Genomic DNA, 55,935 nt, shown 5'->3' with positions numbered 1-55,935 from the left:
GTCGGGCGGGCGCCCGTCGTCTGGGATCCGCACCCGCGTGGCGAACAGCCCCTGCCCGGAGTCCGGTTGGTCACCCCGTCGGCGGCCGAGGCACGCGGTTTCGCCGGCGCCGTGGGCACCGGGGAACCGGAGGACGGCAGCCCCCTGCACACCGCGGCCAGGGACGCCGGCACGCTCGTCCGGGCGTGGCGGGTGGCCTCCGTGGCCGTGACCATGGGCGGGAGCGGGGCCTTGCTGTCGCACGGGGAGACGCCGCTGCTCGTGCCGTCGCCCGTCTCGGCCGACGGCGACGCCTGCGGTGCCGGGGACCGGTTCGCGGCCACCGCCGCCGGGCTTCTGGCGGACGGCGACCTCACCGAGAACGCGGTACGGGGCGCCGTGCACGCCGCGACCCGGTACGTCGCCGAAGGAGGCGTCGGCTCGCTCGCCGCGAACGCCCCCGACACCCCCGACACCGCCGACGTCATCGACGGCGTCGCAGGCACGGCGCACGCCACGACACCCCCGGGCCCCCACCCCACGCCCGCGCGCACCCCGACGGACGACGCCCTGCGCACGGCCGCCCGGGTGCGGGCGGCGGGCGGGACGGTGGTCGCCGCCGGCGGCTGCTTCGACCTCCTGCACGCCGGTCATGTCGCGCTGCTCCAGGGCGCACGCCGCACCGGGGACTGCCTGGTGGTGTGCGTCAACTCGGATGCCTCGGTGCGCCGACGCAAGGGGAAGGGCCGGCCGCTCGTCCCCCTGGCGGACCGGATCCGGGTGCTGCGCGCCCTGGAGTGCGTGGACGCCGTCGCCGTGTTCGACCAGGACACCCCGGAGCGACTGCTCGGCGAGCTGCGCCCGCACATCTGGGTCAAGGGCGGCGACTACGCCCGCGCCGACCTGCCGGAGGCCGAGCTGGTGGCGAGCTGGGGCGGACAGGTCGTCCTGCTGCCCTATCTCGACGGCCGCTCCACCACCGGCCTCGCCGAGCGCGCGGCACGGCACCCGGGGGCCGAGGCCGCGCCGTCCCCGACGACGGCGCCGGCACGAAAGCGACGGTGACCACCCCCGCGAAGGATGTGGGAGTCGGCTGTTCACGGGTACTCGGCGGTCGCACAGCGGTGAACACACCGTCCCACTCATGGAGGGACGTTTCCCATGACTCAGCAGCTTGTACGTGATGTGATGACGGCCGACCCGATGACCGTCGAACCGCAGACTTCGGTCCAGACGGTGGCCCGGATGATGCGTGACGAGAACATCGGTGCCGTCCTGGTCACCGAGGGCGAACGCCTGCGTGGCCTGGTCAGCGACCGTGACCTGGTGGTGCGCGCGGTGGCCGAGGGCGGCGACCTCGACCGTACGACCGTGGTCCAGGCCTGCAGCGACGATCTGGTCACGGTGGGACCCGACGACGACCTCGGCGAAGCGGTGAAGGTGATGCGCGAGCACTCCGTCCGCCGTGTACCGGTCGTCGACAAGGAACGGCACCCGGTGGGCATCGTCTCCATCGGCGACCTCGCCATGGAGCGTGATCCCGAGTCGGCTCTCGGCGACATCAGCGCCGCGCGTCCCAACCGGTGAGCGGGCCGCCCTGGCAGGACCTTCGTTCGTAGACGGAGAGGAGGTGCGCCATGACCAGTCCCGATCCCGAGCCGAGGCGCACTCCAGGACTCGAACCCGGCAGTGGGGTGCCACCCGGTGAGACCCCGCCCGCCGAGGCCGGCGCCACCGCCGGCATCTCCCACCCCCAGACCGAGCTGCGCAAGGGCTGGGGCCCGCTGCCGCTCGCCATGATCCTGGCGGTGGTGGCCCTGGTGGCGATCGGACTGATCGCCATGGCGGTGGCTCTGATCGCCTAGGGCCAGAAGGCTCATGAAGATCTTGGTGAGCCTTCTGGGCGACGGGCGACGGGCGACGGGCGACGGGCGGCGGTCGGCTGGCCGGCCGGTCGGCTCGGTTCGACGGCAGAACCGGGTCGCATGCGTCGGCACTGCCGCCCGTCAGGAGGGCTGGACCGAAACATCCGGTCCGGCCCCCACGCCAACGCAACCAGGACGGGCCGTAGGACGCGGTGCCTCAGTTCTCCAGGACGAAGATCGGCTTGTGGCCGGCCCGGTCGGAGGTCAGTACGTCGGGGATCTCGTCCCAGCCGTGGATTCCGCTGGTGACCAGCTCGGGGTGGAGGATCCCGGCGGCCACCGCCTTCAGGGTCGGCGTCATGTTCGGCCGCGCGTGGCCCTTGCCGTTGTGGAAGTGGACGCCGCGCTGGTACAGCCCCAGCAGCGGGAGCGAGACGTCGTCGAAGTAGATGCCGACGCTGTTGACGTACCCCTCGGGCATGACCGACAGCAGTGCCTTCCGCAGCCGTTCGGGGTCGCAGCTCGCGTCCACGGCGAGGTGGAAGTCCTTCTCCCGCTTGCCGTGGATGTCGTGGACCTCGGCGCCGAGCTGCTCGGCGACCTTCATCCTGACCGCGTCGTCGTCGTAGTAGACGGTGCGGGCACCGGCGCAGTGGACCGCGACGTCGACGCAGTACAGGCCGATGGAACCGGTGCCGCCGAAGACCGCGATCTTCGGGTCGGCGATCCGGGCGACGGTCGGCATCACCGTCTCCCAGCCGAGGGCGAGGTTGTCGCCGATCGACGCCAGGTGCACGGGATCGACCCCGGCGGGCAGCTTGGCGAGGTTGAAGTCCGCGTAGGGAACGCGGATGAGTTCGTCGAAGGTCCCGCCCCATGCCCCGTTCACCGGAAGGCCGTACTGGGCGTCGCCATGGGCGAGACAGCGGGCGGTGTGTCCGAGTGCGCACTGCGCGCAGGTGCCGCACGCGATGTGCCACGCGACGCCGACGACGTCGCCGACCGCGACCTCCGTGCAGTCGGGGCCGACCTCCACCACCGTGCCCACGCACTCGTGACCGAGCGGGAACGGGCCGAACCCGGAGAACGGGGTCTTGTCGGCGATGACATGGTGGTCGAGATCGCAGGTCGTGGCCGCGAGCGGGCGTACGAGCGCGTCCGTGCCCTCGGCGATGGTGGGGGCGTCGACCTCGTCGAAGCGCAGCTGTCCGGGTGCGACGAACATCAGGCTCTTCATGGGAAAGCTCCTCGGTTTCGTGGGTCCCGGCCGGGCCGACCGGTGTCGGTGCGGCCCGGCCCCCGTGGTCGGTCAGACGGCGCCGGCGTCGGGGGAGCCGGCGGGGACGGCGTCCAGGAAGACCGCGTCGGGCGGTCCGGCCAGTGCCTGTGCCAGGGCGATGCCGACCTCCCGCATCGCGGCACCCTTCATGTGCGCGCCGAACGCCTCCTGCGAGGCCCACTTCTCGATCATGACGAACTCACCGGGCGTGCACGCCTTGCGGTGCAGCGCGTAGCTCAGGCATCCGGGTTCGGCGTGCACCCCGGGCAGCGCCGCCGTCAACGTCTTCTCGACCAGCTCTTCCTGGCCCGGCTTGGCGACCATCGTCGCCACCAGGACCACCGGCTCGGCCTGGATTACCCCTCTCGCTTCTCTATGACACTCGTTATAACTATGGCAGATGCCGTTCACCGGAACACCTTCGACCCAGCGCCGCGAAAGCGGCCTCGACGTACTGGACCGTGCGGTCGCTGCCGAGCAGTCCGGTGCCCATGTTGTTCATGACGTACGAGATCGAGGTCCGGCGTTCGGTGTCGATCACGACCACCGATCCGCCCCATCCGGTCCAGAAACAGATCCGTCCCGGTGGGAGACAGGGCACCGCCGGGGACGGCAGCCCGAACCCGATGCCGAAGCGCAGGTGCGCCCCGAGCACCAGGTCCGGCCCGTCCGTCTGCCGACGGAAGATCAGGTCGATGGTCCGTGGCGACAGCAGGCGTACGCCGTCGAGCGTGCCGCCGCAGGCGATGACCGAGTGGATCCTGGCGGGCGACCGGGCGTTGCCGTGGCCGTTCGCCGCGCCGATCTCGGCGCGACGCCACTCGGGACGCCAGGACTCCTCGGCACCGCCCGGGGGACCGGTGAACGTCTTCATCGCCACACCGTTCGGATCGGCGCCGACGAGATCACCGGACCGCGGCGGCGGTACGACATCGGCGACCCTGCCGAACTCGGAGTCCGGCAGACCGATGTGGAAGTCGGCACCGAGCGGACCGGCGATCTCCTCGGCGACGAACCGTCCCAGGGTGCGCCCGTCGATCCGCCGGACCAACTCGCCCACCAGATGCCCGTAGTTCAGCAGGTGGTAGCCCGACGCCGTGCCCGGGGGCCACCACGGCGCCTGCGCGGCCAGCCGGGCCGTCGCCGCCGGCACGTCGCGGACGTCCGCGACGGTCACCGGCCGCTCCCACCCCGAGACGCCGGAGGTGTGCGACAGCAGGTGCCGGACCAGTACGCCCTCCTTGCCGCTCGCGGCGAACCGGGGCCAGTACCGGGCCACCGGGGCGTCGACGTCGAGCAGTCCACGCTCCACCAGCAGCAGCGCCGCCAGTGCGGTGACCGTCTTCGTGCACGACCAGACGTTGGTGATCGTGTCGCGCCGCCACGGCGTGGTACGGCCCTGGTCGGCCCAGCCGCCCCACAGGTCGACCACCGGCTCCCCGTCGACGACGACCGCGATGGAGGCGCCGAGCTCGTCGCCCGTGCCGAGGTTTGCGGACAGCCGCGCGGCCACCTCCGCGAAGCGCTCGTCGCACACGCCGTCCAGACCCGGTGCCGGATCCGCCATGGTCAGCCTCCCGGCCGGGTGCCGTCGCCGGCCGGCCGCACCGACGCGCGGGGCACGCCGCGCAACTCGCGGTTGAGGCTCGCGCGCGCGATGTCGGCGGCGTCCAGCAGATAGGTCTGGCGCATCCGCCACGGGGCGCGATGGCCCTGTCGGGGGAAGCTCTGGACGCCCCGCCGGACGTAGCCGGACGCCAGCTCGATGATGGGCCGTTCCCGGACACCGGGCTCCGCGGGCGGAGTGACGGCGGCGAGGTCCGCGCGGCGCATGTGGTTGAGGACGCGGCACACCAGCCGCGCGGTGAGATCCGCCCGCATCGTCCAGGACAGGTTGACGTAACCGAAGCAGAGCGCGAGGTTCGGTACGTCACTGAGCATGGTGCCCCGCCACAGCAGGTGACGCGCGGGCTCGACCGGCTCGCCGTCGACGCTCACCGCGACATGACCGAACGCCAGCATGCGCAGCCCGGTCGCCGTCACCACGATGTCGGCCGGCAGGATCCCGCCCGACCGCAGCCGGAGCCCCTCGGCGACGAAGCCGTCGATGTGATCGGTGACCACCTCGACCTCCTCGCGCTGGATCGCCTTGAACAGGTCCGCGTCGGCCGTGATGCACACCCGCTGGTCCCACGGCGCGTACGACGGCGTGAAGTGCGCACGCACCGCCTCCTCGCCGAGCCGTCGTGCGGCTGCTCTGGTCAGCAGCGTCCGCGCACGGTCCGGGAAGCGCCGGCAGTAGTGGTAGAAGCCGTTGGAGTAGGCGGCGTTGCGCGCCCTGATGACCCGGTGCGCCAGTCCGGCGGGCAGCCGCCGCCGGACCCGGGCGGCGAACCGGTCGCGCCGCGGCAACGCGCTGATCCAGGTCGGCGTGCGCTGCAGCATGGTCACCTTCGCCGCGTCGCGGGCCATCGCGGGCACGATGGTGATCGCGGTCGCGCCGCTGCCGATCACGACGACACGCTTGTCCGTGTGGTCGAGCCCCTCGGGCCAGAACTGCGGATGCGCCACCGTCCCGGCGAAGGACTCGATGCCCGGGAACCGCGGGTCGTGCCCGCGCTCGTAGTCGTAGTAGCCGGTGCACAGGTAGAGGAAGGAGCAGGTCACCGTGGACCGGTGCGGTCCGTCCTCACCCCCGCGCTGCTCGACGGTCACTGTCCAGCGGGCCGTCTCGCCGGACCAGTCGGCCGCGATCACCTTTGAGCAGTGGATGTGGCGGTCGATGCCGCACCGGTCGACGGTGCGCCGCAGGTAGTCGAGGATCTCGTCGCCGTCGGCCATGGCGTTCTCGCCGGTCCAGGGCTGGAAGGGGAAGCTGAGCGTGTAGATGTCTGAGTCGGCGCGCACTCCCGGATACCGGAACAGGTCCCACGTCCCGCCCAGGGACTCGCGGGCCTCCAGCACCGCGTACGACCGATCGGGACACCGCGACCGCACCCGGTACGCGGCGTCGATACCGGAGATACCCGCGCCGACGATCAGGACATCGACATGACCGGGCAGCGAGGAGGGGGGTGGGGAACTGGTCATGGCACCCGAGTATGGAAGCGCTCCGAAGGCGTCGCTTTACCCTGGGCGACAAAGATTTAGCTCTGCACGACACGCGGTGCGGTAGACGCGTCCCCGACGCCCCCGACGCCCCCGACGCCCCCGACGTTCCTGGCGTCTCCGGCGTCTTTGACGTCCCTGGCGGCACGGCGGACCTGCGTCGGTGTCCTGCCGAACCAGCGGCGCGCCGCACGGGTGAGGGCAGCCTGTCCGGCCAGCTCCACCAGCGACGCGACCTGGGAGAACGGCATGTCGGTCCCCGTCAGCAGCCGGTGCGCCGCGTTCTTGCGGACGTCGTCGACGATCGCCTGGAACGAGGTGCCCTCCTGTGCCAGCCGGCGCTGCAACGTGCGCGGATGCAGGTACAGCCACTCCGCGACCAGATCGATCCGCGCCGGGACCGTGCCCAGTGCGCGGCTGACCGCCGACCGCACCGTGGTCACCACGTTCTCGCGCGGATCGGTGTAGTGCGTCTCCAGGTACCCCACGACCATGCGCCGCAGTTCGGGATTGACCGGTGTCGACATCGGCTGGGCGAAGAGCTTCGTCGGCACCCGTAGCAGGGCGCGACCGGTGTCGAACCGGACGGGCGCGCCGAAGAACTCGGTGTACACCGACTCGTCGGTCAGCGGCGGATGGGGCATATGGACCCCGAGCAGTTCGTACCCCCCGCTCATCGTGATGAGATTGCGGTGCAGCAGCCCCAGACCCGCGTCGATCGTCTGCGGTTCGTACGGGATGTCAGGATGCAGCATCCGGTATTCGACGGCTCCCACGCCCGCGTAGTGTTCGGGATCTCGCGCCCGCGACAGACGAATCCCCTGGTTGTGCACGTACAGGAATCGCGACGCACAGTCCAGCCCCTCTCCGACGGTGTCGCAGTTCCCTACGGCCAGAGCCAGCGGGCCGAGCATCGACATGTCCTGGTACGCCGCCAGACGCAGCCCGAAATCGGGACAGTTCAGTTTCTTGGTGGCGCTGCGCAGGATCCGTCCGGCCGTCGCTGTCGGCAACAGCCCGTGCTCGGATTCCAGATCAGCGGGCGAAACGCCGAACTCGGACAACAGCGCCGCCCCGTCGCCGCCGAGGTCGTCGATCAGACGATCGATGCCGCGGATCGCAGCGGCCCGGATCTCCATCTGCATGCGTGAACCTTTGTCGTCGCTGGGTGGCGCGGCTCCTCGCCGCGTTCGAGGACCGAGGCCGGCGCGGGCTCGACGGTCCGGGCCTCAGACGCCCATCGCGGCTCGGACCGCCTTGACCCGCTCCTCCGTGAACACCCCGCTCTGCAGCAGCGGCAGGATCGACAGCACGCCGCCGGAGGAACCCCAGCTTCCCTCGTCGATCACCCGGAAGTTGACCCACCAGGCCGGCGCCGGCTTCTCCAGCCCGCAGGCCGCCGCCAGCGCGGCCAGCACGCGCTCGATGACCTCGGCCCGTACGTCCGACTGCCACGCGGCGTCCATGACCGCGAGATCGATCACCATCACGTCGAGTTCCGGGTCGGCGTCCGCGAGGAGTCGGCCGCCGATGGCCATCATGTCGCGCTCGCGCTCGACGAAGTGCACCTGGAACCCGGCCCTGGCGGCAGGAGCGTGCCGGCCCACCTCGGGCACCAGCACGGCATCCGTCAGTGTCTCGGCCAGCTCGCGGCGCTGCTCCGGACTCAGGCGCCCCTTGGGTGTGTTCACGGTGATGATGGTCACGACATCCTCCTATGACAGTCGTTATGGGCGGCAGGCTACACCACTCTCCATAACGACTGTCATACCGGGTCGGATGCCGGGTCGGACCTCTCGGATACGGTCCAGGGCGCGCCAGGAACCGAGGGTGCCTCGCGTGCGGCGGCCCCGGGTGGCGTGCTGGCCGGTCGTGCGATCCCCCTCGGGGTGCAGGGGCGGTGCTCCCCGAGGGCGTCGCCCCGGGCCAAACCCCGTGCACGCCCAGTCCATGCGCTGGCATGATGACTCGGGCGCTCCACCGGCGGCTGTCGCCGGGACGAGCGCGCCGACCGGAACTCCCGGATTCTTCCTGCAAGGTAATCGAGCTGTGGAGCCTTTGAAGATGCTGAGAGAGGTGACCGCCACTCGTTACATCGAACCCCTGCGCTCCGGCGGATCCGTCCCCGGCGTCATCGAGGCCGACGACCTGGGCACCTACGTCGTCAAGTTCACCGGCTCGGCGCAGGGACGCAAGGCGCTGGTCGCCGAGGTGATCGTGGGGGAGTTGGCGCGGGCGCTCGGTCTGCGTTTTCCCGAGCTGGTCCTCGCGCACTTCGACCCGGCGATCGCCGAGCACGAGCCCCACCAGGAGGTGCGGGAACTCCACGGCGCCAGCGCCGGCCTCAATCTCGGCATGGACCATCTGCCGGGAGCGAAGGACTTCACACCCGAGGTCGCGAAGGAGTTCCGCGTCGACCCGCTGGAGGCGGGCAGGATCATCTGGCTGGACGCGCTGACGGTGAACGTCGACCGCACCGTGCACAGCTCCAACCTCATGATCTGGCCCACGCTCGGCGTCGCGCCCCCGCACCTGTGGCTGATCGACCACGGCGCGGCCCTCGTCTTCCACCACCGCTGGGACGCCTCGGACCCGGCGAGGGCGTACGACTTCCGTCACCACGCCCTCGGCCACTGCACCCCCGACATGCGCGCGGCCGACGCCGAGCTGGCACCGAAGGTGACGGAGCAACTGCTGCGGCGCATCGTCGCGGAGGTCCCCGACGCCTGGCTCCCCACGGAGGACGGCTTCGCCTCGCCCGACGAGGTCCGCGACGCCTACGTCGGCTACCTCTCGGCCCGCGCACGGGCCTCCGCCGCCTGGCTCCCCATCGGCTTCCCCACCCGGGAGGAACTCGCCGCCGAGGAGGCCCTCCGGGCGGCGAAAACCCGGCGAGGCCGTCCGGACTGGCTCAAGCGGGTCCCCGACCTGCACGGCGAACCGGCGGCGGAACAGGATTGGTCGGTGCATCTGGGATGAGCGATGTTCAGCGCGTGGAGATCGAGTACTGCACCCAGTGCCGCTGGCTGCCCCGTGCCGCCTGGCTGGCACAGGAGCTCCTGACCACCTTCGAGAGCGAACTGACCGAGCTGGCCCTCAAGCCCGGCAGGGGCGGCGTCTTCGTCGTACGGGTCAACGGTGAGGTCGTCTGGGACCGCCGCGCCCAGGGTTTCCCCGAGCCCACCGCCGTCAAGCAGGCCGTACGCGACCGAGTGGCCCCGGGAAAGTCCCTGGGCCACTCGGACAGGACCGCTCAGGGGTAGCTCAGCCCTTGAGCTGCTCGTACGCCGGCAGGGTCAGGAAGTCCACGTAGTTCTCGTCGAGCGAGACCTCCAGCAGCAGGTCGTGGGCCCGCTGCCAGTGGCCGGCGGCGAAGGCCTCCTCACCCAGCTCCGCGCGGATGTTCGCCAGTTCCACGGCGGCGACCTCACGGGCCAGCTCGGGCGTCGCCTTCTCGCCGTTCTCGAACTCGACGCCCGCGTTGATCCACTGCCAGATCTGGGAGCGGGAGATCTCGGCGGTGGCGGCGTCCTCCATGAGGTTGAAGATGGCGACGGCGCCGAGGCCGCGCAGCCAGGCCTCGATGTAGCGGATGCCGACCTGGACGGCGTTGACGAGACCGGCGTACGTCGGCCTGGCGTCGAGGGAGTCGACGGCGATCAGGTCGGCGGCCCGGACGTCGACGTCCTCGCGGAGGCGGTCCTTCTGGTTGGGCTTGTCGCCGAGGACGGCGTCGAAGGAGGCCATGGCGATCGGCACCAGGTCGGGGTGGGCGACCCAGGAGCCGTCGAAGCCGTCGTTCGCCTCGCGGTCCTTGTCGGCCTTGACCTTCTCGAACGCGACCTTGTTGACCTCCTCGTCGCGCCGCGACGGGATGAACGCGGCCATGCCGCCGATCGCGTGCGCACCGCGCTTGTGGCAGGTGCGGACGAGCAGTTCGGTGTAGGCGCGCATGAACGGGGCCGTCATGGTCACCGCGTTGCGGTCCGGGAGGACGAACTTCTCCCCGCCATCGCGGAAGTTCTTCACGATGGAGAAGAGGTAGTCCCATCGGCCCGCGTTCAACCCTGAGGCGTGGTCGCGGAGTTCGTAGAGGATCTCCTCCATCTCGTACGCGGCCGTGATCGTCTCGATCAGGACGGTGGCGCGGACGGTGCCCTGCGGGATGCCGACGTGGTCCTGCGCGAAGACGAACACCTCGTTCCAGAGGCGGGCCTCCAGGTGCGACTCCGTCTTCGGGAGATAGAAGTACGGGCCCTTGCCGAGGTCCAGCAGCCGCTGGGCGTTGTGGAAGAAGTACAGGCCGAAGTCGACGAGCGCGCCGGGGACCGGCCTGCCGTCGGCGTCGACGAGGTGGCGCTCGTCCAGGTGCCAGCCGCGCGGACGCATGACGACCGTCGCCAGCTCCTCGTTCGGGCGCAGCGCGTACGACTTGCCGGTGCGCTCGTCGGTGAAGTCGATGTTCCGGGTGTAGGCGTCGGCCATGTTCACCTGGCCGAGGACCACGTTCTCCCAGGTGGGCGCTGAGGCGTCCTCGAAGTCCGCCAGCCAGATCCGCGCCCCGGAGTTCAGGGCGTTGATCGTCATCTTGCGGTCCGTGGGGCCGGTGATCTCGACACGGCGGTCGTCCAGGGCGGCGGGGGAGGGGGCCACCTTCCAGGAGTCGTCGGCGCGGATCGCGGCGGTCTCCGGGAGGAAGTCGAGCGTGGAGGTGCGGGCGATCTCGGCCCGGCGCTCCGCACGGCGGGCCAGCAGCTCGTCACGCCGGGGCGTGAACCGCCGGTGCAGCTCGGCCACGAAGGCGAGGGCGGCGTCGGTGAGGACCTCGTCCTGGCGGGGCAGGGGCTCGGCGTCGACGATGGCCAGCGGGGACGGCGCTGGTGCGGACATGAGCGGTCACTTCCTTCGGCGGGCGTGGCACCGGGTGTCGGTCGACCCGGGTCGGGCGGTGAACGCCCTCGCATCGATCTCGGATCGATCGGGCGCTTCTGAACAGTGGATACTAGTTTCCTCATGGTGGAAGTTCAATCTTTTGTTGATGTCGAGATTCTTCGGGTCGAGGTATGTGGCGCTGAGTGCCGTACCGCTCACTCGAGGTGCATGAGATCGGCCTCCGTGTCGATGTCGTACGGTCGCGCCACGTCCCCGCACTCGACGAGCGTGATCGCCTCGTCGTGTGCCTTCAGATAGGCGCGTGCCCCCCGGTCACCGGTGGCACTCGCGGCGACACCGGCCCAGTGGCCGGCGCCGAAGAGGACGGGATGGCCTCGTTCGCCGCCGTACGCGGCCGCCGCCAGGGAGGCGCCCGACCCGTACGCCGCGAGGACGCGGGCCACCGCCTGCGGCCCGATGCCCGGCTGGTCGACGAGCGACACCAGGGCGGCGTCGGTACCCGTCCCGGCCAGCGACTCCAGTCCGACCCGCAGCGACGAGCCCATGCCCTCGGTCCACTCCGGGTTGTCGACCAGTACGCAGCCGGGCAGGTCGGCCCGCTCCCGTACGGTCGCTGCGGCGGCGCCGAGGACGACGTGGACGCGGGTGCAGCCGCCCGCGCGGAGGACCGCGACCGCGTGCTCGACCAACGGGCGGCCGTGGTGGGGCAGCAGGGCCTTGGGGCGCCCGCCCAGACGCCGGCCGCCGCCGGCGGCGAGCAGCAGCCCGGCGATCCCGTCCGTGGCGCGGGCCGCTGTGTCGGGGCGTGTCTTCGGGGCCTTGTGGTGCGTCATCCCTCTTGCATACCCGATCGGGCTGTCCGACCCGGCGCGGGCGTCCGGTGAAGCCTCACTGGCCCGGTGCCGGCTTTGTGGTTCCCGGGGACTGAATTTCGGTCCCCGCAGTGGCGCTCGCCACACCGATTGGCGTTTACTGGCCCGCGCCACCCCCGGCGCCCGACCGACGTCAGGGGGCGGTGGGCCGTGCGAGGGCGTGCGGTCATGACTCGCGCGCAAGGGTGTGGGTGAGGGGGAGAGCTGTGTTGCGGAGCTTGGGGCAGAGGCCAGTGACCGGCAGGGACGAGGATCCTAGGGTGGCGGAGCTGTGCTCGGCCGTGTCCCGGTTGCGTCGTGAACTCGCTGCGCATCCCGCCGAGTTCCCGGACCGGGGGATCGCGGAGGAGGAGTTGGCGGCGCTCGCGGCGATGGCCGTGAGCGGGGTGCCGGAGGTGCTGCGGCTGCGTCGGTCGCTGTTGCTGATCGCGGGGGCGATCGGGTCGGTGAGCGCGTTGGCGCGGGGGCTGGGGGAAGTGCGGACGGCTGTGGAGGTGTTCGGGGAGCCGCCGCGGCGGTGAGCTGTGGGGGTTTTCGCCCCCGCCGCCCCTACCCGGTCCCATCCCAAGGGGCTGCGCCCCTTCGACCCCCTTGGGCGCCTGATGGCTCGGGAGGTGCGGGAGGTGCGGTTCGTTGGCGGGTGCGGGTGGGGCGTGGTTGCTCGCGCAGTTCCCCGCGCCCCTGAAAAAGCAGGGGCTGCGCCCCGTGCCTTGCGGTCTACGGGCGCGCCGTTCGCTTGCGGACCGTGTCTAGCGGAGGGGCCGGCCCCTATCGGCGCGCATGTCGTGCGTCAGCCGGTGGCGCCCGCGTTCGCCAGAGCCTCCGACAGTTCCGCCGCCACCTGTCGCAGCACCGGCACGATGCGGTCCGTCGCGGTATCGGTGACGCGGCCGGCCGGGCCGGAGATCGAGATGGCCGCGGCGGTGGGGGAGTCGGGGACGGAGACCGCGAGGCAGCGGACGCCGATCTCCTGTTCGTTGTCGTCGACGGCGTAGCCGAGGCGGCGGACGTCCTCCAGCGCCGCCAGGAAGCCGTCGGGTGTGGTGATCGTCTTCTCCGTGGCGGCCGGCATCCCCGTACGGGCCAGCAGGGCGCGCACCTCGTCCGCCGGGAAGTCGGCGAGCAGGGCCTTGCCCACCCCCGTGGAGTGGGGCAGCACCCGACGGCCCACCTCGGTGAACATCCGCATGGAGTGCTTGGACGGCACCTGGGCGACGTACACGATCTCGTCGCCGTCGAGGAGCGCCATGTTCGCCGTCTCCCCGGTCTCCTCGACGAGGCGCGCGAGGTAGGGCCGCGCCCAGGTGCCGAGCAGCCGGGACGCGGACTCGCCGAGGCGGATCAGGCGGGGGCCGAGGGCGTACCGCCGGTTGGGCTGCTGGCGTACGTAGCCGCAGACGACCAGGGTGCGCATCAGCCGGTGGATGGTCGGCAGCGGCAGACCGCTGCTCGCGGACAGCTCGCTGAGGCCGACCTCGCCACCGGCGTCCGCCATCCGCTCCAGCAGATCGAAGGCGCGCTCGAGGGACTGGACGCCGCCGGAGGACGACTTGGCGGAGTCGGTGGAGCTGGTGCTGGCGCTGGACGTCGGCACGGGCGCGGTCCTTTCGGGATGGCAGGAGACGCAGCCTACCGGGCGGTTCGTTGACTGCTCGCCGGTGCGTCGCTACCTTCTGCTCAGTGGAATAGTAATTCCGACTTGTGAAAACATCCAGGATGTGCGCGTTGGGGGCAGAGTGGAGGGGTGCACCCTTGACGGGGCCGGTGGCGGGGTGAAAACTCCGTCAACAGAACGTTGAATTCCGTTAGGTGGAAGTGGATGCCGCCGGGCGGAAGCGGTGGACGTGCACAGCGGTACGGCGAGAGGGGTCCCGGTGTCCGAGGCTGAACTGGTGTTGCGCTCGACGCGCGTCATCACTCCCGACGGGTCGCGCCCCGCCTCGGTCGTCGTAGCGGACGGCAGGATCACCGCCGTACTGCCGTACGACGCCGAAACACCCGCCGGCGCCCGTCTGGAGGACCTCGGAGACCATGTCCTGCTGCCCGGCCTCGTCGACACCCATGTGCATGTGAACGACCCGGGCCGCACTCATTGGGAAGGCTTCTGGACCGCCACGCGCGCGGCGGCGGCCGGCGGCATCACCACCCTGGTCGACATGCCGCTGAACTCCCTCCCGCCGACCACCACGGTCGACCACCTCCGCACCAAGCGCGAGGTAGCCGTCGACAAGGCCCATGTCGACGTCGGCTTCTGGGGCGGCGCCCTGCCCGACAACGTCAAGGACCTGCGGCCGCTGCACGACGCCGGGGTCTTCGGCTTCAAGGCGTTCCTGTCGCCGTCGGGCGTGGACGAGTTCCCGCACCTCGACCAGGACGGGCTCGCCCGCTCCCTCGCCGAGATCGCCGGCTTCGGCGGGCTTCTCATCGTGCACGCCGAGGACCCCCGCCACCTCGACGCGGCTCCGCAGCGGGGCGGCCCGAAGTACGCCGACTTCCTCGCCTCCCGTCCGCGCGACGCCGAGGACACCGCCATCGCTGCCCTCGTCGACCAGGCCCGGCGCCTCGACGCGCGCGTCCACGTCCTCCACCTCTCCTCCAGCGACGCGCTCCCCCTGATCGCCGAGGCCAAGCGGGACGGCGTACGGATCACCGTGGAGACCTGCCCGCACTACCTCACCCTCACCGCCGAGGAAGTCCCGGACGGGGCCAGCGTGTTCAAGTGCTGTCCGCCCATCCGGGAGTCGGCCAACCAGGACCTCCTCTGGCAGGCCCTCGCGGACGGCACGATCGACTGCGTGGTCACCGACCACTCCCCGTCGACGGCCGACCTGAAGACTGACGACTTCGCCACCGCCTGGGGCGGCATCTCCGGCCTGCAGCTGAGCCTCGCGGCGGTCTGGACGGAGGCCCGCGGGCGCGGTCACGGCCTGGAGGACGTGGTCCGCTGGATGTCGTCGCGCACGGCCGAACTGGTTGGTCTCGACGACCGCAAGGGGGCCATCGAACCGGGCCGAGACGCCGACTTCGCCGTCCTCGCCCCCGATGAGACCTTCACCGTCGACCCGGCCGCCCTCCACCACCGCAACCGGGTGACCGCCTACGCCGGCAAGACCCTGTACGGCGTGGTCAAGTCCACCTGGTTGCGGGGCGAACGCGTCGTCCTGGACGGCGAGTTCACCGAACCGAAGGGACGACTCCTCACCCGCACCCGCTGATTCTCCCCGCACCCGCGCGGTCGGCGGACAACCGAAAGGCAGACCTGATCATCGTGACGGCGCAGCACCACTCCCCGTCGGCGAGCTTCACCGGCGACGCGAACCCCTACGGCGGCGGCGACCCGTACGCGGACTACCGCACCGCCGACTTCCCCTTCACCCACCTCGCCGACCTCGCCGACCGCCGCCTCGGTGCCGGTGTCATCGCCGCCAACGACGAGTTCTTCGCCCAGCGGGAGAACCTGCTGCTTCCCGGGCGCGCCGAGTTCGACCCCGAGCACTTCGGGCACAAGGGCAAGATCATGGACGGCTGGGAGACCCGTCGGCGCCGGGGCGCGTCCGCCGACCACCCCTGGCCGACGGCCGACGACCACGACTGGGCCCTGATCCGTCTCGGCGCGCCCGGCGTGATACGCGGGATCGTCGTCGACACGGCCCACTTCCGCGGTAACTACCCGCAGGCGGTGTCGGTCGAGGCCACCTGCGTGGCCGGTACCCCGTCGCCGGAGGAACTGCTCGCCGACGACGTGAAGTGGACGACCCTCGTCCCCCCAACCCCCGTCGGCGGCCACGCGGCGAACGGCTTCGCCGTCTCGGTCGAGCAGCGCTTCACCCACCTCCGCGTCAACCAGCACCCCGACGGCGGCATCGCGCGTCTGCGCGTCCACGGCGAGGTCGTTCCCGACCCCGAGTGGCTCGCCGTCCTCGGCACCTTCGACGTGGTCGCCCTGGAGAACGGCGGCCGAGCCGAGGACGCCTCCAACCTGTTCTACTCACCCGCCACCAACACCATCCAGCCCGGCCGTGCCCGGGTGATGCACGAGTGCTGGGAGACCCGCCGCCGACGCGACCAGGGCAACGACTGGATCCGCTACCGTCTCGCCGCCCAGTCCGAGATCCGCGCCCTTGAGATAGACACGGCCTACCTCAAGGGCAACGCGGCCGGCTGGGCCACCGTCTCCGTACGCGACGGCGACGACGGCGAGTGGACCGAGATCCTCCCCCGCACCCGCCTCCAGCCCGACACCAACCACCGCTTCATCCTCCCGACCCCCGCGATCGGCACCCACGCCCGCATTGACATCTACCCCGACGGCGGCATCTCCCGCCTCCGCCTCTTCGGCTCCCTGACGGACGAGGGCAGGACCCGCCTCGCGGTCCGCCACCAGGAACTGGGCGGCTAGCGGCCGACCGCCGGCGGCGAACGGACATCGAACCCCACAGGAGCGGAGGGACGTCGAGTCCTCGCCGGAGCGGACGAAAGTCTCTCCCGGGCCACCGATGAGTTGCGGGCGCCTGCGGGGTCTGTCCTGATGACAACAGGCCCCACCGCGTGACGGCGGCACCCGCCACGTGACCACGGCCCCCACCACGGAGCACGAAAGCAGGCACCGCCATGGGCAAGCTCTCCCTCACGTCCTTCGTCACCCTCGACGGCGTCCACCAGGCCCCCGGCGGTCCCGAGGAGGACCGCCGCGACGGCTTCGAGCACGGCGGCTGGAGCGTCCCGTACGGGGACGAGGACTTCGGACGGTTCATCGACGGTGTCTTCGGCCGCGTCGGGGCGTTCCTGCTGGGCCGCCGGACCTACGAGATCTTCGCCGCCTACTGGCCGAAGGTCACCGATCCGGCCGACCCGGTCGCGGGAAAGCTCAACTCCCTGCCCAAGTACGTCGTTTCGACCACCCTCACCGACCCCGGATGGAACGGCACGTCCGTGCTCTCCGGCGACCTCGCCAAGGAGGTCACCGCCCTCAAGGAGCGCACCGACGGCGAGGTGCAGGTCCACGGCAGCGCCGACCTCGCCCAGTCGCTGCTCGCCCTCGACCTGGTCGACACCCTCCACCTGCTGACGTTCCCGGTCGTCCTCGGCACCGGCCGCCGCCTCTTCGCCGAGGGCGCCCTCCCGACCGCGTTCCGCCACGCCGGGGGCAGCATCACCAGCACCGGCGTCTCGATCCAGACCTACGAACGCGCCGGGCGCCCCGAGTACGGCAGCTACGCCCTCCCGGAGAACACCTGACCTGCGACGGGCCGGCCCCGCCCACCTCCAGGTGTCCTTCGGCCTGGTGGACCACGACCGCCGAGCAGGTCGTCGGTCGTGGTCCGAGGGTGCCCGTCCAGGCCGCCTGTCCTCCCCCACGGGACACTCCCCCACGGGACAGGCGGCCCCGCATCTCCACGGTCACCCGGACCCGCGGCTCTCGGCCGCCGCGAACAGGGCGACCGCCAGGACGATCAGCGCGATGCTCACATAGATCTCGTAGCCGTCCAGGGTGCTCCACTGCTGCGTCACCCCCCACCGCAGCTTGCCGGTCAGTTCGTACACCAGACCGCCGGAGCCCTGCAGCAGGGCGATGAACCCGAAAAACTCCAGAACCTGCTTCATGTCCCAGATCCTCGCCCCCAGGTCCCCCCACATTCATCGGCCGCGGGGCGAGGCCCGTCCGACGGAAGTACCGCTCCGCGGTGCGGCGGGCCGCCGAAAGTCGGTGAGGCCACGACTTTGGTCGCGATTTCTCGCGAGGCGGGGTGGCGGAGGCCATCTCTGCGTAGATTCGTCGACCGTGAGTGGTGACCAGCCGGTACCCGAACCGCCGGCCTTCCCGGGGCGGACGTGGCTGTTCCCGTCGGCCCTGCTCGACCCCGCCCACGACCCGGAGAACGGACGGCCCGGGCGGGCACCCGTACGCACCGCGCGTGACTGGGTCGTCGACTTCACCTGCTTCCTGCTGGCCGTGGTCATCGGCCTCCTGGGCGTGGACACGGTCAACAGGGAGCCCGACCTGCCCCAGGCCTACGCCGTCCTCGACCAGGTGATCGGCGCGCTCGCCTGCGCCGCCGTCTGGCTGCGCCGGCGTTGGCCCGTCGGCCTCGCCGTGGCGATGGTCCCGGTCTGCTTCCTGTCGATCACCGCGGGCGGCGCCGGTCTGGTCGCCTTCTTCACCCTCGCCGTGCACCGGCCCTTCCGTCACGTGGCCTGGGTGGCCGGCGCCATGCTCGTACTGAGCCCGCTGTTCTACTGGCTGCGCCCCGACCCCGACATCACCTACCCCTGGGCGGTCTTCGTCTCCGTGATCCTCATCGCCGCGCCCGTCGGCTGGGGCATGTTCGTGCGCTCCAAGCGGCAGTTGGTGCTGAGCTTCCGGGACCGCGCCCGGCGGGCCGCGACGGAGGCGGAGCTGCGGGTGGAGCAGGCGCAGCGGCTCGCCCGTGAGGCCATCGCACGCGAGATGCACGACGTCCTGGCGCACCGGCTGACGCTGCTGAGCGTGCACGCGGGCGCGCTGGAGTTCCGGCCCGGCGCACCGCCGGCGGAGATCGCCCGTGCGGCGGGTGTCATCCGGGAGAGCGCCCACGAGGCCCTACAGGACCTGCGGGAGATCATCGGCGTGCTCCGCGCGGGCGAGCCCGACGACACGGGCCGCCCCCAGCCGACCCTCGCCGCGCTCGACGCCCTCGTCTCGGAGGCCCGCGAGGCCGGTATGAAGGTCGTCCTCGACAGCCGCGTCATGGACCGCGCCGGCGTTCCCGCCTCCGTGGGCCGCACCGCCTACCGCATCGTCCAGGAGTGCCTGACCAACGCGCGCAAGCACGCCCCCGGCGCGGAGGTCACCGTCGTCGTCACGGGCGCCCCGGGCGACGGACTCACCGTCTCCGTACGCAATCCGGCGCCCCTGGGGGAGGTCCCGCACGTCCCCGGCTCCGGCCAGGGCCTCATCGGCCTCACCGAGCGCGCCACGCTGGCCGGGGGCCGCCTGGACCACGGCCCGGAGCGGGACGGCGGATTCGGCGTCCGGGCCCGGCTGCCCTGGGACTGAACCCGCCCGTCGCTCAGTGAACTCCCGCATCGATGTGCACCAGGTCTCCTCGTCCTCCATGATGGCCGATTGACTTGTGCGACGCGTGCGAACCATCGCTCGCCAAAGGCCACTTGGAGGGACAGCAGAGTGAGTTTCGGGGGACAGAATCCGTACCAGCCGCCCTGGCCGCCGCAAGGCGGACCGTACCCCCCGGCACCGCCCCCGGGCCCGCACGCCCCCTACCCGTACCCCCCTCATCCGTATGTCCATCCGTATGTCCCGCAGCCGCCGCCCGGCATGCTGCGGCGGCTGCGGGAGGACGAATGGCCGCCGCTGCGGGAGTTCCTGAGCGGGCTCCGGCTGCACGGCTGCCTGTGGGCGCTGGGTGTCATGTGCGCCTGGCCGGTGGTGGTCGGTCTGCTGGTGGGCTACCCGCTGGCCCGCTCGGCCCGCCGCCCGGCCCGGCGGATCTTCCCCTCCCGAGCACGCCACCGGCTCGTGGACGACGACGTGGCCCGCACCCAGCGGAGGCGGGCCTGGACGGCCACGGTGATGTCGCTGCTGATCCTGGCGGCGTACGGCAAGCCCGAGGACGTGGACCAGGCACAGCAGCAGTTCGGCATGCGGCTGGTCATCACCCCCTGGCTGCTGCTGCTCAGCGCGCCCGTGGTCGTCGCGGCCCTCTTCCGCTGGTCGTCGCCGACCGCGCGACAAGCCATGCGCCCGCACCTGAAGACCGCCGGGAAGTCGGCCCTGTGGTACGTCGGCGCCTTCACGCTGGTCCCGCTTCTCATCGGGGCGATCTACTACGCCGACCACCACACGGCGAGAAACGTGAGCCAGTGGGGACCGCTCGTCCTCCTCGTGCCGCTGATCTGGGTGCTGCTCTTCATCGCCTTCGCCTCCGGACCCGCCGTACGCAGCGCCTTCAACACCGTCGATGTGCACCCGGCGCTCCCGGCGCTGCTCACCGGCGCCCTGGTGTGGGAGTTCTCCGCCATCAACCTTGCCGTCGGCGGGCTGCCGCCGGGCCCGCCCCCGGTGCAGCTCGCCGCCCTCATCGGCGGCCCGGCCTCGGTGACGGCCGTCGCCTGGTGGGAGATCCACCGACTGCGTACCCGGTACGGGATACGGCTGCGCGGCTGAGGAGCGCCGCCCGGTGGGCTCCCGCACCGCTGATGACGCCCGGTGGGCTCCCGCACCGCTGATCAGGCCGGACGCGGCACCACCCGCTGCCCCGCCGACCCGTACACCCACGCCGACGCCTCGTCGATGAAGTCACCGGGGAAGCCGAGGCGGAAGTCGGTGGCCTCCTCCAGTCGGGCCAGCACCTCCTGGGGGAGGACGAGGCGGGCGGCGCCGAGGTTGTCCATGAGCTGCTCGACGCGGCGGGCCCCCAGGATGGGGTGCACGGCGGGGGAGTGGGCCATGGTCCACGCGATGGCGATCTGGGCCGGGGTGGCATCGAGTTCGTCCGCGGCGGTCTGCACGGCCTCCGCCACCACCCGCTCCCGCGCGCCGATCGCCTCGGCGGTCAGTCGGGTCACGGTGCCGGGGGCCACGCCGCCCGGGCGGGTGTACTTGCCGGAGAGGATGCCGTTCTGCAGCGGGCTCCAGGCCGCGACCGACATGCCGAACGCCTCCGCCATCGGCAGCAGCTCACGCTCGATGTCCCGGTTGAGCAGGCTGTACGGCACCTGGAGGGCCGACAGCGGAGACCACCCCCGCCATTCGGCGAGGGTATTGGCACGCGAGACCACCCAGGCCGGGGCGTCCGAGATGCCGACGTACAGCACCTTCCCGGACCGTACGGCGTCGTCGAGGGCGCGCATCGTCTCCTCGAGCGGGGTGTTCCGGTCCCAGATGTGCACCCAGTAGAGGTCGACGTAGTCGGTCCCGAGGCGCCGCAGGCTCGTCTCCAGGGACAGCGCCAGGTTCTTGCGGTGGTTGCCCGCGGCGTTGGGGTCGGTGCCGTCGCGCGAGACGGTGTACTTGGTGGACAGCACGAACCGGTCGCGCTGCCCCTTGAGCAGCTCGCCGACGATCCGCTCGCTCTCCCCGCCCCGGTAGTTGACCGCCGTGTCGATCACATTGCCGCCGGCCTCCGCGTACACGTCGAGGATCCGCGCGCACTCCTCCCGGGGCGCCCCCACCCCATCCTGCTCCCCGAACGTCATCGCGCCGAGGAACAACTCGGAGACGCGGAGCCCGGTCCGGCCCAGGAGTCGGTAACGCACCCAAAACCTCCGTCAGTTGACTGCCGTACCGGCCGACACTAACCGGTCGGCACATGACAACGCGGCGGTCCCGGACGAAGCGTCACTACGGTAGCCCCATGACCGACATCCGAACGGTGGGCCGATGACAGCGATCCGACTGCTCGTCGTCGACGACGACCCCCTCGTACGCGCCGGACTGTCCCTGATGCTGGGCGGCGCCGACGACATAGAGATCGTGGGGGAGGGCGCCGACGGCGACGAGGTGGACGCCCTGGTCGACCGCATGCGCCCCGACGTCGTCCTCATGGACATCCGGATGCCGACCGTCGACGGCCTCGCGGCCACCGAGCGGCTCCGCTGCCGCCCGGACGCGCCCCAGGTCGTCGTCCTCACCACCTTCCACGCCGACGACCAGGTTCTGCGCGCACTGCGTGCGGGCGCCGCCGGATTCGTCCTCAAGGACACCCCGCCCGCCGAGATCGTCGAAGCGGTACGACGGGTCGCGGCCGGCGATCCGGTGCTCTCGCCCGCCGTCACCCGCCAGCTCATGGCGCACGCCGCAGGCAGCGCACCCGACACCCGCCACACCCAGGCCCGTGCCCGCGTCGCCGCCCTCAACGACCGCGAACGCGAGGTCGCCGTCGCTGTCGGCCGCGGCGCCTCCAATGCCGAGATCGCCGGCGAACTCTTCATGAGCGTCGCCACCGTCAAAACCCATGTCTCCCGCATCCTCGCCAAGCTCGACCTCAACAACCGCGTACAGATCGCCCTGTTGACCTACGATGCCGGGCTGTTGGAAGAGGACGGGCGGTAGCGCCGGGCCGCGGGCCGGGCAGGGCCGGAGCGACGCTCGGTGCGGGCACTCGTGGGGGGCGTGCGGCGTTGTAGGGGCGAGGGGGGAACTCATGGGGTACGAGCGGCATGTGATCGATCTCGGGGCGTACGGGCCGCGGTTCACCGAGGATCCGCACCCGGTCTACGCCGAGCTGCGCGAGCTCGGCCCGGTGCACCGGGTGCGGCTGCCGAGGCCCGAGGTGCACGACGAGGTATGGCTCGTCGTGGGGTACGAGGAGGCGCGGGCAGCCCTCGCCGACCCCCGGCTGGCGAAGGACGGCGCGAAGATCGGCGTGACCTTCCTCGACGAGGAGCTGATCGGGAAGTACCTGCTGGCCGCCGACCCGCCCCAGCACACACGGCTGCGCGGGCTCATAGCCCGGGAGTTCACCGCGCGCCGGGTCGAGCGACTGCGGCCGCGGGTCCAGGAGATGACCGACGCACTGCTCGACACGATGCTGCCGCTCGGCCGCGCCGACCTGGTGGAGTCGTTCGCGTACCCCCTGCCGCTCGGCGTCATCTGCGAGCTGCTGGGCGTGCCCGAGATCGACCGTGCGGCCTTCCGCGAGCTGTCGACGGAGGCGGTGGCCCCTGCCAGAGCCGAGAGCGCGTACGACACCTTCGTCGAACTCGCCTCCTACCTGCGCGACTTGATCGAGGACAAACGCTGCTCCCCGCCCGCCGACGACCTGCTGAGCGCGCTCATCCGGACGACGAACGAGGACGGCGACCGCCTGTCACCCGCCGAACTGCGCGGCATGGCCTTCATCCTGCTGATCGCCGGCCACGAGACCACGGTCAACCTCATCACCGGCGCCGTCCACGCGCTCCTCACCCACCCCGGGCAACTGGCCGAGGTCCGCGCCGACCCGAGCCTCGTCGACGCGGTCGTGGAGGAGACCCTGCGCCACGAGGGCCCGGTGGAGAACGCGACGTTCCGCTTCGCCGCCGAGCCCCTGGAGATAGGGGGTACGGCCATCCCGGCGGGCGACTCGGTGATGATCGGCCTGGCCGCAGCCGACCGCGACGGCACCCGCTTTCCCGCCGCCGACCGCTTCGACATCCACCGCGAGACCCGGGGCCACCTCGCCTTCGGCCACGGCATCCACTACTGCCTCGGCGCCCCCCTCGCCCGACTGGAGGCCGGAGTGGCCCTGCGCACCTTCCTGGAACGCTGCCCCGACCTCGCCCTCGACGGCCCACCGGGCGACTGGCTGCCGGGCATGCTGATGCGGGGAGTGCGAAGCCTGCCGCTGCGCTGGTGAGAGGCACGTGCACCCCGCCCTCCGCCCACCCACTCCGAAGCCGAGGAGGCGAGCAACCGGTGCTGTGAACCACGGAGATCACCGCGGAGCCGACCCTGGCCCAGGGCACCCAGACCGCCCACAGCGGCACTGGCGCTCCACCCTGGAACTCGGCCTGGACTGTTTCGTCTGCGAGCGGACCGGTCGCACGACCCTCTTCTAACTGGGCACCGAGAAGGCCTCCTGCTCCGGCACCAGAAGCGGCCTCGGGCGCCACCCCGCCCCGGCCGGTATCGCCTTCCCTGTCAAGTTCAGCGTGCTTAAGTCCAAGTTCAGCGTGCTTAAGTCGAGCGGTCCTGGCCCGGGCGGTGGGCAGTACTTGAAGGCTTGGCAGACCGCCCGTCGCATACGGCGGCCTGCCAAGCCTTGGCGAACTCGGCAGGAGCTGACAGCGGTTGTGGTCAGAGGCCGATGTCGGCCAGCCACTGGCTTGTGGTCCGGGGGGCAACTCCCAGCAGCTTGTGGGCAGAGGTCTCCGGCGCGATCGAGCGGCCGGCCATGGCGCTCATCGCCTGGTAGGCGCCTGCGATGTCAGCGGCGGCGCTCGCCCCGATCAGGGGCGTCATTGAGGTGCGGAACTCCTCGGCGGTGATCTGGTCGAAGACCACCTCCCGTCCGAGTCGGGCGCCGAACGCCTCGGCCAGGTCCGGTCCGGTGATGGCCGGGTACTGGCCGACGGAGACCACGCCGGTGACGTCCGTGCGCTCGAGCAGGGCGACGACGGCGTCGGCTATGTCCAGGTGGGAGGCCCAGGAGACGGGGAAGTCGGCCCGGATCGGGTAGGGCAGTACGCCGCGTTCGCGGACGGAGCCGATGACGTGCGGCATAAGCAGGTTCTCGAGGTAGAGCTCGGGCGCGATGACCGCGTGGGACACGCCGCTGTCGGACAGGCCGGCGGCCAGGGTCGCGGCGGCACCGCCGATGGCGGGATCGATGGGGAAGCCGCTGGTGGAGAACACGACGCGGTCCGGCCGGGCCTCGCGAACGACGGTGAGGATGTTGTGCGCGTAGGTCTGGCGGTCCTCCTCCGAGGCCACCGGCAGGTGGATGAAGACCCCCTCGGCACCTCGGTAGGCGTCGGCCAGGTCGGCGGCGGAGGCGTAGCCGGCGGCCGCGACATGCTGCGCGCCGGGCACGACGGCGTCGGGGTTGCGGGTCAGAGCGGTCACGGATTTGCCAGTGGCGGCGAGAGCGGCGACGACGGGGGCACCTTGGGCGCCGGTGGCGCCATGAATCACGTAGGTCATGGCGCCATTAGTGCATGCGATGCACCAGTTACATCAACTGCACTAATGGGGTACGGTCAAAACTGTGACTGATCCCTGTCTGCCCGAGTGCGGTGTCGCCCGGTTCCTCACGCTGCTCAACGGGCCGTGGGCCACCCTGATCGTGCGCGAACTGCTGCACGGCCCCCACCGGTTCAACCAGTTGCGCGAGGCCCTGCCGGGTATCAGCCCGCACACCCTGACCAGTCGGCTGCGCCAGTTCGAGCGGCACGGCATCGTCACCCGCACGACTTACGCGGAGATCCCGCCGCGGGTCGAGTACGCGCTGACCCCTCTCGGTGAGGGGCTGCGCGACGTCCTGGAGGCCATGGGGACGTGGGCGATGGCGGTGCCGGATCCCGAGTCCGGCGTCACCGCCTGACGTACGCCTGGCCCAGCGGCCTGGTGACGGTCATGGTCACCGGCAAGCTGTCGACCGTCCGGGCCGACGGCAGCCCGCACGTCTCACCGGTCTGGTTCCTTCTCGACGGCGACGACATCGTGCTCACCACCGAGAAGGACGGCGTCAAGGGCCGCAACCTCGCCCGCGACGGGCGCTTCGCCCTCTGCATCGACGACGACCATCCGCCATACGCGTTCGTCATCCTCCAAGGACACGCCGAGACCTCCGCGCACCCCGACGAGATGCTGCACTGGGGCGGCCTCCTCGGCGCCCGCTACATGGGCAAAGACCGCACCCAGGAGTACGCCGCCCGCAATGGCGGCCCCGGCAACCTCCTCGTCCGTGCCCACATCGACAAAGTCATCGCTTTCAACGGCATCGCCGACTGAACGGCAACGGGCGGCTGGCGCGGGGCAGATGAGCATTGTCATCTGCCCCGCACCAGCCGCCCATCGGCGTGCCCGAGACGCCCTGGCTCACGAGGCCGACCGGCCGGGCTGCTTCGGCGCCCGCATCGCCGGAACCGGCGTCTGACCCGCGGCCTTCCGCTCCGCGTCCAGAGCACGTCCGGCCGCCCGCAGAGTGCTGAGGACCGTGGTCACCTCGCGTACCGCCTCCTCGGGAATCACCGACCCGATCCGCAGTTCCAGCTCCTCCTCGAAGACCTTCAGCGCCCCGTCCACCAGCTTCCGCCCCTCAGGGGTGAGCTCGACGATCGAGGAACGGCGGTCCTTCGGATTGGCCTTCCGACCACACAGACCCGCCGCCTCCAGCCGGTCGACGACCTTGCTCGTGCCGCCCACCGTGATCGAGAACTCCTCCGCGATGTCCTGGATCCGCCGCCCAGGCCGCCTCAACAGCAGGTGCAGCACCTCAAACGAGGTCAGCGCCACGTCGTACTCCGCCCGCAACCGCCCCTCGATGCCGTCCCACAACTCGATCTCCAGTGAGACCAGCTCCCGGTACAGCAGCTTCAGGTCAGCGTCAGCCATAACCCATCTTCCAAAGAATTATCTTCCATGGACAGTTAATTGTAGATCACCGGTATCGGGACTCTCCGCGAATGCCGGGTGTACGTACCGATGTGGACGGGTTGAAGCCAAGATCTCAGCCGGTCGTCGGTGGCAGAGGGCCTGCTGTGTGCCGCACATGATCGGATCTCCGGGTCTGATCTCCACCCGCGCCGCTCCCGTGGCAAGGCCCTCCCCGCCCGATCAGTCGACGCACACGTTCCAGGACGGCCGCGCCGGCCGCCGGTCCGAGTCGCCGACCGGCCACTCCCGGGTACGACCGCACCTCGGGTACTCCTGCCAGGAGAGCGGGCAGTGGGCAGGCACAGTGTGCGGATCAACCAGCCCCGGCCGCACGACCGCCACTGCCCGCACTGCGACCGCACCCTGGCCACGGACACCTCACCCCGGGCGTACGGCTGCTCGTCCTACCCGCTCAGTCGCGTCCGCCCACGATCTCCCCGAGGTTCACCGGCCGGTGCTCCGCGCGCGACAGCTCGCACGCCTCGGCCACCCGGAGGGCCTGCAGGGCCTCGCGGCCGTCGCAGGGGTTGGCCCGCTCCCCGCGCACGACCTCGACGAAGGCGGCGATCTCGGCCTCGTACGCGGCGGCGAAGCGTTCCAGGAACCCGGTCCACGGCTTGTCGGCGGGCGGCGGTCCGGTCGGCTCCGTGGACGCGACCGGCGTACGGTCGTCCAGTCCGACCACCACGGTGTCCAGCTCCCCGGCCAGCTCCAGACGGACGTCGTACCCGGCCCCGTTCACCCGCGCCGCCGTGGCCGTGACGAGCGTCCCGTCCTCCAGTGTGAGCAGGGCCGCCGCCGTGTCGAGGTCGTGCGCCTCGCGGAACATCGGGTGCCCGGCGTCCGACCCGGCGGCGTACACGGTGGCGACCTCACGTCCCGTCACCCACCGGACGATGTCGAAGTCGTGGATCAGGGTGTCCCGGTAGATGCCCCCGGAGATCGGCAGATACGCGGCGGGCGGCGGCGTCTGGTCGGCCGTCAGCGCCCGTACGGTGTGCAGCCGCCCGAGCCGGCCCGCGCGCACGGCCTCCCGCGCGGTGACGTAGCCGGAGTCGAAGCGCCGCTGAAAGCCCATCTGCAGCACGGTCCCGGCCGCGTCGACCTCGGTCAGCGCGCTTAAGGTGCCGGCCAGGTCCACGGCGACGGGCTTCTCGCAGAACACCGGGAGCCCTGAGCGTGCTGCCCGACCGATCAGTTCGCCGTGGGCCGAGGTGGCGGCCGTTATCACCACGGCGTCCACACCCCAGGTGAAGATCTCGTCCACGCCCGGCGCCACCGTCTCGCCGAGGCGATCCGCGAGGTCATGGGCCCGAGCCGGGTCGACGTCCGTGATGATCAGAGAGCCGACATCACGGTGGCGGCTAAGCGTGGTCGCGTGGAACGTCCCGATGCGACCCGCCCCGATGAGTCCGATGCGCATGGGAAACAAAGTGAGGTCGCAACCGCCACCCTGTCAATGGTTTGTCCGGACAACCGAACTACGCGACTTTCCGTCAACAAGCACCGGAGCTACGCTCGGCCCGTGCCGAAACCAGAAGTGGATCCGACCGTGTCGCTCAAGCTCAGCGTCGACCGCAGCAGCCCGGTCCCGCTCTACTTCCAGTTGTCCCAGCAGCTGGAGGCCGCGATCGAGCACGGTGAGCTGACCCCGGGCAGCCTGCTGGGCAACGAGATCGAGCTGGCGGCCCGCCTCGGCCTGTCCCGCCCCACCGTCCGCCAGGCCATCCAGTCCCTGGTCGACAAGGGCCTGCTCGTCCGCCGCCGGGGCGTGGGTACCCAGGTCGTCCACAGCCAGGTCAAACGCCCCCTGGAGCTCAGCAGCCTCTACGACGACCTGGAGGCCGCCGGCCAGCGCCCCGCCACCCGCGTCCTGGTCAACACCACCGTCGCCGCCTCCGCCGAGGTCGCCGCCGCCCTGGCCGTCGCCGAGGGCAGCGAAGTCCACCGCATCGAGCGACTCCGTCTGGCCCACGGCGAACCGATGGCCTCCCTCTGCAACTACCTCCCCATCGACCTCCTGGACCTCGACTCCCCCCAACTCGAATCCACCGGCCTCTACCGCCTCATGCGCGCCGCCGGCATCACCCTCCACAGCGCCCGCCAGACCATCGGCGCGAGATCGGCCACGGCGGAGGAGGCCGGCCGACTGACCGAGCCCGAGGGCGCTCCCCTCCTGACCATGCAGCGCACCACCTTCGACGACACGGGCCGCGCCGTCGAGTACGGCACCCACGTCTACCGGGCCTCGCGCTACTCGTTCGACTTCCAGCTGCTGGTGCGGGGGTAGGAGGTCTCCGCGCCGTGCCCTGGAAGAGCAATGGCTGCGCCCCTTGCTCTTCCAGGGCACGGGGAACTGCGCGACCAGCCCCACTCATCCGCACCCGAAAAACAAAGAGGCGGCACCCCCTGCCCCCACGGCGCAGCAAGCGGAGCGCTAAGGCAGAATCGGCCCGATGAGCACTTACCGCGACTTCACCCACCGCGGCTCCGCGCGGGCCACCGTCCTGCGGACCGTGGGAACGCGCGAGCGCCGCTCCCACCTGACGGCCCCCCGCGTCCCCACCGTCGGCATCGACATCGGCGGCACGAAGGTGATGGCGGGCGTCGTGGACGCCGACGGCAACATCCTGGAGAAGCTCCGCACGGAGACCCCGGACAAGTCCAAGAGCCCCCAGGTCGTCGAGGACACCATCACGGAACTGGTCCTGGACCTCTCCGACCGGCACGACGTGCACGCCGTCGGCATCGGCGCCGCCGGCTGGGTCGACGCGGACCGCAACCGGGTGCTGTTCGCCCCCCACCTGTCCTGGCGCAACGAACCGCTGCGCGACCGTCTCGCCGGCCGGCTCGCGGTGCCCGTCCTCGTCGACAACGACGCCAACGCCGCCGCCTGGGCCGAATGGCGCTTCGGCGCCGGCCGCGACGAGGACCATCTGGTCATGATCACGCTCGGCACCGGCATCGGCGGCGCCATCCTGGAGGACGGCCAGGTCAAGCGCGGCAAGTTCGGCGTCGCGGGCGAGTTCGGCCACATGCAGGTCGTGCCGGGCGGCCACCGCTGCCCCTGCGGCAACCGCGGCTGCTGGGAGCAGTACAGCTCCGGGAACGCCCTGGTCAGGGAGGCCCGCGAACTCGCCGCGGCCGACTCCCCGGTGGCGTACGGGATCATCGAGCACGTCAAGGGGAACATCGGGGACATCACCGGGCCGATGATCACGGAGCTGGCCCGCGAGGGCGACGCGATGTGCGTCGAACTGCTCCAGGACATCGGCCAGTGGCTCGGCGTCGGCATCGCCAACCTGGCCGCCGCGCTCGACCCGTCCTGCTTCGTCATCGGCGGCGGTGTCTCCGCCGCCGACGACCTGTTGATCGGCCCGGCCCGGGACGCCTTCCGCCGTCATCTCACCGGCCGCGGCTACCGCCCCGAGGCCCGGATCGCGCGCGCCCAGCTCGGGCCCGAAGCCGGCATGGTGGGCGCCGCCGACCTCGCCAGACTCGTCGCCCGCCGCTTCCGCCGGGCCAACCGGCGACGGGTGGAGCGCTACGAGCGCTACGCGCGGTACGTGGAGGCCCGCCGTACCACCCAGGACTCCGCGTGACCGCGACCGTGCCGCACCAGGGCTCCTCACCGGAGGAGCCGGAGCGGCCCGCCGAGGACCGCCGCCACATGATCCGCCGCCGGGCGATCACCCTGGCGATCATCGTGCTGCTCATCGGCGTACCGGCCGGCTATCTGGTGATCTCCGCCAATCAGAGCCGTGACAGCGGCAAGGACAAGGAGAAGAAGTACTCGGCGACCGGCCTCACCGCCCACTGGCCCTCCCGGCTCCAGCAGCGCCTCTACCAGGTGCCGATCCCGCCGTACTCCAAGCACGTCGCCTACTACGAGACGAACAACTGGAAGACCAGCCGTCTCTACGTGCAGTTCTACACGAGCAACGAGGGACTGGAGAGCTTCCTCAACCAGATCGGCGCCGGCACGGGTGACCTGGAGGACGACGAGAGCGCGATCACCACCCGCGACCAGCGGATCGTCGGCTGGGACTTCTCCGGCCCCGGCCCCTGGTACGGCCTCGTCAACGTCCAGAAGGACCCCTCACCCACCCACGACATCGTCGTGAACCGGTCCAACCCGGACCATCCGATGGTGTACCTGGTGTCGCGGACAGTGCCCTGACCTGGGAGAACCTGCCTCGACGACGCTCGTGCAGGGTCGTCGAGGCACCAGTGTCAGACCCCGCCCGTAGAGTCGGAGAGAGCTGATCGGAGCCGGAGACGGCTCATCCGACCGAAGGGCGGGAGGTGACCGGACACATGCGGGACACGGCTGTTCCCGAGGCCGACACGGCCGTCCCCGTACGGACGGCCGTCCCCGTCCGGCTGGCCGCCGTCTTCCTGCCCGCTCCGCTGCCCCGCCACGGCCGGTTCGCCTTCTGGGACCCGCAGGACGGGCCCCCGCTCCTGGAGCACACCGAGGACCTCACGGTCGTACGCCGGCACGGTTCCACGGTCCGCAGAGCCGGCGTCCGCGCCCTGATCGTGCCCGTCGCCGAAGCCCTGCCCCTGCTCACCCGCGCCCGCCGCGACCCCGCCGCGCACCCCGCCACGGCCTGCTGGGGTGCGGCCGCGCTGCACGCGCTGCGACTGGTCGCCCGGGGCCGCCTGCTGCCGGGACTGACCGCCGAGGGGTTCGACGCGTGGCGGGCAGGCCCCCTCGACCCGGACGACATCGCCCACCTCAGAGCCGTGGCCGCCGCCCTCCCCCACGAAGGCCACGCCGTGCCGTTGCCCGGCAAGGGCCCGCTGCGGCTGCCCGAGCCGGAGGCCCTGATGCGGTCCTTCCTGGACGCGGTCGCCGACACCATGCCGCGCGGCCCGGCGGCGCCCCATGTCTCCGGGAAACCGTTCGCGGCGCACGCGGGGCAGAGGCTGCCGCACGCGCGGGACTGGGCGGCGGAGGTGGCCGCGGGCATGGACGCGGGCGTCCGGATCTCCCTGCGCCTGGACCTGTCGGCGTACGACCTCTTCGACGACGGCGAGGGAGCCTCCCGGGCGGGCGCGGCCGTCGTCCAGGTGCACAGCCTCGCCGACCCCACCCTCGTCGTCGACGCGGCGGCGCTGTGGGCGGGTGACGCGGACGCGGCGTTCGGGCCCCGCGCACAAGTGGACGCCGCCCTCGCAGTACGGCGCGCGGCCCGTGTCTGGCCACCCCTGGACCGGCTCTCCGAGCAGGACGTGCCTGATGTCCTCGCCCTCTCCGAGGACGAACTGTCCGACCTGTTGGGCGTCGCCGCGACCCGGCTCGGCGCGGCCGGCGTCGCGGTGCACTGGCCCCGGGACCTGGCCCACGACCTCAGCGCCCGCGCCGAGGTGCGCCCCGCGCCCGGCTCCGCCACGGACGGCACCGGCTTCTTCGAAAGCGAGGAACTACTGCGGTTCCACTGGCAGTTGGCGCTCGGCGGCGACCCGCTGACCGAGGCCGAGATGGACACCCTGGCCGAGGCCCACCGCCCGATCGTCCGCCTCCGCGACCAGTGGGTCCTCGTCGACCCGGCCCTCGTCCGCAAGGCCCGCAAACGCGAACTGGGCCTCCTGGACCCGGTGGACGCCCTGTCCACGGCCCTCACCGGGCAGGTGGAGATCGACGGCGAGACGGTGGAAGCGGTACCGGTCGGAGCGCTGGCGGCCCTCCGCGACCGCCTGACCGCCGGCCTCGGCCCGGTCGAACCGCCGCCGGGTCTGTCGGCCACCCTCCGCGACTACCAACTCCGGGGCCTGGCCTGGCTGGACCTCATGACCTCCCTGGGCCTCGGCGGCTGTCTCGCCGACGACATGGGCCTCGGCAAGACGATCACGGTCATCGCCCTGCATCTGCGCCGGGCCCGCCCCGCGCCCACCCTCGTCGTCTGTCCCGCCTCCCTGCTGGGCAACTGGCAGCGGGAGATCACCCGTTTCGCCCCTGGCGTGCCCGTCCGCCGTTTCCACGGCGCCGACCGCACGTTGGACGACCCGGGGGAGCCCGAGCAAGAGCGGATGCGCTCCGGCCCCGACGGCGGCTTCGTCCTCACCACCTACGGCACCATGCGCTCCTCGGCCCCGCTCCTCGCCCAGCGGGAGTGGGGCATGGTCGTCGCCGACGAGGCACAGCACGTCAAGAACCCCTACTCGGCGACGGCCAAGGCCCTGCGCACGATCCCGACACCCGCACGTGTCGCCCTCACGGGCACGCCGGTCGAGAACAACCTCTCCGAGCTCTGGGCCCTCCTCGACTGGACGACCCCGGGGCTCCTCGGCCCACTGAAGTCCTTCCGAGCCCGCCACGCCCGCGCCGTGGAGAACGGCGAGGACGAGGAGGCCGTGACCCGACTCGCCCGTCTGGTCCGTCCCTTCCTGCTGCGCCGCAAGAAGTCCGACCCTGGCATCGTCCCCGAACTCCCGCCCAAGACCGAGACCGACCACCCCGTCCCCCTCACCCGCGAACAGGCCGCCCTCTACGAGGCCGTGGTCCGCGAGTCGCTGCTGGCCATCGAGACGGCGGAGGGCATCGCCCGCCGGGGCCTGGTCCTGAAGCTTCTGGGGGCCCTGAAGCAGATCTGCGACCACCCGGCGCTGTTCCTGAAGGAGGAGCCCGGTACGGCCGCCGGAGACGGCCTCGCCGCCCGCTCCGGCAAAGTGGCCCTGCTGGACGAGCTGTTGGACACGGTGCTCTCCGAGGACGGTTCCGCGCTGGTGTTCACCCAGTACGTGGGCATGGCCCGCCTCATCACCGCGCACCTCGCCGCCCGCGCCGTCCCGGTCGAGCTGCTGCACGGCGGTACGCCCGTCAAGGACCGCGAACACATGGTGGACCGCTTCCAGAGCGGGGCGACACCGGTGCTCGTCCTGTCCCTCAAGGCCGCGGGCACCGGACTGAACCTCACCCGCGCCGGCCATGTCGTCCACTTCGACCGCTGGTGGAACCCGGCCGTCGAGGAACAGGCCACCGACCGCGCCTACCGCATCGGTCAGACCCAGCCCGTCCAGGTCCACCGCCTCATCACCGAGGGCACCATCGAGGACCGCATCGCCGACATGCTGGAATCCAAGAGGGCCCTCTCCGACGCCGTCCTCGGCTCGGGCGAGGCCGCCCTCACGGAACTGACGGACCGTGAGCTGACCGACCTGGTGTCCCTGCGGAGGTCAGCATGAGCAGGACGGAAGAGACACCGGAGGGTACGGCGCGGGGCGTCCGCCCCGCCGACGCGGCCCGCCGAGCGCTGCGGGCCGCGCGGGAGAGGGACAGGCACGGGGCCGAGACGGGTGATCAGCCACAGTCCGGGGCAGGCTCTGCGCCGGGTGCGGGTGCGGGTGCGGGTGCGGGTGCGGGTGCGGGTGCGGGGACGAGGGCTGGATCCGGCACCGGTGTCGGTGAGGCGAGAGCGCGGCCGTCCGGGGAGCGCGGTGGCGTCCGCCCGGGTGACGTGGCGCGGGAGGCGTTGCGCAGGGCGTCGGAGAGCAGGGTGGCAGGCGCTGATCGGGAGTCCGGGGCGGCAGGCGCTGATCGGGAGTCCGGGGCGGCAGGCGCTGATCGGGAGTCCGGGGTGGCAGGCCCCGAGGCGGAACCCTGGGCGCCAGGACCGGAGGCGGACACGGAGGAGCGGTCCCCCGCCGAACCGGGAGTCGAGCGGGGAGGCCCGGCGTCCGGTGAGAAGCCCGAGTCCGGCAGCCGCCCCGGCGACATCGCTCGGGAAGCACTAAGGGCCGCACGTGACGCGGCCGAACGGGCACGTGCGGAGGCCGAGGGCGCTCGGGCCGAAGGGGCGGGCAGAGGCAGCCGGGCCTCCCGGCGAGCCGCCGGCCCGCCGTCCCACCGTTTCCGGGAGAGGCGAGGAGCGCCCGACGACCGGCTCTCGGCGAGTGCTCCCGCGGGGCAGGCCTCGACAGACGTCCCGGAAGGTCGGGCGCCGGGAGACATCCGCCGCGACCGGTCTTCGGCCGGTCGCGCCCGCGACGTACGCGACCTGCTCGCCGACGCCTTCAGGCTGCCCTCCGACGGGCCGGAGACCGACGAGGCGGACGGGACCCCCGTTGAAGCGCCGCCGAGGGCACCGGGGCAGCAACCGGTTCCCGCAGAGGGCGAGTCACAGCAGACACCGGCCGCGGGGGCCGGTGAGGGCAGCCGGGAGACCTCTGGGAACTCGAGGGCTTCGGGGGCCTCGGCGGCCCCGGCGCCTCCAGGGGACTCGGCGACTTCGACGTCCCCGGGGATTTCGGCGCCCCCGGGAACCTCGGTGACTTCGCAGACCCCGGTGACCTCGGTGACCCCGGTGACCCCGGTGACCCCGGTGACCTCGGTGACCTCGGCGACTCCGGATACCTCGGTGCCCCCGGCGCCCGCGGGGACCTCGGTGACTTCGCGGGCCCCGGGGACATCGGTGAACGCAGCCACCTCGGTGACCCCGGTGACTCCGGGGACCTCGGCCACCTCGGTGACCTCGGTGACCTCGGTGCGCCCGGGGACTTCAGCGACCCCGGCGAGCCCGGGGGCCTCGGTGCCGCCGTCGGGACCCCGCACCATGGCCGCCCCCTCCCGGGACGGCGAACTGCGGCGTACCTTCCGGCCGTTCCCGTCGCGGGCCTCGGTCGATGAGGTGTTCGCGGAGAGCTGGTGGGGCAACGCGTGGGTGGCGGCGCTGGAGGAGGGCGCGCTGGACGCGGCGCGGTTGGCACGTGGGCGGGCGTACGCCGACAAGGGGAACGTGGACGCGATCACCGTCACGCCGGGGCTGGTGCTGGCGTATGTCCACGGGAGCAGACCCCGGCCGTACCGGGTGCAGGTCCGCCTCAGGACGCTGGACGACGACGAGTGGGACCGTTTCCTGGACGCGGCGGCGGAGCAGCCCGGGCACATCGCCGCCCTGCTGGACAAGGAGATGCCGCAGGCCCTCGCCGGGCCCGTGCCAGGACCAGGACCTGGACCCGGCTCCGGCTCTGGTGCCGGGCCCGGCACCAGAGCCGCGCGCCGTGGCCGTGGTGTGCGGCTGTTGCCGGGCCCCGGGGAACTCGATCCCCGGTGCAGTTGCCCGGACGTCGGGCACCCCTGCAAGCACGCGGCGGCGCTCTGCTACCAGACGGCGCGGCTGCTGGACGAGGACCCGTTCGTACTGTTGCTGTTGCGGGGCCGGAGCGAAAGGGAACTGCTCGACGCGTTGTCCCGGCGGAACGCGGCCCGCGCGGCCCGCGCCGCTCAGGAGCAGGGGCCCGCACCGCTTCCGGGTGTGCGGGCCCGGGACGCCCTCGCCGAGCGCACACTGCCACCGCTGCCCGCCCCGTTGCCCGCGCCGCCGCATCCGGAGCAGCCGCCGGTGTATCCGGGCGCGCCCGGCGGCCCCGACCCGTTCGCGTTGGACCAGTTGGCCACCGACGCGGCCGCCCGCGCCTACGCGCTTCTCACCACGGGACGCGACCCGGTGGCCGAACTGACGCTGTGGCAGGACGCGGTACGGCTCGCCGCCGCCCGCCCCGGCTCCGGTCTCACCGCCACGACCCGCGCGCTGTACTCCTCCCTGGCCGCGGCCACCGGGCGCACCCCGGCCGACCTGGCCCGCGCGGTCGCCGCCTGGCGTCAGGGCGGTCTCGAAGGCCTGGCCGTCCTGGAGGAACCCTGGGACCCGCCGGCGGGCCGCTTCGACCGCGCCCGCCCGCTGCTACTCGCCGCCGACCTCCCGGCATTCCGCCCTTGGCGCAACCACCTCACCCACCCCCGCGGTCACATCCAACTCCGCCTCGGTCGCGACGGCCTCTGGTACGCCTACGAATCCGAACCAGGCCATGACGACTGGTGGCCCAGAGGCATACCGGATGCCGATCCGGTGGGGGCGCTGACAGATCTGGGAGCGACCGAAGACTGACGACACACCCCGTCAGCCTGGTGTCCGCGCCGGTTTGCGCCCCGGTCACGCCCCGCCCCACCGCCGCGGACGGCGGCGCCCCCGGGTCAGATCCACCCTCACCATCTCGCCGACCTGGCGGGCCATGACGACAGGCCCGGCGGCATGCCGCACGGCCGCAAGGATCCGCTGGTGGTCCGGTGGGAGCGCAGTCTCCGGTCGACAGCCTTCGGACCCGCCAGCCCCCTTGCTCATGCGGCGGTGCGCCGTCGCGCCGGACGGCCCGTGACGGCGCCTCCGGCACCTCCGCCGAGAGGGGCGGAACGAGAGGGGAACGGGATCTCGCGGCGGGTCTTCCTGCGCCTCGCGGACATCATGGTCCGTGGGGAGCCGGCTGGAGGCGGACGCAGCAGTGGTCGGGGCTGGGGGCCAGTCGCGCTTGGATGTTCTCCTCGCCGAGCCCTTGCAGGAGGCCGCGGAGCAGGTGGAGGTTCATGCCGCACACCGTCTGGGTGTGCTCGCGGGCGAGTGCGTGGAAGGGGCAGTTGCCCAGAACGACGGCATCACCGTCGTGTCGTGGCTCGAACCCGCACCGTTCCAGTGACTCGAACAGGTTCGGGTCGCTCGGGTCGGCGATCCCTGTGCCGAAGTCATGGGCCTTGCGGTGCAGGACGGTGCGTACCGGCTCGCCCGTGGCCTCTGATTCCTCCATGGCCTGGGCGAGGAGTCGTCCGGCGAGTTCGTAGTGCCGCTCGGGCAGGCTGACGGAGACCTGTCGGGTGGAGCGCTTGTAGAGCTTGGCGGGCCGTCCCGCGCCCGGGCCGGTGCGTCCGCTGCGCCGTTCGTAGACGACGTCGAGCAGCGATTCCTCGGCCAGGCGGTCCAGGTGGAAGGCCGCGGTCTGCCGTGCCAGGCCGAGAGCCGCTGCCGCGTCGTCGCGGCTGACGGGGTCCGTCTGGCGGGCGACGTGCTGGTAGAGCCTCCTGCGGGTCGGCTCGTCGAGGGCGGCGACGGCGGAGACGTCGGGGTGGGGTGCTTCTTTCGGGTGGTCCACGAACACCAGTGTAAAACCCACAGACGTTGACTAAAGAGAAAATGCGCGCTTCTATCGTTAGTGAGAGTTGTCGATAGAAGGAAGGGCGTCATGTCGTCCGCATCCGCACCCGCAACCACTAGCGACACCACGCAGTCCGATGCTCCCCGGCGGGCCCTCACCGACCCCGGTTATCAGGCGTTCGTCATCCTGCGCACCGGGTTCACGGTGGCGCCGATCCTGTTCGGGCTGGACAAGTTCGCCAACCTGCTCGTGGACTGGCCCACTTACCTCGCGCCGTGGATCAACGATGTCGTTCCCGGCAGCGCCCAGGCGGCCATGTACGCCGTCGGAGTCATCGAGATCGTCGCGGGACTCGTTGTCGCCCTCGCCCCGCGCTTCGGGGGCTGGCTGGTCGCCGGATGGCTCGCCGGCATCATCGTCAACCTGCTGACCATCCCGGACCACTACGACATCGCGCTGCGCGACTTCGGCCTGCTGCTCGGCGCGGTCGCCCTCGCCCGACTGGCCCAGCGCTATCACGGCAAGCGGCGGTCTCGCTGACGACGGCCAGCAAACGACGGCCAGCAAACGACGGCGAGTACACGACGGCCAGTACACGACGGTCAGCAGCCATAGAACGCAACGAGCGGGTGGGTGCGAGTCGGCCCACCCGCCGCGTGGTCCTGGGCAGCCGTCCGGTTGCCGCGCCGCGTTCACGTACACGGCGCGGAAGGCGACGCTCGGCCGGCCGCTCCCGGGCGTGCCCGGCGTACGAGGATCGGCCTCGCGTCGGGCGATCGGCATGAACGGGGCGCACGCACCGCATTGCGGCGGCGGGTGGACTGCGGGAGCCTGGAGACCTGATCCGTCGGCGTGTCGTCGGGGTCCGGGTCCGAGAGCCCGGCGCGCCACCATCGTCGCCGGACCAGGCGATGCCGCGCCCCTCCCGGCCGTCGCGCCATCTGCGGCTGCCGCACCATTCCACGGCTGCCGCGCTCCAGCGGCACATGCTGTGCCCCGCCGATCCGCACCGGCCGACCGGTGACCGCTTGGTCCTGTGGACCGTCCTCCCGGACCGAGGGCGTGAAGGCCGCGACGACATCACCGCGCCCGTGGTTTCGCCGGACCGTACGAGCAGGCGTTCTCCGTAGCGGCAGCACACGACGACACGGCTCGGAGGCATCTCCCATGACGAACGTCGCCCCTTCCGCACCGATCGTGGTCGACACCGGCCGCTCGCCCGCCTCCTGGCAGGCCGCACGCGGCACACAGCAGGTCCTCGTCGTGCGGGTCGTGCCGGTCGTGCTGGTCGTGCCGGTCGTGCCGGAACGGCCGCTCGACGGCGGACAGGCAGCGCGGTGAATTCCCATGACTCCCCGCGGGCCCCCGGCCGCACCCACCCGGCCGGTCCCACCGCTTTCGCCGGTCCCATCGCCCCACCAGCCCCACCAGCCCCACCAGCCCTCTCCGCCCCACCGGCCCAGCCGCTCAGGGTGAACGGATACGCGGCGCTGCGGGAATACGCGGTGACCGGGGACGGCCGCAGCGTGGCACTGATCGCCCGTGACGGCTCGGTGGACTGGCTGGCCTGGCCCGACCTGGACTCACCGGCCCTGTTCGCCGCCGTCCTCGACCATGCGCACGGCGGCGGGTTCCAGCTGCGCCCCGACGTGCCGTACACGGCCACCCGCCGCTACCTGCCAGGCACCAACGTGCTGGAGACCACGTTCACCACCGCGGGCGGCACGGTACGGCTGACCGACGCGCTGACCCTTCCCGACGCCGCCTCCCTGGCGCCCGGTCGGGAGTTGGTCCGGCGGATCGAGGGGGTCACGGGCAGCGTCCCCATGCACTGGAGCGTCCAGCCGCGCTTCGGCTACGGCGCCCACCCTCCGCACCTGGCGCACCGCGCGGGTGTCCCTGTCGCCACCTGCGGCCCGGACGCCCTCGGTGTCTGCGCCTGGAACGCCGGCCGACCGCAGTGCACGGCCGACGCCGTCACCGGCCGGTTCCGGACCGACACCGGCACCCGCGCTCTGATCGCGGTGCCGTACGCGCACCAGGAACCGCTGGTCCTGCCCACACGCGCGGAGTGCGAGGCCCGTCTGGACCACACGACCGCCACCTGGCGACGGTGGACGCGGGAGCGCACCTACGACGGGCCCTGGCGCGAGGCGGTCCTGCGCAGCGCCCTCGCTCTCAAACTCCTGGTCTTCGCCCCCTCCGGCGCGGTCGCCGCCGCCGCGACCTGCTCGCTGCCCGAGTCCATCGGCGGGCAACGCAACTGGGACTACCGCTTCAGTTGGATCCGTGACTCGGCCTTCACCCTGGACGCCTTCCTGAGGCTGGGGTGCGCGCCGGAAGCGACCGGCTACTTCTGGTGGTTGATGCACGCCTCCCAGCTCACCCACCCCCGCCTGCACGTCCTGTACCGCCTGGACGGCGGCGCCCGCGCACCCGAGCGGACACTGCCCCTGTCGGGCTACCGGGACTCGGCGCCCGTGCGCGTCGGCAACGCGGCCGCCCGACAACTGCAGCTCGACACCTACGGCGAACTGCTGCAGACCGCATGGCTGTACACCACCGCGGGCCACCGGATCGATGCCGACATCGCCCGCAGACTGGCCGAGACCGCCGACTTCATCTGCGGCGTCTGGCGGCAGCCCGACGCGGGCATCTGGGAGGTACGCAGCGTCCCGGAACACTTCACCCAGTCGAAGATGATGTGCTGGATCGCCCTCGACCGCGCCCTCGACCTGGCCGGGCGGCACCTTATCCCGGACCGGCACGCGGCCCGGTGGCGGCGCGAACGACAGGCCGTCGCCGCCTTCGTCGACGACCGGTGCTTCAGCCCGAGCGCGAACAGCTACACGCGCTCCGCCGACAGCCACGACCTGGACGCCGGCACCCTGCTCGGACTGCTCCACGGCTACCGCCCGCCCGACGACCCGCGCATGCGCGGCACCCTCGCCGCCGTCCAACGGACCCTGCGGGACGGCCCCTACGTCAACCGCTACCTCGGACCCGACGGTGTCCCCGGCAGCGAGGGCGCCTTCCTCGCCTGCTCCTTCTGGCTCGCCGAAGCCCTCGCCAGGTGCGGCCGCACCGACGAGGCGGCCCGCCTCATGGACCAACTCGTGGCCCTCGCCAACGACGTCGGTCTCTACAGTGAGGAAGTCGACCCCGCCACCGGCGCGTTCCTCGGCAACCTGCCCCAAGGGCTGTCCCACCTGGCCCTGATCAGCGCGGCCTGCGCGATCGGGGAGGCGAGCCGATGAGTATCTGGGGCGCACTGGCGGGCGGGTTCATCGGCACCCTCGTCCTGACCACCGCGCTGCGCGCGGCGAACGCCCTCGACCTGACCCGCATCGACCTGCCGTTCCTGCTGGGCACCGCCTTCACCGGCGACCGGACCCGCGCCAAGGCCCTCGGCTACGGCGCGCACTTCGTCAACGGCCTGATCTTCGCCCTGCTGTACTACGCGGTCTTCGCCGCCATCGACTACAGCAGTTGGTGGCTGGGCACCGTCTTCGGCCTCGTCCACGGCCTGTTCGCCGCCACCGCGCTGGTGAACATCCTGCTGCCCCTGGTCCACCCGCGCATGGGCACGCCCCACACCAGCGCTCCCCACGTCGCCCTGCTCGAACCGCCCGGCTTCCTCATGCTCAACTACGGTGCCCGCACACCCGCCGTCACACTCGCCGCGCACCTCGCGTACGGCACCATCGTCGGACTGCTCCTCGACTGGCCGGGCTGAGATCCCCGCCGAACCCGCGCAGTGCTGCTGGCAAACTCTCACCTGCCGGGTCACCAGCCGGTCAGCAGCAGGTGGTTGAGGAGCAGAGCCAGAGCCGCCTGGGAGGCCAGCCAGATGCGGGGACGGTCGAGGAACGCGCCGGCGGACAGCAGCCACATCGCGAACGGCAGCCAGATCCGTTCCGTCTCCGCCTTGCTCATCCCGGACAGGTCGGCGGCGAGCAGCATCAACAGGGCCGCGCAGAGCAGGAGGCCCAGGCGGCGCTCGGCGACGGGGATCGTGTGCCATCGGCCGAGTCGGGCGCCGGCTCTGCGCAGCCCCGCCACCGTGCCCGGGCCCACGACGAGGACCGTGCAGGCGAGGTTGGCGAACAGCCAGTAGCCGTAGGGGCGAAAACCGCCGGCACCCTGGTGGTAGCGCTCGACGAGCAGGTGGTACGCCTCCCACCAGTCGAAGCCGGCCACGGTGAACGCCACCGGGACGACGAGGAGTCCGGCGGCCGCGTAGAGGAGCACCGGCAGCCGTCGGGAGCCGAGCAGCAGGACGGTGGCGGCCATCGCGGCGAAGAGGGTGAGGCCGTACGACAGGTAGACGGTGAGGCCGAAGAGGAGTCCGGCGGCCAGGGCGGTCGCCCTGGGGCGGTGACCCGTCACCGCGAGGGCCAGGAAGGCCGTGGCCCAGGCGGTGACCGCCGCGAAGTATCCGTCCGCCGACGTGCCCACCCAGACCGCCGCCGGCGCCAGGACGAGGAAGGGAGCGGCGCGGCGGGCCAGGGCCTCGCTCGCCAGCGTCCGTATGGTGACGAGGACCGCGACCGCGGTGGTCGCCCCGACCGTGATGACGAAGACGCCCGCCCATGCCCCGCCGCCCAGGCCGATCCGGTCGAGGAGGACGAAGGTGAGGGTGGCACCCGGAGGATGACCGGCGACGTGCGGGGGCCAGTGGTCGGGAGAGCCGAGCAGGATGTGGTCGGTGAAGCCGCGCAGGGTGGCGAGGATCTCGTCGAAGCGGTCGATGACCTGGAGGTACTCGTACCTGGTCGTCAGCCGGCGGGCGATGCCACGATGCCAGCCGTCGACGAGGGCGAGGGAGAAGGTCCAGGCCATGGCGGTGCCCCAGGAGGTGAGCAGCAGCGGGCGCCAGGGCAGCCGGGCGGCCAGAGGAGGGCCGTAGGCCACCACGGCGGCGGCGACGGCGAGCGCGCCAGGGGTGCCGGGGCCGGTGTGGGGCAGCCAGTTGGCGTACAGGGGTGGCCAGCCGACGTGCAGGACGTCGTCGGCGCGCTTGATGGCGATGCCGACCCACGCGGTCGCCGCCACGAGCAGCGCGGCGGCCGTGACGGCGTAGAGGTCGCGGCGGAGATCACGGTTCACGCTCGCAGACGTTAGGCCGAGCGGTGGCCGGCGGACTCTCGACAGGCGCGGACGTCAGCCTTTCGTCATGAGTCGCGCCCCCTCTTACCGGGTCCTCCGGGCCTAGCGTCGGGGCATGGCACGGTCTCCTTCCTCTCCCGCCTTCTGGCGCAGCCCGCTGCGTGGCCCCTGGTTCACCTCCGTCCTCGGCGTGGTGCTGCTCGCCGGCATCACGACGCTGTTCGTGACGGGGCTGCTGTCGTACGCCGCCTACAACCCGGACCTGTCACCGGTGAACGACAAGACCGGGGACAAGGGAATCCTCGGCTTCCACCTCTTCGCCTGGCCGACGGATCCGCACTGGCTGTACCGGCTCACACAGGGCGTTCACGTCACGCTCGGGATCGCGTTGGTACCCGTGGTGCTGGCCAAGCTGTGGTCGGTGGTGCCGAGGCTGTTCCAACTGCCTCCGGCACGGTCCGTGGTCCACGCTCTGGAGCGGATCTCGCTGCTCCTGCTGGTCGGCGGTGTGTTGTTCGAGTTCGTGACGGGCCTGCTGAACATCCAGCTCGACTACGTCTTCCCCGGCTCCTTCTATCCGCTGCACCTCTACGGAGCGTGGGTGTTCTTCGCGGCGTTCGTGGTCCATGTGGTGCTGAGGGCGCCGACCGCCGTACGCAACCTGCGCCGGATGCGGGGGAGCGCAGAGGACCGGGGCGAAGACGAGGGAGAGGGCGCACAGCCGGTGTCCCCGGAAGCCGTTCCGCCGCCGGTGTCCTCGCAGGAGCCCTCGCTCGTGTCGCCGGACCCCACCGAGCCCACCGTGTCGCGGCGCGGTGCCGTACGGCTGGTCGGGGGCGGCTCACTGCTGCTCCTCGCCACGAGCGTGGGGCAGAACTTCGACGGGCCGCTGCGGCGTACCGCGCTCCTCGCCCCGCACGGTGGTGCCGAGCCGGGCAGCGGACCGAACGGCTTTCAGATCAACAAGACGGCCGCGTCGCGAGGGATCAGTCCGGCCGAGACGAGCGAGGAAGCGTGGCGGCTGGTCGTCACGGGGCCTTCGGGGAGCGTCCGGCTGAGCCGCGCCGAACTGCTGGAGCTGACGCCGCACAGTGCGGCGCTGCCGATCGCCTGTGTCGAGGGCTGGTCCACCTCCGACCAGTGGTGGCGGGGCGTACGGCTGCGAGACCTCGCCGCGCTCGTCGGGTACGGGCCGGAATCGGCGCCCGACGTCCTGGTGGAGTCCCTGCAGCGGCGCGGCGCCTTCCGCCGGGCCGCGCTGCGCGCCAATCAGGTACGCGACGGGCGTTCCCTCCTCGCCCTGGACGTCAACGGCGAGCCACTGACCCCCGACCACGGCTACCCGGCGCGGATCATCGTGCCTGCCGCGCCCGGCGTCCTCAACACCAAGTGGGTGGCCCGGATGACGTTCGGAGACCTGTGATGGGAGAACCCCGGGTGAAGAGGCTTCGTGTGCCGGTCGGCAGTCCGTTCCAACTGCTGCTCCTGGCATGTTCGTTCGCGCTGGCCGGCTACGCCGGTGTGCGGCTGCTCTCCGACGACTGGTTCGAGGTCACGCTGTGGTTCGTGGGCGCGGCGGCGGTGCACGACCTCGTGCTGCTGCCGCTGTACGCGACGGCCGACCGCGCGCTCGTCCAGGCGGCGGGCACGGCCGGCCACCGGGAGCTGGTGGCGTACGTCCGTGTGCCCGCCGTCCTGTCCGGGCTGCTGCTGTTGGTGTGGTTCCCGCTGATCAGCGGCCGGGTGGCCGACCGCTACGAATCCGCCACCGGGCTGTCGGCGAACGGCTTCGCCGCCCGCTGGTGGCTGATCACAGCCCTGCTGTTCGGCGGTTCGGCGCTGCTGCTGGCGTTGCGGGTGCGGCGCCGGGCACGGCTGCGCAGGGCGACGAAGGCACGCCCTCCCGCCGTCCACTGATCGACGGCACGCCAGCCGAGCGGGCGGGCGTGCCGCAGCAGCGCCGGGGTACCGAGCCGGGCCCAGGGGAACGCGCCCCCGTCTCCGCTTCCGGCCTCGGCGCCGCGCACGAGGCGGACCTCGACACGCTCGTCCACGTCCACGGGGACGGTCTCGACGATCAACAGGCCGCCGGGACACAGCAGTTCCGCCAGCCGGGCGAGCAGACCGCGCGGATCGCCGCCGATACCGAGGTTGCCGTCGAGGAGCAGGGCGCTGTTCCAGCGGCCCTCGCCGGGCAGCGGCTCGAACACGGATCGCCGCAGCGCCTGGCCGCCGAGACGCAGGGTATGGGCGACGGCGGCCAGGCTGATGTCGATGCCGAGCACGGGCCGCCCCCGGGCGGCGAGTTCCGCGACCAGTCGCCCCGGCCCGCACCCCACGTCCAGGACGGCTCCCTCGCACCGCCCGAGGGCCTCCAGGTCCGCGGCGTCGGCGCGGGCGCACCAGCGTTCCACTTCCAGGGGTAGCAGCCAGCCGTCGCCGCGGCGCAGGAAGAGCGGCCCACGGCCGGTGCGCAGGGCATCGGCGTAGGGATCACCGGACCAGGTCCGCCGCACGGTCTCCGGTCGTGTGCCGCTCATCGACCGCTGACCGCTCGCAGCCGGGCCAGTTCGGCCGCGAACCGGGTGTGTGGCGCCAGCGCGGCGACGGCCTCGGCGTCGGTGGCGGTGTCGACGTCCCTCAGACCCGGTAGGTCGCGGACCCGCAGCCCGGCGGCGACCAGCCGGGCGCGCTGGACGGCTCCGGTGACGGGCGTCGACATGGGCACCCCGCGCAGCAGTGCCGGGTCCGGCTCGGCGAGTCCGAGGGCCCAGAAGCCGCCGTCCTCGGCCGGACCGAAGCACGCGTCACACTCGGCGAGGTCCACGGCCAGCAGTTCGGGGGTCACCTGAGGGGTGTCCATGCCGACGAGCAGGGCCGGTCCGTCGCATCCGGCGAAGGCGGCGGCGAGCCGCTCGTCCAGGCCGCCCGCGCCCTGCGGTACGACGTCGAAGCCGGACGGCAGCCAGGGACCGGGCCGTCCGTCCAGCACGAGGACGTGCCGCAGGGCGGGCGTCGCGGCCACCGCGCGCAGGGTGTCCACGAGGGCCGCTTCGGCGAGCGCGGCCGCCTCCACCGGCGTGAAAGGCGGGGTGAGCCGGGTCTTCACCCGGCCCGGCCTCGGCTCCTTGGCGATGACGATCAGCGTGGTCATCGGCGGGCTCCTCCCGCCGTGGGGGACGTGGCCGGTTCGTGCAGGACGCGGCTCATGTCCCGTACCGCCTGCCAGGTGCCCCGCCAGGTGCCGGTGACCTTGGAGGCGCCGGTGCGCGGCAGGTACGGCACGTCGTGCTCGGTGACGCGCCAGCCCGCGTCGGCCGCGCGCACCACCATCTGCAACGGGTAGCCGCTGCGTCGGTCGGTGAGGCCGAGGGCGAGCAGCGGCTCACGGCGGGCGGCGCGCAGCGGGCCGAGGTCGTGCAGGCGCAGGCCGGTGCGGCGGCGCAGCATGCGGGCGAGCGCGAGATTGCCGGCCCTGGCGTGCGCGGGCCATGCGCCCCGCCCCTGTGGGCATCGTCTGCCGAGCACCAAGTCGGCGCGCCCGTCCGTTACTTCACCGACGAAGGGGACGAGCAGCGATGGATCGAGTGAGGCGTCGCAGTCGCAGAAGCACACGATGTCGGCCGTGGCGGCGGCCAGTCCGGCGTGGCAGGCGGCGCCGAAGCCGCGGCGCGGTTCGTGGACCACGGTCGCGCCCAGTGCGCGGGCGATGTCCGCCGAGCCGTCGGTGGAGCCGTTGTCCACGACCAGGGCGCGCCAGCCGGCCGGGACACGGGCCAGCACCCAGGGCAGGGCGTCGGCCTCGTTCAGGCAGGGGAGCACGACGTCGACGTAGGGGCGGGGACGCACGGCACCGACGTCCGATGGGGGAGGAGAGGTCGTCACGGCTTTCACCCTACGAGGACGAACTTCGCATATCGGTCGGAGCCTCCTTACGGAACGCGGACGTCAGGAGCTTCGGGCGTCGGCCGGGCGGCGTGAGGGCCGGGCGTGGTGCGAGGCTGGGCGGCATGGAACAGCAGCCACACGAGCCGGGGCGACGGACGGCGCGCGTCCTGGTGGTCGACGACGACCCCACGGTCGCCGAGGTCGTCGCCGGATACCTCGACCGCGCCGGCCACACCGTCGACCGCGCCGGGGACGGACCGGCCGCACTGGCCCGCGCCGCCGAGCACTGGCCGGACCTGGTCGTGCTGGACCTGATGCTGCCCGGCATGGACGGCCTGGAAGTGTGCCGCCGCATGCGGGCACACGCCCCGGTGCCGGTCATCATGCTCACCGCGCGCGGTGACGAGGACGACCGCGTCCTGGGCCTGGAGGTGGGCGCCGACGACTACGTGACCAAGCCCTTCAGCCCCCGCGAACTGGTCCTGCGCGTCGAGTCCGTACTGCGCCGTGCCCGGCCCGCGTCCGGTACGGGCCCTCCCGGACCCCTGAGCTCGGCGGGTCTGACCGTGGACCCGGCCGCTCGACGCGCCACCAAGGGGGGCGTCGAACTCGCCCTGACCCTGCGCGAGTTCGACCTCCTCGCTTTCTTCCTCCGCAACCCCGGTCGCGCCCACAGCCGCGAGGACCTGATGCGCGAGGTGTGGGGCTGGGACTTCGGCGACCTGTCCACGGTCACCGTTCACGTCCGCCGACTGCGCGGCAAGGTCGAGGACGACCCGGCGCACCCCCGGCTGATCCAGACGGTCTGGGGAGTCGGCTACCGCTTCGACGCCACGGCCACCTCGACCGACGGCCACCTCACCGGCGTCCGGCCCGACGCCGCCCCCACCGAACGCCGGGCCGCACACGAACCGCCCGCCCACCGCCGGGACGGGGAGGCCTGAGCATGCGTGACACCCTGCTCATCGCGCTGTTCGCGTTCCTCGGCGCCGTCGTGGCCGGGCTGCTGGGCGCGGTCGCGCTGTGGCTGCTGCGCCGCCGCTCGCTCATCGCGTCTCTCACGGTGGTGGCCGCCGTCGCGGTGACCGCGATGCTCGCCGGCACCCTGGCGGTGGCGTGGGCGATGTTCCTCTCCCCGCACGACCTGTCGGTCGTCACCATGGTCGTCGCGATGGCCGCGGTCGTCTCGCTGGCCACCGCGCTGCTGCTCGGCCGCTGGGTCGTCGCCCGCAGCCGTGCCCTCCAGCTCGCCGCCCGCTCCTTCGGCGACGGCGGCTCCTTCACCGCCCCCGCAGGCCCCGCCACCGCCGAACTCGCCTCCCTGAGCGCCGAGCTGGCGGCGACGAGCGCGAAACTCACCGAGTCCCGACGGCGGGAGCGCGCTCTGGAATCCTCTCGGCGCGAGCTCGTCGCCTGGATCTCCCACGACCTGCGCACCCCGCTCGCCGGACTGCGAGCGATGGCCGAGGCCCTGGAGGACGGCGTCGCCGCCGACCCCGCCCGCTATCTGACGCAGATCCGCACCGAGGTCGAACGCCTCAACGGCATGGTCGGCGACCTTTTCGAACTCTCCCGCATCCACGCCGGCGCCCTGGCCCTCACACCGTCCCGGATGTCCGTCTACGACCTGGTCGGCGATGCCCTCGCCGGGGTGTATCCCCTGGCCCACGAACACGGGGTGCGGCTCGTCGGCGACCGCGTCGAGCCCCTGCCCGTGGAGGTGGACGGCAAGGAGATGAGCCGGGTGCTCGGCAACCTCCTCATCAACGCGATCCGCCGGACCCCCGCCGACGGCACGGTCATGGTGACCGCCGAACGTTCCCCCGACGGCGTGGTGCTCTCCGTCTCGGACGGCTGCGGCGGCATCCCCGAGGAAGACCTGCCCCGCGTCTTCGACACCGGCTGGCGCGGCACCCACGCCCGTACGCCCCCGGCGGGCGCCGGGCTCGGCCTCGCCATCGTCCGAGGCATCGTCGAGGCCCACCAGGGCCGCACCACGGTCCACAACATCCCCGGCGGCTGCCGATTCGAGGTGGTGCTGCCCGCAGCCGCTTCCTGAACACGGGCAGCACCACCGGTACCTGGTGGCTCGTGGACATGCGCCGGGGCGCCGGCCTACGAGCCCCGCATCCCGGAGCCCGCGAACTCCCGCATGCCCTCCGTGAATCCGACCTCCGGCTTCCACCCCAGCTCCGAGCGCAGCCGCGACGAGTCCGCCGTGATGTGCCGTACGTCCCCCAGCCGGTACTCCCCGGTCACGACGGGCTCCGGACCGCCGTACGCGTGGGCCAGCGCCGCCGCCATCTCCCCGACCGTGTGCGGCTCACCGCTGCCGGTGTTGTACGCGGTGAGCGCCCCGGCCCGGACATCGGCCTCCAGCGCCACCGCGTTGGCGACGGCCACATCCCGCACGTGCACGAAGTCCCGCCGCTGCCGCCCGTCCTCGAACACCCGGGGCGCCCGGCCGCGTGCCAGCGCCGAGCGGAAGAAGGAGGCCACCCCGGCGTAGGGGGTGTCGCGGGGCATCCGGGGCCCGTACACGTTGTGGTAGCGCAACGACACCGCCGACCCGCCCGTCGTCCGCGCCCACGCCGCCGCGAGATGCTCCTGGGCGAGCTTGGTCGTGGCGTACACATTGCGCGGATCGACCGGCGCGTCCTCGCCCACCGGTCCCGGCGACAACTCGTCGCCGCACACCGGGCACAGCGGTTCGAAGCGGCCCGCCGCAAGAGCGTCGCGCTCACGTGGCCCCGGCCGGACCACGCCGTGCCGCCCGCACTCGTAGCGCCCCTCCCCGTACACCACCATCGACCCCGCCAGTACCAGCCGCCGCACCCCCGCGTCGGCCATGGCGGCCAGCAGCACCGCGGTGCCCAGGTCATTGCGGGAGACGTATTCCGGCGCGTCGGTGAAGCCGGTGCCCAGACCGACCATCGCCGCCTGATGACACACGGCGTCCACCCCGTCCAACGCCCGGACGACCGCCTGCCGGTCCCGTACGTCCGAGCTCGGGCCGACGGCCACATCGAACACGACGGGCTCATGCCCGCCCTCCACCAGTACGTCCACGACATGGGACCCGATGAACCCGGCACCGCCGGTGACCAGTACACGCATACGGCCACGCTAGGGCGGATCGGCCTGCCGCCCCGCGCCCACGCCCGGCACGTCACGCTTCCGTAAGAGTGTGCGGAGCCGAGCCGGACGTAAGGATTCCGTCATCGGCCGTCCCCACCCCGAGGGCCGTTCCTCGCGTTGAATGGACGGGAACGACGAAGGCTCACCGAACGGGAAGAGGGACGACATGGCGCGTCGGCGGTTGGGGCCGTTGGCCGGCGGAGCGCTGGTGGCGGTGGTCGCGGGGGCGGGCGTGGGGCTGTACTGGTTCCAGCCGTGGAAGCTCTGGCAGGACGAGACGGTGACGGAGTCCCTGCCCGCCGTCGCGGAGCCCGCCGGGACCCCGGCAGCGGCCCCTGACACGGCGTCGTCGCCTTCCCCGTCGGCACCGGTCGCCGCACCTGTGACGCTGGCGCGCGGTGAGCTGATCAGCCACGAGCACACGACCACGGGCAGCGTGCAACTCGTACGGCTGGCCGACGGCGCCCATGTGGTCCGGCTGGAGAACCTCGACACGAGCAACGGCCCCGATCTGCGCGTGTGGCTGACCGACGCACCGGTGAAGGAGGGGCGGGCCGGCTGGCATGTCTTCGACGATGGCGCACACGTCAGCCTCGGCAAGCTCAAGGGCAACAAGGGCAGCCAGAACTACGCCGTGCCCGAAGCGGTCGACCTGTCCCGCTACAGCAGCGTCAGTATCTGGTGCGACCGCTTCGACGTCTCCTTCGGCGCCGCCGAACTGGCCGACGCCTGACGGTTCCCCCTCACCGCCGGGAACGCGGAGCACCGCCCCGCCCGGCACGGGCGTGCCAACGGGACGAACCCACACCCGCTCGGCGACCCCGGCCCCCGCCGTGTGGGCGAGGGCCGGGACCCCGGTCATCCCTGCAGAACCTTGAGGCTCGCGACCGTGCCCCGGATCGTCGGATGGCGGTACAGCTCCCGCAGCCGCGGAGACGGCAGGCCGCGGGCGCGCAGGGCGGCGCCGATACGGACGGCGAAGAGGGAGTTGCCGCCGAGTTCGAAGAAGTCGTCGTCCGGGCCGACGGGCACGCCCAGCACCTCGCTCCAGATCTCGGTCAGGCCGGCGATGAGGCCGTCGGCGTCGGCGGCGTCGGCGGTGTCGTCGCCCGCCGGCCCGCCGTGCCTCGTCGGCGGGCGCTGGACGGTGGGTGCGGGGAGCTTCGACGCGTCCAGCTTGCCGTTGCCCGTCAGCGGGAGCGTGTCCAGCGCGGTGACGGTGGCGGGGAGCATGTACTCGGGCAGGATGCCCGCGGCCCGTTCGCGTACCGCGTGCGGGTCGCCCCCGGTCAGGACGACATAGGCGTCGATACGGGCGCCGGCGGCGTCGGACGGGTCGTCGCGGTGCACCAGGACGGCCGCCGCCCGCACATCGGGGTCCTCCAGCAGGACGGAACGGATCTCGTCGAGTTCGATGCGGAAGCCGCGGATCTTCACCTGGTTGTCGATCCGCCCGAGGTGTTCGAGCCGCCCGTCCGGTCGTAGGCGCCCCAGGTCGCCGCTGCGGTACATCGTGCCGCCCGTGTAGGGGTCCGGAAGGAACCTCTGGGCCGTCAACTCCTCCCGGTTGAGGTAGCCGAGCGCGACCCCCGCCCCGCCGACGTAGATCTCGCCCACCACGCCGGGCGGCACCATCCGGCCGGCCGGGTCGCGTACGTAGAGGTGCCAGCCGGGGAGGGCGGGCCCGACGGAGCGGGTGGCGGAGAGGGCCAGCTTCCGGGTGAGGGTCTGCTGGGTGACGTGGACGGTCGTCTCCGTGATGCCGAACATGTTCACCATCCGGCAGGCCGACTCGGGATGCCGGTCGAACCAGGGCAGCAGCATCCGCGCGTCCAGCGGCTCCCCGCCGAAGAAGACGACCCGGACGGACACCTCGCCGTGGTCGACGCCCAGGAGCTGGGCGAAGGCCGACGGGGTCTGGCTGAGCACGGTGACCTTCTCGGCGACGAGCAGGTCGCGGAAGCAGTCGGGTTCGCGGGAGACGAAGTACGGCACCATGACCAGCCGCCCGCCCGTCGCGAGGCAGCCCCAGATCTCCCACACCGACAGGTCGAAGGCGCTGGAGTGGAACCAGGTCCACACGTCCGAGGCGTCGAACCCGTACTCGACGCGGGTCGCGTCGATCAGGGCGATCACATTGCTGTGCGGGACGACGACACCCTTGGGGCGGCCGGTGGAGCCGGAGGTGTAGATGACGTAGGCGGCCGTGTCGGCGGAGGGGAACGGCGGGGGCGTGTCGTCCGGCCCGGACGGCGCGGCGTCCAGCAGCTCGTCCGGGGTCAGCGCCACACAGCCCGGCACCGCCGGGAACTCCGGCAGCCGGGTGACCACCACGCCCAGCTCGGCGTCCTCGGCCGTGTGGGCGATCCGGTCCTTCGGGTAGGCGGGGTCGACGGGGACGTAGGTCGCGCCGGCCTTCAGCACGGCGAGCAGGGTGACGACGAGTTCGGCCGAGCGCTCCAGACACACGCCCACCCGGTCGCCGCCCACGACTCCACGGGCCCGCAGGCCGCGGGCCAACGACTCGGCCCGCTCCTCGAGTTCACGATACGTCAGGCCCACCTCCCCGTCGGTCACGGCGATGGCGTCGGGTGCCGCCGCCGCCGCGCGGGCGACCGCCTCGGGGATGCTCTCCCTGGTGGTCACCAGGGTGCGGGTGGGCCGGCCGAGCGCCGCCGTGCGGGCGCGGTCGGCCTCGTCGAGGAGCTCGACGTCGTCGACCGGGGTCTGCGGGGAGCGCAGGATCTGCCCGTGTACGTGGGCGAGGTGTCGTACGAACCCCGCGGCGATCTCCGGGGAGACGTGGCTGACCAGGTGGTCGCAGCGCAGCCGCAGGCCACCGGAGTCCCGGAAGACCGAGAGGGTGAGCGGGAACGGGGGAGCGAGGCAGGGCACGTACTCGGTCTCGCCCGGGCACTCCGTGGCCTCGGAGGCCTCGGAAGCCTCGAAGAGCAGGCCCGCGAGCGCGGGGCCCGTGGCGGGGGAGGGCTTCAGCTCGCCGAGCGTGCGGGCTGGTTCGACGGTGAAGGCGCCGTGGTCCGTGCCGATGACGGGAGCGGTCTCGTTCTCGGGGTCGTACCGGCGCAGGGTGACGTCGAGGGCCGTCAGCCAGCCGGCCTCGTCGCCCGCCTCGCCGTCCAGGGTGAGGAGGACGGACGAGACGGTCGGGCCGTCGTCGCCGCCCAGCCCCCAGGCGGGAGCGGCGGGCGGGGGAGCGGACGTCCGGGGTCCCGGGGCGACCTCGTTCGGTGGGACGGGCCGCCCGTCGGCGAGCCGGTCGAGGGCCCTGCGGCTCCATCGCTCGCGCGGGGAGACGACGATCAGATCGGACCGGCCGTCGCTGTAGCGGAGGAGGACCCGGCGTACGCCGTCGGCCGGCCGGGCGAGTTCGATGGTGCGACGGCGTTCGGCACGGGGGTCGGCCGCCGGTACGGGGAGGTCCTCGGTCCACGGCTCCGACCGCCCGGTGGGGACGGGGGAGCGCTCCCACCGGACTCGCAGCGCATGGCAGTGGGCGCCGGCGGGGTCGCCGGGGACGCGAGGGGCGCCGACGGCTTCGGGACCCTGGGGGGCCTCGGCGGGGAGGGGGTCGGACGGAGAGGCGGACAAAGGGGTGCTCCTTGGTGTTCGGGGGAGTCGTCCGCGAGTTGCCGCGGACTCGTCGGGCTCGGCGCGGTCAGCGGATGCTGAACCCGCCGTCCACGGTCAGGACCGACCCGGTGATCTGCCGGGATTCGTCGGAGGCCAGGAAGACGATCGCGGCGGCGACGTCCTCGGGTTCGATCAGGGAGTTCATGGGCTGGGCCTCGACGAAGGTCTGCTCGTGTTCGTGCACCGGTACGTCCAGCGCCCTGGCGATCTCGGCGAGCATCCGGCCCTCGGCCCGCACGTCGTCGCGCACCGAGCCGGGGCAGACCGCGTTGACGCGTACCTTCGTCGGCGCGTAGTCGAGCGCGGCGGCCTTGGTGAGGCCGACCACGGCGTGCTTGGCGGCGACGTACCCGGCGAAGTGCCGGTAGCCGACGAGCCCGGCGGTGGAGGCGACGTTGACGATGCTGCCGCCGCGTCGGGCGCTCATCGCCTTGCCGACCTCGCGGATCACCCGCCAGGTGCCGGAGAGGTCGACGTCGATCATCAGGGACCACTCGTCCTCGCCGATCTCGTGCACGGGCTTCCCCGAGGGCGCGGCGACGCCCGCGCTGTTGACGACCACGTCGATCCGGCCGAACCGGTCCTCGGCGCGGGTCACCGCCTCCCGGACGGCTCGGATGTCGCGGATGTCGGCCTCGGTGGTGAGCACGGCCGCGCCCGCCTCCCGGCACAGTGCGGCGGTGTGCTCCAACTGGCCCGGGGTGCCCAGCGGATACGGCACGCCGGGCAGGTCGGCGCAGATGTCCAGCAGTGTGAGGTCGGCGCCCTCGGCCGCGCAGGCGACCGCGGCGGCCCGGCCGAGCCCGCGGGCGGCGCCGGTGACGAGGACCGACTTGCCGTGCAGACGCATCAGATGCTCCTTGGGGGATTTGGGGGATTTGGGGGTCGTGAGGGTGGTGGGGGTGGTGAGAGGTGTGCGAGTCGTTCTGAGGCGGGGCGGGGCGGGGCGGCGGGCTACAGCACCGACGAGACGATCAGGCGGACCAGCGAGGGCGCGCCGTCGGTGAGGTACATGTGGCCGCCGGGCACCTCTACGTGCTCGAAGTCCTGGCCGGCCGCCTTGCTCCAGGCCTCGGCGTCGTCGTAGTCGACCAGGTCGTCGTCCTCGCCCCGGATGACGGTGAGCGGCGCGTCCAGGGGCAGGTCGGTGCTGGGCGTGTAGTTCTCGTGCATCTCGACGTCGGCGCGCAGGGTGGGCAGGATCATGGCGCGCATCTCGGGGTCGTCGAGCGCGGGGTGGTGGTAGCCCGCGAACTCGCCGACGCGGGCGAGGAAGTCCTCGTCGGAGAGGCCGGTGGCGTGCCGTTCGCGTCCGTTGGAGGGTTCCGGTGATCCGCTGACGAAGAGGTGGACGAGCTCGATGTCGGGCTCGGCGGCCAGCCGGTGGGCGAGTTCGTAGGCGAGCACGGCGCCGAGGCTGTGCCCGAAGAGGACGACCCGGTGGTCGTCGCCGTCGCCGTCTCGGTCGCGGTCGCCGAGCCGTTCCCGCAATTGGGCCAGGAGTCCGTCCGTGGCCGTGTGCACGTCCCGGTACGGCTCCTCGTCGATCAGCCGTTCCCGGCCGGGCAGTTGCAGCGGGACGACCTCCAGCGTGTCCCCGGCCAGGGACGCCCAGGGGCGGTAGAACGAGGCACCCGCTCCGGCGTACGGAAGGCAGACCAGCTTGGTGGTGTCGGTCGAGTTGTCGGTTGTCATGGCTGAGGGCTCCTTGTGGCTGCTGGGTCGGGACGGCGGCACCGGCACCGGCGGTCGATCCGGCGTGGAACCCGGGTCGGTGTGGGAGCCGGGTCGGTGTGGGAGTGGGTCCGGTGCGGGGTGGTGGGTTCGGGGTGGGTGGCTGGTCGGAGGTTGTCGGGTCGGTGGTTGGCGGGACTCGGGGGCGGGGGTCAGGGTGCGGATGACCTGGTCAGCTGCCGGTGACCCGGTGATGGACTGATGGCCCGGTGACCCGGTCAGGGACCGACGGCCGGTCGGATGCCGGTGCGCGTGTCGGTGTCGGTGTCGGTGTCCGGCCGGGCTGCCGCGGGCAGCAGGCCGGCCAGTCGGGCCGCCTCGACGGCGGTGCGCAGGGCGCGGGCGGCGCGGTCCGTGCCGGGGGGCAGGCCGGGGCCGACGGGCATCATGTTGAGCGTGGTGACGCCGGCCTCGGCGTACGCCGTCATCCGTTCGGCGATCCGCTCCTTCGGCCCCAACAGCGCGGTCCGGTCGAGGAATTCGAGTGGCACGGCGGCCATGGCGCCGGGGTAGTCCCCGCTCAGGAACCTCTTCTGCACCTCGCGTGCCTGTGGGCCGAACCCCATGCGCTCGGCAAGCTGGGTGTAGTGGTTGTCCTCGGGGCCGCCCATGCCGCCGAGGTACAGCGCGGCGTACCCGCGGACGCGCCGGGCGCAGGTTCGCCAGTCGGGGCCGGGCACCAGGGGGACCGTCGGGGCGACGTCGAAGCCGTCGAGGGTGCGTCCGGACCTGGCGAGGCCCGCCCGCAGGTGCGTGAGGTGACTCTCGGCGTGCTCGGGTGAGAAGAACACCGGCAGCCAGCCGTCGGCGATCTCCCCGGCGAGCTCCGAGTTCCTGGGTCCGAGGGCGGCGAGGTACACGGGGATCCGTTCGCGGGGCGGGCGGATGGTCAGGCCGAGCGCCTTGCCGGGGCCGTCCGGCAGCGGAAGCGTGAAGTGCCTGCCCTGGTACTCAAGGGGCTCCCGGCTCAGCGCCCGGCGCACGAGGTGCACGTACTCGCGGGTACGTCCGAGCGGAGCGCCGAACCGGACTCCGTGCCACCCTTCCGAGACCTGGGGTCCTGAGACGCCGAGTCCGAGCCGCAGCCGTCCGCCGGACAGGGTGTCCAGCGTGGCGGCGGTCATCGCCGTGGTCGCGGGCGTACGGGCGGGGATCTGAAGAACCGCGGTGCCCACGTCGATCCGGGAGGTGTGGGCGGCGATCCAGGTCAGGAGGGTGACGGCGTCGGATCCGTAGGCCTCCGACACCCACACCGCCGAGTAGCCGAGTACCTCGGCCAGCGGGGCGAGCGAGAGGCTGGAGGCGTCGTTGCCGCCGACCCAGTAACCGAGGTGGAGACCGAGACGCAGGGAGGGGACGGGCATGAACAGCTCCTGTGCGGTGCGTCCGTCGCGAGCGGGGTTCCCCGCGCCG

Annotated in this window: 52 protein-coding genes (1 of these 52 cut by a window edge); 28 read left to right on the top strand and 24 right to left on the bottom strand. The window is 72.3% G+C overall.

Annotated elements, in window-relative coordinates:
- The 3 genes from rfaE2 to ACFY9I_RS02575 form a co-directional block, all read left to right on the top strand.
- Positions 1 to 1,044, top strand: the 3' portion of a protein-coding gene (rfaE2, locus tag ACFY9I_RS02585; protein WP_390995756.1) for a D-glycero-beta-D-manno-heptose 1-phosphate adenylyltransferase. The gene continues 465 nt to the left of window position 1, outside the view; the window shows 1,044 of its 1,509 coding nt (coding positions 466–1,509); its start codon lies off the left edge, out of view; the stop codon is at positions 1,042 to 1,044.
- Positions 1,045 to 1,140: 96 nt separating this feature from the next.
- Complete coding sequence (locus tag ACFY9I_RS02580) at positions 1,141 to 1,566, top strand: CBS domain-containing protein (RefSeq protein ID WP_390995491.1); 426 nt, start codon at positions 1,141 to 1,143, stop codon at positions 1,564 to 1,566.
- A 50-nt stretch (positions 1,567 to 1,616) separates the two neighbouring features.
- The gene (locus tag ACFY9I_RS02575; protein ID WP_390995488.1) at positions 1,617 to 1,844 is read left to right on the top strand and encodes a DUF6480 family protein; all 228 of its coding nucleotides are present in this window, start codon (positions 1,617 to 1,619) and stop codon (positions 1,842 to 1,844) included.
- A 217-nt stretch (positions 1,845 to 2,061) separates the two neighbouring features.
- Here ACFY9I_RS02575 and ACFY9I_RS02570 read toward each other — a convergent pair whose 3' ends face one another.
- The 6 genes from ACFY9I_RS02570 to ACFY9I_RS02545 form a co-directional block, all read right to left on the bottom strand.
- Positions 2,062 to 3,081 (bottom strand): alcohol dehydrogenase catalytic domain-containing protein, encoded by a 1,020-nt coding sequence (locus ACFY9I_RS02570; protein ID WP_390995486.1) that lies wholly within the window; start codon positions 3,079 to 3,081, stop codon positions 2,062 to 2,064.
- A gap of 72 nt (positions 3,082 to 3,153) precedes the next feature.
- Positions 3,154 to 3,456, bottom strand: coding sequence for an antibiotic biosynthesis monooxygenase (locus tag ACFY9I_RS02565; RefSeq protein WP_390995483.1), 303 nt, complete (start codon positions 3,454 to 3,456; stop codon positions 3,154 to 3,156).
- Between the two features lie 58 nt (positions 3,457 to 3,514).
- Positions 3,515 to 4,690: a serine hydrolase gene (locus tag ACFY9I_RS02560; RefSeq protein WP_390995481.1), complete on the bottom strand. Its 1,176-nt coding sequence runs from the start codon at positions 4,688 to 4,690 to the stop codon at positions 3,515 to 3,517.
- Between the two features lie 2 nt (positions 4,691 to 4,692).
- Positions 4,693 to 6,213 carry an NAD(P)-binding protein gene (locus ACFY9I_RS02555; RefSeq protein WP_390995479.1) on the bottom strand — a complete coding sequence of 507 codons (1,521 nt, stop codon included), beginning with the start codon at positions 6,211 to 6,213 and terminating at the stop codon, positions 4,693 to 4,695.
- Positions 6,214 to 6,269: 56 nt separating this feature from the next.
- A complete protein-coding gene (locus ACFY9I_RS02550; RefSeq protein ID WP_390995477.1) occupies positions 6,270 to 7,376 on the bottom strand; it encodes an AraC family transcriptional regulator ligand-binding domain-containing protein in 1,107 nt (368 codons plus the stop codon).
- 84 nt (positions 7,377 to 7,460) lie between these two features.
- Entirely contained in the window at positions 7,461 to 7,937 is a 477-nt protein-coding gene (locus ACFY9I_RS02545; protein WP_390995474.1) for a tautomerase family protein, read from the bottom strand.
- A 358-nt stretch (positions 7,938 to 8,295) separates the two neighbouring features.
- On the opposite strand from ACFY9I_RS02545, the gene ACFY9I_RS02540 reads away from it, so the two are divergent.
- A complete protein-coding gene (locus ACFY9I_RS02540) occupies positions 8,296 to 9,210 on the top strand; it encodes a HipA family kinase (protein ID WP_390995471.1) in 915 nt (304 codons plus the stop codon).
- On the top strand, positions 9,207 to 9,494 hold the full coding sequence (locus ACFY9I_RS02535) for a SelT/SelW/SelH family protein (RefSeq protein WP_390995468.1): 288 nt from the start codon (positions 9,207 to 9,209) through the stop codon (positions 9,492 to 9,494). Before ACFY9I_RS02540 ends, ACFY9I_RS02535 begins: the two co-directional genes overlap by 4 nt.
- A 1-nt stretch (position 9,495) precedes the next feature.
- Here ACFY9I_RS02535 and aceB read toward each other — a convergent pair whose 3' ends face one another.
- Positions 9,496 to 11,121, bottom strand: coding sequence for a malate synthase A (gene aceB, locus ACFY9I_RS02530; protein ID WP_390995466.1), 1,626 nt, complete (start codon positions 11,119 to 11,121; stop codon positions 9,496 to 9,498).
- A gap of 197 nt (positions 11,122 to 11,318) precedes the next feature.
- Entirely contained in the window at positions 11,319 to 11,957 is a 639-nt protein-coding gene (locus tag ACFY9I_RS02525) for an NTP transferase domain-containing protein (RefSeq protein ID WP_390995463.1), read from the bottom strand.
- A 245-nt stretch (positions 11,958 to 12,202) separates the two neighbouring features.
- Here ACFY9I_RS02525 and ACFY9I_RS02520 point away from each other — a divergent pair, with 245 nt between their 5' ends.
- Complete coding sequence (locus ACFY9I_RS02520) at positions 12,203 to 12,517, top strand: DUF5955 family protein (RefSeq protein WP_390995460.1); 315 nt, start codon at positions 12,203 to 12,205, stop codon at positions 12,515 to 12,517.
- A gap of 269 nt (positions 12,518 to 12,786) precedes the next feature.
- On the opposite strand, the gene ACFY9I_RS02515 is transcribed toward ACFY9I_RS02520, so the two are convergent.
- On the bottom strand, positions 12,787 to 13,590 hold the full coding sequence (locus ACFY9I_RS02515) for an IclR family transcriptional regulator C-terminal domain-containing protein (RefSeq protein ID WP_390995457.1): 804 nt from the start codon (positions 13,588 to 13,590) through the stop codon (positions 12,787 to 12,789).
- 280 nt (positions 13,591 to 13,870) lie between these two features.
- On the opposite strand from ACFY9I_RS02515, the gene allB reads away from it, so the two are divergent.
- The 3 genes from allB (at position 13,871) to ACFY9I_RS02500 (ending at position 17,234) form a co-directional block, all read left to right on the top strand.
- Entirely contained in the window at positions 13,871 to 15,211 is a 1,341-nt protein-coding gene (allB, locus tag ACFY9I_RS02510) for an allantoinase AllB (RefSeq protein ID WP_390995454.1), read from the top strand.
- A gap of 53 nt (positions 15,212 to 15,264) precedes the next feature.
- Positions 15,265 to 16,395, top strand: coding sequence for an allantoicase (gene alc / locus ACFY9I_RS02505; protein ID WP_390995452.1), 1,131 nt, complete (start codon positions 15,265 to 15,267; stop codon positions 16,393 to 16,395).
- Between the two features lie 212 nt (positions 16,396 to 16,607).
- Complete coding sequence (locus tag ACFY9I_RS02500) at positions 16,608 to 17,234, top strand: dihydrofolate reductase family protein (protein ID WP_390995451.1); 627 nt, start codon at positions 16,608 to 16,610, stop codon at positions 17,232 to 17,234.
- A gap of 162 nt (positions 17,235 to 17,396) precedes the next feature.
- Here the strand turns inward: ACFY9I_RS02500 and ACFY9I_RS02495 are convergent, their stop codons facing one another.
- Entirely contained in the window at positions 17,397 to 17,600 is a 204-nt protein-coding gene (locus ACFY9I_RS02495) for a hypothetical protein (RefSeq protein WP_390995449.1), read from the bottom strand.
- Between the two features lie 178 nt (positions 17,601 to 17,778).
- Between ACFY9I_RS02495 and ACFY9I_RS02490 the strand changes: the two genes are divergently transcribed.
- Together ACFY9I_RS02490 and ACFY9I_RS02485 are read left to right on the top strand one after the other, a co-directional pair.
- Entirely contained in the window at positions 17,779 to 19,032 is a 1,254-nt protein-coding gene (locus ACFY9I_RS02490) for a histidine kinase (protein ID WP_390995446.1), read from the top strand.
- Positions 19,033 to 19,311: 279 nt separating this feature from the next.
- Positions 19,312 to 20,160: a hypothetical protein gene (locus tag ACFY9I_RS02485; RefSeq protein ID WP_390995443.1), complete on the top strand. Its 849-nt coding sequence runs from the start codon at positions 19,312 to 19,314 to the stop codon at positions 20,158 to 20,160.
- A 62-nt stretch (positions 20,161 to 20,222) separates the two neighbouring features.
- Here the strand turns inward: ACFY9I_RS02485 and ACFY9I_RS02480 are convergent, their stop codons facing one another.
- Positions 20,223 to 21,251 carry an aldo/keto reductase gene (locus ACFY9I_RS02480; protein ID WP_390995441.1) on the bottom strand — a complete coding sequence of 343 codons (1,029 nt, stop codon included), beginning with the start codon at positions 21,249 to 21,251 and terminating at the stop codon, positions 20,223 to 20,225.
- Positions 21,252 to 21,375: 124 nt separating this feature from the next.
- Between ACFY9I_RS02480 and ACFY9I_RS02475 the strand changes: the two genes are divergently transcribed.
- Positions 21,376 to 22,047 (top strand): response regulator, encoded by a 672-nt coding sequence (locus ACFY9I_RS02475; protein ID WP_390995438.1) that lies wholly within the window; start codon positions 21,376 to 21,378, stop codon positions 22,045 to 22,047.
- A gap of 91 nt (positions 22,048 to 22,138) precedes the next feature.
- Positions 22,139 to 23,332 carry a cytochrome P450 gene (locus tag ACFY9I_RS02470; protein WP_390995435.1) on the top strand — a complete coding sequence of 398 codons (1,194 nt, stop codon included), beginning with the start codon at positions 22,139 to 22,141 and terminating at the stop codon, positions 23,330 to 23,332.
- A 440-nt stretch (positions 23,333 to 23,772) separates the two neighbouring features.
- Here the strand turns inward: ACFY9I_RS02470 and ACFY9I_RS02465 are convergent, their stop codons facing one another.
- The gene (locus tag ACFY9I_RS02465; RefSeq protein WP_390995433.1) at positions 23,773 to 24,618 is read right to left on the bottom strand and encodes an NmrA family NAD(P)-binding protein; all 846 of its coding nucleotides are present in this window, start codon (positions 24,616 to 24,618) and stop codon (positions 23,773 to 23,775) included.
- A gap of 64 nt (positions 24,619 to 24,682) precedes the next feature.
- Here ACFY9I_RS02465 and ACFY9I_RS02460 point away from each other — a divergent pair, with 64 nt between their 5' ends.
- Positions 24,683 to 25,018, top strand: coding sequence for a winged helix-turn-helix transcriptional regulator (locus ACFY9I_RS02460; RefSeq protein WP_390995430.1), 336 nt, complete (start codon positions 24,683 to 24,685; stop codon positions 25,016 to 25,018).
- 32 nt (positions 25,019 to 25,050) lie between these two features.
- Positions 25,051 to 25,428 (top strand): TIGR03618 family F420-dependent PPOX class oxidoreductase, encoded by a 378-nt coding sequence (locus ACFY9I_RS02455; protein ID WP_390995428.1) that lies wholly within the window; start codon positions 25,051 to 25,053, stop codon positions 25,426 to 25,428.
- Positions 25,429 to 25,515: 87 nt separating this feature from the next.
- On the opposite strand, the gene ACFY9I_RS02450 is transcribed toward ACFY9I_RS02455, so the two are convergent.
- Both ACFY9I_RS02450 and ACFY9I_RS02445 read right to left on the bottom strand, forming a co-directional pair.
- A complete protein-coding gene (locus ACFY9I_RS02450; protein ID WP_390995426.1) occupies positions 25,516 to 26,031 on the bottom strand; it encodes a MarR family transcriptional regulator in 516 nt (171 codons plus the stop codon).
- A gap of 454 nt (positions 26,032 to 26,485) precedes the next feature.
- Entirely contained in the window at positions 26,486 to 27,496 is a 1,011-nt protein-coding gene (locus ACFY9I_RS02445; RefSeq protein WP_390995424.1) for a Gfo/Idh/MocA family oxidoreductase, read from the bottom strand.
- Positions 27,497 to 27,625: 129 nt separating this feature from the next.
- On the opposite strand from ACFY9I_RS02445, the gene ACFY9I_RS02440 reads away from it, so the two are divergent.
- The 5 genes from ACFY9I_RS02440 (at position 27,626) to ACFY9I_RS02420 (ending at position 35,966) form a co-directional block, all read left to right on the top strand.
- Positions 27,626 to 28,363: a UTRA domain-containing protein gene (locus tag ACFY9I_RS02440; RefSeq protein ID WP_390995753.1), complete on the top strand. Its 738-nt coding sequence runs from the start codon at positions 27,626 to 27,628 to the stop codon at positions 28,361 to 28,363.
- A 166-nt stretch (positions 28,364 to 28,529) separates the two neighbouring features.
- The gene (locus ACFY9I_RS02435; RefSeq protein WP_390995421.1) at positions 28,530 to 29,675 is read left to right on the top strand and encodes an ROK family glucokinase; all 1,146 of its coding nucleotides are present in this window, start codon (positions 28,530 to 28,532) and stop codon (positions 29,673 to 29,675) included.
- Positions 29,672 to 30,253 carry a sugar kinase gene (locus ACFY9I_RS02430; RefSeq protein ID WP_390995419.1) on the top strand — a complete coding sequence of 194 codons (582 nt, stop codon included), beginning with the start codon at positions 29,672 to 29,674 and terminating at the stop codon, positions 30,251 to 30,253. The genes ACFY9I_RS02435 and ACFY9I_RS02430 overlap by 4 nt, the downstream gene beginning before the upstream one ends.
- A 137-nt stretch (positions 30,254 to 30,390) precedes the next feature.
- Entirely contained in the window at positions 30,391 to 33,264 is a 2,874-nt protein-coding gene (locus ACFY9I_RS02425; RefSeq protein WP_390995416.1) for an SNF2-related protein, read from the top strand.
- Positions 33,265 to 33,794: 530 nt separating this feature from the next.
- Positions 33,795 to 35,966, top strand: coding sequence for an SWIM zinc finger family protein (locus tag ACFY9I_RS02420; protein WP_390995750.1), 2,172 nt, complete (start codon positions 33,795 to 33,797; stop codon positions 35,964 to 35,966).
- 352 nt (positions 35,967 to 36,318) lie between these two features.
- Here ACFY9I_RS02420 and ACFY9I_RS02415 read toward each other — a convergent pair whose 3' ends face one another.
- Complete coding sequence (locus tag ACFY9I_RS02415; protein ID WP_390995747.1) at positions 36,319 to 37,005, bottom strand: helix-turn-helix domain-containing protein; 687 nt, start codon at positions 37,003 to 37,005, stop codon at positions 36,319 to 36,321.
- An 84-nt stretch (positions 37,006 to 37,089) separates the two neighbouring features.
- Between ACFY9I_RS02415 and ACFY9I_RS02410 the strand changes: the two genes are divergently transcribed.
- The 4 genes from ACFY9I_RS02410 (at position 37,090) to ACFY9I_RS02395 (ending at position 40,738) form a co-directional block, all read left to right on the top strand.
- Positions 37,090 to 37,542, top strand: coding sequence for a hypothetical protein (locus ACFY9I_RS02410; protein ID WP_390995413.1), 453 nt, complete (start codon positions 37,090 to 37,092; stop codon positions 37,540 to 37,542).
- 627 nt (positions 37,543 to 38,169) lie between these two features.
- Positions 38,170 to 38,343 carry a hypothetical protein gene (locus ACFY9I_RS02405; RefSeq protein WP_390995410.1) on the top strand — a complete coding sequence of 58 codons (174 nt, stop codon included), beginning with the start codon at positions 38,170 to 38,172 and terminating at the stop codon, positions 38,341 to 38,343.
- 131 nt (positions 38,344 to 38,474) lie between these two features.
- Positions 38,475 to 40,259, top strand: a complete 1,785-nt coding sequence (locus tag ACFY9I_RS02400; RefSeq protein WP_390995407.1) for a glycoside hydrolase family 15 protein — start codon at positions 38,475 to 38,477, stop codon at positions 40,257 to 40,259.
- Positions 40,256 to 40,738, top strand: coding sequence for a hypothetical protein (locus ACFY9I_RS02395; RefSeq protein ID WP_390995404.1), 483 nt, complete (start codon positions 40,256 to 40,258; stop codon positions 40,736 to 40,738). Before ACFY9I_RS02400 ends, ACFY9I_RS02395 begins: the two co-directional genes overlap by 4 nt.
- 50 nt (positions 40,739 to 40,788) lie before the next feature.
- Here the strand turns inward: ACFY9I_RS02395 and ACFY9I_RS02390 are convergent, their stop codons facing one another.
- On the bottom strand, positions 40,789 to 42,111 hold the full coding sequence (locus ACFY9I_RS02390) for a hypothetical protein (protein WP_390995401.1): 1,323 nt from the start codon (positions 42,109 to 42,111) through the stop codon (positions 40,789 to 40,791).
- A 115-nt stretch (positions 42,112 to 42,226) separates the two neighbouring features.
- Between ACFY9I_RS02390 and ACFY9I_RS02385 the strand changes: the two genes are divergently transcribed.
- Positions 42,227 to 43,534 carry a molybdopterin-dependent oxidoreductase gene (locus tag ACFY9I_RS02385; protein WP_390995398.1) on the top strand — a complete coding sequence of 436 codons (1,308 nt, stop codon included), beginning with the start codon at positions 42,227 to 42,229 and terminating at the stop codon, positions 43,532 to 43,534.
- Between the two features lie 331 nt (positions 43,535 to 43,865).
- On the opposite strand, the gene ACFY9I_RS02380 is transcribed toward ACFY9I_RS02385, so the two are convergent.
- Genes ACFY9I_RS02380 through ACFY9I_RS02370 form a run of 3 tightly spaced genes read right to left on the bottom strand, consistent with a single transcriptional unit; the run spans position 43,866 to position 46,005 of the window.
- Positions 43,866 to 44,651 carry a methyltransferase domain-containing protein gene (locus ACFY9I_RS02380; protein ID WP_390995395.1) on the bottom strand — a complete coding sequence of 262 codons (786 nt, stop codon included), beginning with the start codon at positions 44,649 to 44,651 and terminating at the stop codon, positions 43,866 to 43,868.
- Entirely contained in the window at positions 44,648 to 45,265 is a 618-nt protein-coding gene (locus tag ACFY9I_RS02375) for a DUF2064 domain-containing protein (RefSeq protein ID WP_390995392.1), read from the bottom strand. Before ACFY9I_RS02375 ends, ACFY9I_RS02380 begins: the two co-directional genes overlap by 4 nt.
- Positions 45,262 to 46,005, bottom strand: a complete 744-nt coding sequence (locus ACFY9I_RS02370; protein ID WP_390995391.1) for a glycosyltransferase — start codon at positions 46,003 to 46,005, stop codon at positions 45,262 to 45,264. Before ACFY9I_RS02370 ends, ACFY9I_RS02375 begins: the two co-directional genes overlap by 4 nt.
- Positions 46,006 to 46,121: 116 nt before the next feature.
- On the opposite strand from ACFY9I_RS02370, the gene ACFY9I_RS02365 reads away from it, so the two are divergent.
- Complete coding sequence (locus tag ACFY9I_RS02365; protein WP_390995388.1) at positions 46,122 to 46,943, top strand: response regulator; 822 nt, start codon at positions 46,122 to 46,124, stop codon at positions 46,941 to 46,943.
- Positions 46,944 to 46,945: 2 nt separating this feature from the next.
- On the top strand, positions 46,946 to 48,058 hold the full coding sequence (locus ACFY9I_RS02360; protein ID WP_390995385.1) for an ATP-binding protein: 1,113 nt from the start codon (positions 46,946 to 46,948) through the stop codon (positions 48,056 to 48,058).
- A gap of 56 nt (positions 48,059 to 48,114) precedes the next feature.
- Here ACFY9I_RS02360 and ACFY9I_RS02355 read toward each other — a convergent pair whose 3' ends face one another.
- Positions 48,115 to 49,116: an NAD-dependent epimerase/dehydratase family protein gene (locus ACFY9I_RS02355; protein ID WP_390995383.1), complete on the bottom strand. Its 1,002-nt coding sequence runs from the start codon at positions 49,114 to 49,116 to the stop codon at positions 48,115 to 48,117.
- A gap of 187 nt (positions 49,117 to 49,303) precedes the next feature.
- Here ACFY9I_RS02355 and ACFY9I_RS02350 point away from each other — a divergent pair, with 187 nt between their 5' ends.
- The gene (locus tag ACFY9I_RS02350; protein WP_390995380.1) at positions 49,304 to 49,870 is read left to right on the top strand and encodes a DM13 domain-containing protein; all 567 of its coding nucleotides are present in this window, start codon (positions 49,304 to 49,306) and stop codon (positions 49,868 to 49,870) included.
- A 125-nt stretch (positions 49,871 to 49,995) separates the two neighbouring features.
- On the opposite strand, the gene ACFY9I_RS02345 is transcribed toward ACFY9I_RS02350, so the two are convergent.
- From ACFY9I_RS02345 to ACFY9I_RS02330, 4 genes are all read right to left on the bottom strand, one after another.
- The gene (locus ACFY9I_RS02345) at positions 49,996 to 52,746 is read right to left on the bottom strand and encodes an amino acid adenylation domain-containing protein (protein WP_390995377.1); all 2,751 of its coding nucleotides are present in this window, start codon (positions 52,744 to 52,746) and stop codon (positions 49,996 to 49,998) included.
- A gap of 67 nt (positions 52,747 to 52,813) precedes the next feature.
- Entirely contained in the window at positions 52,814 to 53,638 is an 825-nt protein-coding gene (locus ACFY9I_RS02340) for an SDR family oxidoreductase (RefSeq protein ID WP_390995374.1), read from the bottom strand.
- Positions 53,639 to 53,742: 104 nt separating this feature from the next.
- The gene (locus ACFY9I_RS02335; RefSeq protein ID WP_390995372.1) at positions 53,743 to 54,483 is read right to left on the bottom strand and encodes an alpha/beta fold hydrolase; all 741 of its coding nucleotides are present in this window, start codon (positions 54,481 to 54,483) and stop codon (positions 53,743 to 53,745) included.
- 257 nt (positions 54,484 to 54,740) lie between these two features.
- Positions 54,741 to 55,886, bottom strand: coding sequence for an LLM class F420-dependent oxidoreductase (locus ACFY9I_RS02330; RefSeq protein WP_390995370.1), 1,146 nt, complete (start codon positions 55,884 to 55,886; stop codon positions 54,741 to 54,743).
- Between the last annotated feature and the right edge of the window lie 49 nt (positions 55,887 to 55,935).

This window comes from Streptomyces sp. NPDC012510, assembly GCF_042955065.1.
GTDB lineage: Bacteria > Actinomycetota > Actinomycetes > Streptomycetales > Streptomycetaceae > Streptomyces.
The sequence above is the reverse complement of the archived record's forward strand: the minus strand, read 5'-3'. Positions and strand labels throughout refer to the sequence as shown.

Excerpts from the sequence above, each read along its gene's own strand:
- ACFY9I_RS02470 (WP_390995435.1), top strand. The coding sequence starts at position 22,139 with ATGGGGTACGAGCGGCATGTGATCGATCTCGGGGCGTACGGGCCGCGG.
- ACFY9I_RS02535 (WP_390995468.1), top strand. The coding sequence starts at position 9,207 with ATGAGCGATGTTCAGCGCGTGGAGATCGAGTACTGCACCCAGTGCCGC.
- ACFY9I_RS02580 (WP_390995491.1), top strand. The coding sequence starts at position 1,141 with ATGACTCAGCAGCTTGTACGTGATGTGATGACGGCCGACCCGATGACC.
- ACFY9I_RS02330 (WP_390995370.1), bottom strand. The coding sequence starts at position 55,886 with ATGCCCGTCCCCTCCCTGCGTCTCGGTCTCCACCTCGGTTACTGGGTC.
- ACFY9I_RS02550 (WP_390995477.1), bottom strand. The coding sequence starts at position 7,376 with ATGCAGATGGAGATCCGGGCCGCTGCGATCCGCGGCATCGATCGTCTG.
- ACFY9I_RS02450 (WP_390995426.1), bottom strand. The coding sequence starts at position 26,031 with ATGGCTGACGCTGACCTGAAGCTGCTGTACCGGGAGCTGGTCTCACTG.
- ACFY9I_RS02570 (WP_390995486.1), bottom strand. The coding sequence starts at position 3,081 with ATGAAGAGCCTGATGTTCGTCGCACCCGGACAGCTGCGCTTCGACGAG.
- ACFY9I_RS02340 (WP_390995374.1), bottom strand. The coding sequence starts at position 53,638 with ATGCGTCTGCACGGCAAGTCGGTCCTCGTCACCGGCGCCGCCCGCGGG.
- ACFY9I_RS02435 (WP_390995421.1), top strand. The coding sequence starts at position 28,530 with ATGAGCACTTACCGCGACTTCACCCACCGCGGCTCCGCGCGGGCCACC.
- ACFY9I_RS02560 (WP_390995481.1), bottom strand. The coding sequence starts at position 4,690 with ATGGCGGATCCGGCACCGGGTCTGGACGGCGTGTGCGACGAGCGCTTC.
- ACFY9I_RS02365 (WP_390995388.1), top strand. The coding sequence starts at position 46,122 with ATGGAACAGCAGCCACACGAGCCGGGGCGACGGACGGCGCGCGTCCTG.
- ACFY9I_RS02405 (WP_390995410.1), top strand. The coding sequence starts at position 38,170 with ATGACGAACGTCGCCCCTTCCGCACCGATCGTGGTCGACACCGGCCGC.
- ACFY9I_RS02485 (WP_390995443.1), top strand. The coding sequence starts at position 19,312 with ATGCTGCGGCGGCTGCGGGAGGACGAATGGCCGCCGCTGCGGGAGTTC.
- ACFY9I_RS02540 (WP_390995471.1), top strand. The coding sequence starts at position 8,296 with ATGCTGAGAGAGGTGACCGCCACTCGTTACATCGAACCCCTGCGCTCC.
- ACFY9I_RS02380 (WP_390995395.1), bottom strand. The coding sequence starts at position 44,651 with ATGAGCGGCACACGACCGGAGACCGTGCGGCGGACCTGGTCCGGTGAT.
- ACFY9I_RS02445 (WP_390995424.1), bottom strand. The coding sequence starts at position 27,496 with ATGCGCATCGGACTCATCGGGGCGGGTCGCATCGGGACGTTCCACGCG.
- ACFY9I_RS02455 (WP_390995428.1), top strand. The coding sequence starts at position 25,051 with ATGGTCACCGGCAAGCTGTCGACCGTCCGGGCCGACGGCAGCCCGCAC.
- ACFY9I_RS02575 (WP_390995488.1), top strand. The coding sequence starts at position 1,617 with ATGACCAGTCCCGATCCCGAGCCGAGGCGCACTCCAGGACTCGAACCC.
- ACFY9I_RS02495 (WP_390995449.1), bottom strand. The coding sequence starts at position 17,600 with ATGAAGCAGGTTCTGGAGTTTTTCGGGTTCATCGCCCTGCTGCAGGGC.
- ACFY9I_RS02465 (WP_390995433.1), bottom strand. The coding sequence starts at position 24,618 with ATGACCTACGTGATTCATGGCGCCACCGGCGCCCAAGGTGCCCCCGTC.
- aceB (WP_390995466.1), bottom strand. The coding sequence starts at position 11,121 with ATGTCCGCACCAGCGCCGTCCCCGCTGGCCATCGTCGACGCCGAGCCC.
- ACFY9I_RS02525 (WP_390995463.1), bottom strand. The coding sequence starts at position 11,957 with ATGACGCACCACAAGGCCCCGAAGACACGCCCCGACACAGCGGCCCGC.
- ACFY9I_RS02555 (WP_390995479.1), bottom strand. The coding sequence starts at position 6,213 with ATGACCAGTTCCCCACCCCCCTCCTCGCTGCCCGGTCATGTCGATGTC.
- ACFY9I_RS02350 (WP_390995380.1), top strand. The coding sequence starts at position 49,304 with ATGGCGCGTCGGCGGTTGGGGCCGTTGGCCGGCGGAGCGCTGGTGGCG.
- ACFY9I_RS02335 (WP_390995372.1), bottom strand. The coding sequence starts at position 54,483 with ATGACAACCGACAACTCGACCGACACCACCAAGCTGGTCTGCCTTCCG.
- ACFY9I_RS02410 (WP_390995413.1), top strand. The coding sequence starts at position 37,090 with ATGTCGTCCGCATCCGCACCCGCAACCACTAGCGACACCACGCAGTCC.
- ACFY9I_RS02500 (WP_390995451.1), top strand. The coding sequence starts at position 16,608 with ATGGGCAAGCTCTCCCTCACGTCCTTCGTCACCCTCGACGGCGTCCAC.
- ACFY9I_RS02425 (WP_390995416.1), top strand. The coding sequence starts at position 30,391 with ATGCGGGACACGGCTGTTCCCGAGGCCGACACGGCCGTCCCCGTACGG.
- ACFY9I_RS02375 (WP_390995392.1), bottom strand. The coding sequence starts at position 45,265 with ATGACCACGCTGATCGTCATCGCCAAGGAGCCGAGGCCGGGCCGGGTG.
- ACFY9I_RS02355 (WP_390995383.1), bottom strand. The coding sequence starts at position 49,116 with ATGCGTGTACTGGTCACCGGCGGTGCCGGGTTCATCGGGTCCCATGTC.
- ACFY9I_RS02385 (WP_390995398.1), top strand. The coding sequence starts at position 42,227 with ATGGCACGGTCTCCTTCCTCTCCCGCCTTCTGGCGCAGCCCGCTGCGT.
- ACFY9I_RS02360 (WP_390995385.1), top strand. The coding sequence starts at position 46,946 with ATGCGTGACACCCTGCTCATCGCGCTGTTCGCGTTCCTCGGCGCCGTC.
- ACFY9I_RS02475 (WP_390995438.1), top strand. The coding sequence starts at position 21,376 with ATGACAGCGATCCGACTGCTCGTCGTCGACGACGACCCCCTCGTACGC.
- ACFY9I_RS02395 (WP_390995404.1), top strand. The coding sequence starts at position 40,256 with ATGAGTATCTGGGGCGCACTGGCGGGCGGGTTCATCGGCACCCTCGTC.